The sequence below is a fragment of the Pedobacter psychrodurus genome, assembly GCF_004331735.1.
In the GTDB taxonomy this organism is placed as follows: domain Bacteria; phylum Bacteroidota; class Bacteroidia; order Sphingobacteriales; family Sphingobacteriaceae; genus Pedobacter; species Pedobacter psychrodurus.
The window spans coordinates 230,687-288,357 of sequence record NZ_SJSO01000003.1; the positions used below are offsets into that span (position 1 = coordinate 230,687).

At 40.3% G+C, this 57,671-nt stretch carries 39 protein-coding genes (1 of these 39 cut by a window edge); 23 read left to right on the top strand and 16 right to left on the bottom strand.

Features of this window, described 5'->3' with window-relative positions; all coding sequences use genetic code 11:
* Nucleotides 1–153, bottom strand: partial view of a hypothetical protein gene (locus tag EZ456_RS04465; RefSeq protein WP_131527711.1) — the 5' end (the start) only. 981 nt of this gene lie to the left of the window's left edge; the window shows 153 of its 1,134 coding nt (coding positions 1–153); it begins with the start codon at nt 151–153; the stop codon falls past the left edge of the window.
* Between the two features lie 353 nt (nt 154–506).
* On the opposite strand from EZ456_RS04465, the gene EZ456_RS04470 reads away from it, so the two are divergent.
* The 4 genes from EZ456_RS04470 to EZ456_RS04485 all read left to right on the top strand — a co-directional run bounded on the left by EZ456_RS04470 (nt 507) and on the right by EZ456_RS04485 (nt 3,727).
* Nucleotides 507–785, top strand: a complete 279-nt coding sequence (locus EZ456_RS04470; RefSeq protein WP_131527713.1) for a MerR family transcriptional regulator — start codon at nt 507–509, stop codon at nt 783–785.
* A gap of 259 nt (nt 786–1,044) precedes the next feature.
* Complete coding sequence (locus EZ456_RS04475; RefSeq protein WP_131527716.1) at nt 1,045–2,424, top strand: sulfatase family protein; 1,380 nt, start codon at nt 1,045–1,047, stop codon at nt 2,422–2,424.
* Nucleotides 2,425–2,536: 112 nt separating this feature from the next.
* On the top strand, nt 2,537–3,163 hold the full coding sequence (locus tag EZ456_RS04480; protein ID WP_225876464.1) for a Crp/Fnr family transcriptional regulator: 627 nt from the start codon (nt 2,537–2,539) through the stop codon (nt 3,161–3,163).
* 93 nt (nt 3,164–3,256) lie between these two features.
* Nucleotides 3,257–3,727: a RidA family protein gene (locus tag EZ456_RS04485; protein ID WP_225876465.1), complete on the top strand. Its 471-nt coding sequence runs from the start codon at nt 3,257–3,259 to the stop codon at nt 3,725–3,727.
* Between the two features lie 605 nt (nt 3,728–4,332).
* Here the strand turns inward: EZ456_RS04485 and EZ456_RS04490 are convergent.
* Nucleotides 4,333–6,441, bottom strand: coding sequence for a T9SS type A sorting domain-containing protein (locus EZ456_RS04490; RefSeq protein WP_131527719.1), 2,109 nt, complete (start codon nt 6,439–6,441; stop codon nt 4,333–4,335).
* Between the two features lie 34 nt (nt 6,442–6,475).
* A complete protein-coding gene (locus EZ456_RS04495; protein ID WP_131527720.1) occupies nt 6,476–6,877 on the bottom strand; it encodes a hypothetical protein in 402 nt (133 codons plus the stop codon).
* A 1,083-nt stretch (nt 6,878–7,960) separates the two neighbouring features.
* On the opposite strand from EZ456_RS04495, the gene EZ456_RS04500 reads away from it, so the two are divergent.
* The 4 genes from EZ456_RS04500 (at nt 7,961) to EZ456_RS04515 (ending at nt 13,640) form a co-directional block, all read left to right on the top strand.
* On the top strand, nt 7,961–9,766 hold the full coding sequence (locus EZ456_RS04500) for a hypothetical protein (RefSeq protein WP_131527722.1): 1,806 nt from the start codon (nt 7,961–7,963) through the stop codon (nt 9,764–9,766).
* 909 nt (nt 9,767–10,675) lie between these two features.
* Nucleotides 10,676–11,245, top strand: a complete 570-nt coding sequence (locus EZ456_RS04505) for an RNA polymerase sigma factor (protein WP_131527724.1) — start codon at nt 10,676–10,678, stop codon at nt 11,243–11,245.
* A 236-nt stretch (nt 11,246–11,481) separates the two neighbouring features.
* Entirely contained in the window at nt 11,482–12,369 is an 888-nt protein-coding gene (locus EZ456_RS04510) for an outer membrane beta-barrel protein (RefSeq protein WP_165501242.1), read from the top strand.
* A 554-nt stretch (nt 12,370–12,923) separates the two neighbouring features.
* Entirely contained in the window at nt 12,924–13,640 is a 717-nt protein-coding gene (locus EZ456_RS04515; protein WP_131527728.1) for a DUF4397 domain-containing protein, read from the top strand.
* Nucleotides 13,641–13,823: 183 nt separating this feature from the next.
* Here EZ456_RS04515 and EZ456_RS04520 read toward each other — a convergent pair whose 3' ends face one another.
* Entirely contained in the window at nt 13,824–14,177 is a 354-nt protein-coding gene (locus EZ456_RS04520) for a DUF6922 domain-containing protein (RefSeq protein ID WP_205945021.1), read from the bottom strand.
* Nucleotides 14,178–15,214: 1,037 nt separating this feature from the next.
* Between EZ456_RS04520 and EZ456_RS04525 the strand changes: the two genes are divergently transcribed.
* Together EZ456_RS04525 and EZ456_RS04530 are read left to right on the top strand one after the other, a co-directional pair.
* Nucleotides 15,215–15,712, top strand: a complete 498-nt coding sequence (locus EZ456_RS04525; protein ID WP_131527730.1) for a hypothetical protein — start codon at nt 15,215–15,217, stop codon at nt 15,710–15,712.
* Nucleotides 15,709–16,677 carry a phosphatidylinositol-specific phospholipase C gene (locus EZ456_RS04530; RefSeq protein ID WP_131527733.1) on the top strand — a complete coding sequence of 323 codons (969 nt, stop codon included), beginning with the start codon at nt 15,709–15,711 and terminating at the stop codon, nt 16,675–16,677. Before EZ456_RS04525 ends, EZ456_RS04530 begins: the two co-directional genes overlap by 4 nt.
* 249 nt (nt 16,678–16,926) lie before the next feature.
* Here EZ456_RS04530 and EZ456_RS04535 read toward each other — a convergent pair whose 3' ends face one another.
* Entirely contained in the window at nt 16,927–17,427 is a 501-nt protein-coding gene (locus EZ456_RS04535) for a cupin domain-containing protein (RefSeq protein WP_131527735.1), read from the bottom strand.
* A gap of 338 nt (nt 17,428–17,765) precedes the next feature.
* On the opposite strand from EZ456_RS04535, the gene EZ456_RS04540 reads away from it, so the two are divergent.
* From EZ456_RS04540 to EZ456_RS04550, 3 genes are all read left to right on the top strand, one after another.
* A complete protein-coding gene (locus EZ456_RS04540; RefSeq protein ID WP_131527738.1) occupies nt 17,766–18,674 on the top strand; it encodes an NAD(P)H-binding protein in 909 nt (302 codons plus the stop codon).
* A 383-nt stretch (nt 18,675–19,057) separates the two neighbouring features.
* Complete coding sequence (locus EZ456_RS04545; RefSeq protein ID WP_131527740.1) at nt 19,058–19,969, top strand: helix-turn-helix domain-containing protein; 912 nt, start codon at nt 19,058–19,060, stop codon at nt 19,967–19,969.
* A gap of 961 nt (nt 19,970–20,930) precedes the next feature.
* Entirely contained in the window at nt 20,931–22,502 is a 1,572-nt protein-coding gene (locus EZ456_RS04550; RefSeq protein ID WP_131527742.1) for a family 43 glycosylhydrolase, read from the top strand.
* 758 nt (nt 22,503–23,260) lie between these two features.
* On the opposite strand, the gene EZ456_RS04555 is transcribed toward EZ456_RS04550, so the two are convergent.
* The 5 genes from EZ456_RS04555 to EZ456_RS04575 all read right to left on the bottom strand — a co-directional run bounded on the left by EZ456_RS04555 (nt 23,261) and on the right by EZ456_RS04575 (nt 35,620).
* Complete coding sequence (locus EZ456_RS04555; protein WP_131527744.1) at nt 23,261–24,922, bottom strand: RagB/SusD family nutrient uptake outer membrane protein; 1,662 nt, start codon at nt 24,920–24,922, stop codon at nt 23,261–23,263.
* A 23-nt stretch (nt 24,923–24,945) separates the two neighbouring features.
* Nucleotides 24,946–27,969, bottom strand: a complete 3,024-nt coding sequence (locus tag EZ456_RS04560; RefSeq protein ID WP_131527746.1) for a SusC/RagA family TonB-linked outer membrane protein — start codon at nt 27,967–27,969, stop codon at nt 24,946–24,948.
* 42 nt (nt 27,970–28,011) lie between these two features.
* Nucleotides 28,012–29,700: a RagB/SusD family nutrient uptake outer membrane protein gene (locus EZ456_RS04565; protein ID WP_205945022.1), complete on the bottom strand. Its 1,689-nt coding sequence runs from the start codon at nt 29,698–29,700 to the stop codon at nt 28,012–28,014.
* A gap of 10 nt (nt 29,701–29,710) precedes the next feature.
* Complete coding sequence (locus tag EZ456_RS04570) at nt 29,711–33,034, bottom strand: SusC/RagA family TonB-linked outer membrane protein (protein WP_131527748.1); 3,324 nt, start codon at nt 33,032–33,034, stop codon at nt 29,711–29,713.
* A gap of 405 nt (nt 33,035–33,439) precedes the next feature.
* Entirely contained in the window at nt 33,440–35,620 is a 2,181-nt protein-coding gene (locus tag EZ456_RS04575) for an alpha-N-acetylglucosaminidase (RefSeq protein WP_225876466.1), read from the bottom strand.
* Nucleotides 35,621–35,887: 267 nt separating this feature from the next.
* On the opposite strand from EZ456_RS04575, the gene EZ456_RS04580 reads away from it, so the two are divergent.
* The 4 genes from EZ456_RS04580 to EZ456_RS04595 all read left to right on the top strand — a co-directional run bounded on the left by EZ456_RS04580 (nt 35,888) and on the right by EZ456_RS04595 (nt 43,071).
* A complete protein-coding gene (locus EZ456_RS04580) occupies nt 35,888–39,064 on the top strand; it encodes a ligand-binding sensor domain-containing protein (protein ID WP_131527752.1) in 3,177 nt (1,058 codons plus the stop codon).
* Complete coding sequence (locus tag EZ456_RS04585; protein ID WP_131527754.1) at nt 39,054–39,854, top strand: response regulator transcription factor; 801 nt, start codon at nt 39,054–39,056, stop codon at nt 39,852–39,854. Before EZ456_RS04580 ends, EZ456_RS04585 begins: the two co-directional genes overlap by 11 nt.
* Nucleotides 39,855–40,339: 485 nt before the next feature.
* On the top strand, nt 40,340–41,977 hold the full coding sequence (locus EZ456_RS04590; protein ID WP_131527756.1) for an FAD-dependent oxidoreductase: 1,638 nt from the start codon (nt 40,340–40,342) through the stop codon (nt 41,975–41,977).
* 644 nt (nt 41,978–42,621) lie between these two features.
* Nucleotides 42,622–43,071, top strand: coding sequence for an SRPBCC domain-containing protein (locus tag EZ456_RS04595; protein ID WP_131527758.1), 450 nt, complete (start codon nt 42,622–42,624; stop codon nt 43,069–43,071).
* A gap of 309 nt (nt 43,072–43,380) precedes the next feature.
* Here the strand turns inward: EZ456_RS04595 and EZ456_RS25045 are convergent, their stop codons facing one another.
* From EZ456_RS25045 to EZ456_RS04620, 6 genes are all read right to left on the bottom strand, one after another.
* Nucleotides 43,381–43,533, bottom strand: a complete 153-nt coding sequence (locus tag EZ456_RS25045; protein WP_165501244.1) for a hypothetical protein — start codon at nt 43,531–43,533, stop codon at nt 43,381–43,383.
* Between the two features lie 238 nt (nt 43,534–43,771).
* Nucleotides 43,772–45,229 (bottom strand): SusD/RagB family nutrient-binding outer membrane lipoprotein, encoded by a 1,458-nt coding sequence (locus EZ456_RS04600; RefSeq protein ID WP_131527760.1) that lies wholly within the window; start codon nt 45,227–45,229, stop codon nt 43,772–43,774.
* 12 nt (nt 45,230–45,241) lie between these two features.
* Nucleotides 45,242–48,667 (bottom strand): SusC/RagA family TonB-linked outer membrane protein, encoded by a 3,426-nt coding sequence (locus EZ456_RS04605; protein ID WP_131527762.1) that lies wholly within the window; start codon nt 48,665–48,667, stop codon nt 45,242–45,244.
* Nucleotides 48,668–48,791: 124 nt separating this feature from the next.
* The gene (locus EZ456_RS04610) at nt 48,792–49,787 is read right to left on the bottom strand and encodes a FecR family protein (RefSeq protein ID WP_131527764.1); all 996 of its coding nucleotides are present in this window, start codon (nt 49,785–49,787) and stop codon (nt 48,792–48,794) included.
* A gap of 99 nt (nt 49,788–49,886) precedes the next feature.
* Nucleotides 49,887–50,453 (bottom strand): RNA polymerase sigma factor, encoded by a 567-nt coding sequence (locus EZ456_RS04615; protein ID WP_131527766.1) that lies wholly within the window; start codon nt 50,451–50,453, stop codon nt 49,887–49,889.
* A gap of 1,008 nt (nt 50,454–51,461) precedes the next feature.
* Nucleotides 51,462–52,379 (bottom strand): NmrA family NAD(P)-binding protein, encoded by a 918-nt coding sequence (locus EZ456_RS04620; RefSeq protein ID WP_131527768.1) that lies wholly within the window; start codon nt 52,377–52,379, stop codon nt 51,462–51,464.
* Nucleotides 52,380–52,897: 518 nt separating this feature from the next.
* Between EZ456_RS04620 and EZ456_RS04625 the strand changes: the two genes are divergently transcribed.
* From EZ456_RS04625 to EZ456_RS04650, 6 genes are all read left to right on the top strand, one after another.
* Nucleotides 52,898–53,203 (top strand): ArsR/SmtB family transcription factor, encoded by a 306-nt coding sequence (locus EZ456_RS04625; protein ID WP_131527770.1) that lies wholly within the window; start codon nt 52,898–52,900, stop codon nt 53,201–53,203.
* A gap of 56 nt (nt 53,204–53,259) precedes the next feature.
* Nucleotides 53,260–54,240 (top strand): zinc-dependent alcohol dehydrogenase family protein, encoded by a 981-nt coding sequence (locus EZ456_RS04630; protein ID WP_131527772.1) that lies wholly within the window; start codon nt 53,260–53,262, stop codon nt 54,238–54,240.
* An 11-nt stretch (nt 54,241–54,251) separates the two neighbouring features.
* Nucleotides 54,252–54,581, top strand: a complete 330-nt coding sequence (locus EZ456_RS04635; RefSeq protein WP_131527774.1) for a nuclear transport factor 2 family protein — start codon at nt 54,252–54,254, stop codon at nt 54,579–54,581.
* A 50-nt stretch (nt 54,582–54,631) separates the two neighbouring features.
* Nucleotides 54,632–55,210 (top strand): RNA polymerase sigma factor, encoded by a 579-nt coding sequence (locus EZ456_RS04640; protein ID WP_165501245.1) that lies wholly within the window; start codon nt 54,632–54,634, stop codon nt 55,208–55,210.
* Between the two features lie 690 nt (nt 55,211–55,900).
* Nucleotides 55,901–56,482: a Crp/Fnr family transcriptional regulator gene (locus tag EZ456_RS04645; RefSeq protein ID WP_131527778.1), complete on the top strand. Its 582-nt coding sequence runs from the start codon at nt 55,901–55,903 to the stop codon at nt 56,480–56,482.
* 219 nt (nt 56,483–56,701) lie between these two features.
* Entirely contained in the window at nt 56,702–57,358 is a 657-nt protein-coding gene (locus tag EZ456_RS04650; protein ID WP_225876467.1) for a Crp/Fnr family transcriptional regulator, read from the top strand.
* Nucleotides 57,359–57,671: the final 313 nt, after the last annotated feature.

A 57,671-nucleotide genomic window follows, 5' to 3' on the forward strand; every position in this document is an offset into this window, starting at 1 on the left:
CATGTTTGCAGCGTGGATCTGTAATGCGATCAGGATCCGGTCTGACTCTTCGTTGATTTGTGACGCCAGTTCACCCCCTTCGGGGCTTTTGCCGAGTCCGTTCCGGATTGCGTGTTTGATGAGCTGCTGGAAGGTAAAGAGTTCGAAGTTCATTTTTTTTTTTTGATTGATTGGCGGTAACCTAAAGTTTTTTGGATGTTCTTTTTTATGGCCTTGGTGAAATGGGGTGTTTCCGTGGAGAAAGGATAACTGGTGCTGGGGATTTATTTTCGGTTTGTTTTTTTGTCAGCTATTGCCTTTTTTGGAGCTGTGGGTTGCTGTTTTCAGTAACCATTCGGCAACTTGACAAGTGTTGGTAAATTTGTTTTATTTGCCGCAGTAGATGCTTTTAAGGCATGCCGGATTTTAAAGTTTTGTTTTTAGTAAGTCCTGATGATCTGGTTTCCGTGTGCCCCTTTTGTGATTAGGGGTGATTAAGCTTTGATGTTGACATTTAATCTATCGTGATGAACAAAATTGATGCACTTCTGGATGTTCTGTCCAAAATTTACCAGATACTGGTTCTGGTTTATAATAGTAAGTATCATGGCGCTATTGGTTTTGATGAGGATCCGCAGATGGACAGGCAGGAGGTGAAGGATTATTTGGGGATCAGTGAAAGCACTTATAAGCGGAAGGTAAAGGAGGGAGTACTAAGGCCGCTGAAACTTCCTGGAGGGGATAAGTATTATAAGAGCCAGTTGTTGGGTGAGTTTAAGGAAAGCAAAAGAAGGGGGAGGGTGTGAACCGTCAATACATGATAAAAAGTATCCTTAACGCCTCGTGTGGTGTCCGCTCTGTAACGGCGCGCATTTCCTGTGTTGGGGTTATTTCTTGGCCAATAATTATCCACAGGCTTTCAAACCGTTACGACAATTAGTATGAAGGTTAAAAAGGATGGGGGGCTTGATGTTATTTTACGTTAAAAATTGTAAGTGTGCCGGAGTTTGTTTTATTTCGGTGTATATACTGTGATAACATAATTTGATTAATTAGATTTATGCCATGAAGAAAACTGTTTTGCCCTTGTTCTTTACGTTATTGGTTGCGATTCCATTTTGTTTAACTGCGCAATCTAAAAGCAAGAAACGGCCCAATGTTGTAATTATCATGGCCGATGATCTGGATTCACGTCAGTTAAGCTGCTATGGTGGAAAAAACATACGTACTCCCTACATCGATCAGCTTGCAGGGGAGGGGTTACAATTCAATAAAATCTACGCTTCAAATGCTACGTGTGTACCGACCCGGGCTTCATTATTTACCGGCTTATATCCTATACGGCATGGTTCGTTCCAGAACCATAAACCTGTTCATCAGGATTTAAAAAGTATAGGGCAGTATCTCCATGCGGTGGGTTATAAAGTAGGCTTAACGGGTAAGGATCATAGTACCCGTCCCAAAGCGGTATTCCCATTTGATATTGTGGAAGGTTTTCAGCCAAACTGCATTGCCAGTGAAGATAATTATGCCTTGGAAGCTGTTGAGGGCTATATGAATGCGGAGGACAAGCCGTTTTGCATGTTTATCATGAGTATCAATCCTCATAAGCCATGGGATTTAGGTGATCCTGCAGAATTTGATGCAGATAAACTGATATTGCCTCCTTATCTGGTCGATACTAAAGAAACGCGGTTGCAGTTCTGTAAGTATCTGGCGGAGATCCGCAGGTTAGACAACCAGGTTGGTGATGTAATGAAAATGCTGAAAAAGAATGGTCAGGATAAAAACACGGTATTTGTATTTCTGGGCGAGCAGGGCGCGCAGTTTCCGGGGGGGAAATGGACATGCTGGGATGCCGGACAGAAAAGTTCGATGATCGTGCGTTGGCCAGGTGTAGTTCAACCCAATAAAAAAACGGATGCAATTGTACAATATGAAGATATCACGCCGACAATCATCGATATTGCAGGTGGAAAAACAATAAAGTCCCTGGATGGAATAAGTTTCCTGCCGGTATTGAAAGGCTCATCTCAAACTGCCCGGCCTTATGCTTATGGGATGAACAACAACATTCCGGAAGGGCCGGCTTATCCAAGCAGAAGTGTGCGTGACATGCGTTATAAATTAATTCTTAACCTCACTCCTGAGAAAACCTATGCCATAAAATGGTATAACAATCCGGGCGATCTGGGGGTATGGTATTCATGGCGGGAGAAGGCCAAAACTGATGAAAATGCTAAATTTCTTGCGGAAAGAATCAGCAAACGTCCCGCCGTTGAATTGTATGATACACGAAACGACCCGTACGAGTTAAATAATCTGGCGGGTGATCCGGCTTATGCTGAGCAGATCGTCAAATTAAAAGGCGCGTTAAATGAATGGATGCTGCAGCAGGGTGATGAAGGTGCGTCGATAGACAGGGTATACCCCAAAAACAATTAATAAACAGATGATGATGATGAGAAATGGAAAATTGAGTTTTTTTGATATTTTTATTTCGCATAATGGGTTCGCTTAAATTGTTTATTAACCGAAATAATATTGGTTATTTTGTATGGCATTATTTTGGTGCTTTCACCATAAAATGCCTGGCGGATTTACTATTCAAACCACAGTGTTAATGTACAGACAGCTTCGAGATCACATAGAAAAGATAAGTCCTTTAACTGATCAGGAATACGATCTTGTTTGTGCCCAATTTGAGTATCGTAAGTTTAGAAAGCATCAATACCTGACCCAGGTCGGAGAACCGGTCAAATATCATTACTTTGTTTTATCAGGTCTTTTAAAGCTCGTATTTACAACGGAAAATGGAAAACAGCACATCGTATCTTTTGCTGCCGAGGATTGGTGGGAGAGCGATTTTTATGCCTTCTTTACCAAGACCATGGCAACAATGTCTTTAGAGTGCATTGAAGACACAGAAGTATTGTGTCTATCGTTGGATGGATATAGATACCTGTGTGCTACTTTTCATAAAATGGAGCATTTTTTTCTTGAAAAAGCAAATTATGGATTTATCGGCGCCCAGCGCCGCATTATCTCAAGTCTGACATCAGATGCAAAGGAAAGGTTCGAGCAGCTCCAAAAACAATATCCTTTCTTAATTCAAAGGATACCAAAAAGCCTAATTGCGGCATATTTGGGCGTTTCCCGGGAGACGCTCAGCAGGTTGTATTAGTGAAGTGACCTACCTCACACCAAATTCGTGACTTACATCAATCTCAAAATTTGCAGCTTATGCTGAACTTTGTTTTTCAATATTCAACATTTGATGAGAAGAACAGCACAAATTTTAGGATTAATATTAATGATGTCAGCACCTTCAATGGCGCAGACTTTAAACAGCAAGATGATGGAAAAAAAAATCACCAATCCCTGGAAGTGGCAGGATTCAAGGAGCTATGTACAGGCAGTAGAAGTTAAAAACGTGGAAAGCACGCTTTATGTCTCGGGACAGACCGCTATAAACGATGAGGGTATTTCAAGTGATGAAGACATGAAAACCCAGTTAACCAAGGCGATTGCCAATCTGGAAAAGGTTATTACGAAAGCAGGGTTCAGGTGTGATGGGATCGTACGCCTAAATATTTACACAACAGCAACCTCGGAGCTCTGGCCGCATTTCGGTATCCTTCAGGATTGGATAGCCAAGCACAACATCAAGCAGGCCCTGACTATGTTGGAGGTAAAAAGCTTGTTTGAAACGCTAAAAGTCGAATTAGAAGCAACCGTGGTCAAATAATGAATGTTTTACGGGGCCTATTTTTGAATATAGGTTACTTCAGGCAACCCTTAGCGTAAATTTAAGCCTGCGACTTATGGTTTTATGTATTTCTCTATAGGTAAGCACTGGTTAAATGCAAAAATTTATTGATCACAGCGGAGAGAAAATCTATGGGACAACGCTTAGAGAAGCTTAGGGTAAAATGGATGTCCAATTGAGCGCCGCTGATACGAATACAAAAAAGCCCGGTACCCATAAGTTATGGGGCCGGGCTTTTTAGGCATATTTTTTTTCAATTTAAAAGATAATAGTTCTACCAACGATTGTTGCTAGCGATTTAAGTTATTGTCTATTGTCCATCTCAGTTTATTATATGACGGCATTACTTATTTCAGTTCAACCTCAGCCAATACAGGAAAATGGTCTGGGGGGAACTTTCCAAAATAGGGATCGGTTAAGATGCCCCATTTCTTTGCAATACCAGAGGTAATAGCGATTCGGTCCACGATCGAGAGGTAGGAAATTTTCCCTAATACGCTGCCAGACCAAAAAAAAATAAACTGAATGATTAATGGTGTAATTGATCACAGTAAAGATAGGTTTGGTTGCCCGGTTCAGTTTTATCAGTGCTTAATGATTACCTGTTTTTTTATCATTTCCTTTCCATCAAGGATATGAATGAAATAGTTTCCATCTGGTATGCTTTCAATATTTACTGTAGCTTTACCTGACATAGCTGATCCATTCCTAAGCACTTTGCCCTTGGAATCCAGTAGGCGGATTTGAAATGCCTTGGTATGATCAGCAGTTTTTACTGAAGTCCCATAGCTTTTGGCCACTTCAAACTGAGTACTGGAAGGATTTGGGAATATCGACCAGGAAGAAGGGCAGGGAGGATAATAAGTAGCGTCATATTCGAGCAGTTTTGGTGATATACCGCAACTTGTTTTAACCCTTACGTTCAAAGTAATTGGATTTGCTGGAAACTCATAGGTGCTGAAATAGGCATTGGAAGTAGCGGGAAGCTCAACCCCGTTGTATATCCAGATGTATTGAAGGTTGGGGATTATGGGGGTAATGTTGAAAGACGCTTCCCAATCGGTACCACCGGTGCAGACAGAATGATACATATTCATCGTAATTGCTGGTACAGGAACGCCTACAACGATCCTGTACTCGCGGAAAACAGTACCATTGTAGGAAGCTCTCACGAAGCCGCTCTCGCTCGAATTCATACTGACAGGAGACACTGTGACAGATCCTGCTGTGCTAGAGACAATATTCAGTCCAGGCGAAGTAGTCCAGCTTATTGTATAACCTGCTGGAAGATTGGGCATGTTATAGGTTGCAGTTTGCCCAAAACAGATGCCATTTGGACCTGTGATCACGCCTCTGTCAAGTTTGCCGATTTCAAAAAGATCCTGGCTCGGGGACAGCCAGTACTTCAGTTGGCTATGGGACAAGGGGGTTATATCCCAGGATTTCCCAAATTTCCCGAACCGGTCGTTCAACGTAGGGCTGTTACAGCTCGAGGACCCGCCCCTAAGCTGCCCTATTACCTGTCCAGCCTCGTTAAACAATGGTCCTCCGGAAGATCCCCCTTCTGTAACTCCATAATTCCATTCTACACCCCACATGTTCGAACTGAAAGTACTGGTCTGGATCAGGCCAGTCAGCGAGATCTTTTGTACATCACCTGAAGGGTGGTGGATTGAAGCACCCCAATCTGGCGCTATATTGGACCTGTTCCATCCATAGAAACTAAGATTTGTTTCGAGCGGAACGGCGTTGAATAACTCCAGTAATGCGAAATCTGTTGTCTCGTAGGCTGCTCGCCAGCTAGCCCCGTAAAATACCCTTGCTGTACTGAGTGCTGATCCCGCGCAGGTTTCTCTTCTGTAAAAAAATACAAAAGTATAATTTGCGGTAGCATTTACTTCACTTAGATTTAACGATCCGTCCTCATTACTATCCAAACAGTGAAATGCAGTCAGGAAGTAAGGTTTTGCATCATTGTTTTCATTGTTTACCAAAGCACCACTGCATTGTGATCCTCCGGTATAATAGATAGCAGTAGGCCTCCCATCCCAATCCTCCCTGCAGGCTATGTCGTGCATACACGAACCGGAGTCATTGATCCCTTTTGCAGTTGATGAGCTTTTATAAGTTTGTTTGTACCCAATGATGACTTCTGAGGAAACAATCTGACTTTCTGGTTTTGGAAATTGCCCACCACTTTCTTTTAAAAAAAGGGTGATCGCCGATCCTTTGAGCGGAGCAATACCATATGTTCCCAGCTTATTGTTTTCTTTGGCTGTGATTGGCCCTATCATCATTGTACGGTCCTGGTTATAGATATAAAGCTCCGCGGTTTTGGAAAGCCTGAAAGTTCCAAAATTCAGGCTTATCGAAGTTGCACCGGGAGAAGCCACCCGGAGCCGGGTATAGGTGGCCTCACCATCGGTCCAGGAAGATCCTTCAGAAATAGAAATGGTTTTGGAGACAGGCTTTCCGTATTGGTACGGAACTTTTGCAGTGTCGACCACCGCTTTTTCCTTAGAAAGATCTACCGAGATTTCGATTGTTTTTAAATTGCTTGCTTTTGAGGAACTTTTTGGTAAAAAGCCCATAATCATTGCGGTATCGGCAGATTCCCTCAATAAAACCTGGGCAAAAAGGCTGTTCACGGAGATAAAGATCATGGAAAGTATAATCAGTGCAGTTTTTTTCATGGTGAGCGTTAAAAATTAGGTAGTTTATGAATTGTTAATTTGCTATTTTGACAATGTTTTTTAAACGGATTTTGGAAATATTAAAGGTTATTGGATTTGCTAGATCACAATCATTCTGCGCCGATTTTCCTTCGAGATAAAATTCAAAGAGATATTTTCTTCCGGAGACCTTTGAAGAGTCAGGAAGCAGATATGTTTTAACAACATTTGAATAAGTATTGCCGCTATAGGTTATGGTCTCTCCATAGGATTTGTTTCCTGCATTAGGTCCGGAAAATTGAATTAACCATGCATTCTGAGCTGCATTAACCCTGCATGTTTCAGGACCGATTATCAGTCCAACAGCATTTTCATAGTCTGGTACATAAGGAGGTTTGCCCTTGCAGGCGATCAGCACCATTGACATTAGTGCGATAGATGTGAGTTTTTTGAGCATAGGTAATTTAGTAAATGTGATAGGGCTTTATCGGAATTTATTTTTAGTTTTTTTCGATGTAAACCCATGATAAAAATAGTAAATAAGTTAGGTGCTAGCAAGATTAATTATTTCTTTTTCAGTTAGATATCGGATTTGAAGGTTAGAAATGTATCTGTTTCGGTGTTCATATTCAATTGGCTTTGTAGAGATTTTTAATTATTGTCTGCTTGAAAAGACAGAATTTTGGAACATCGGTTGGCTGGGCAGAAGGCTTGAGCCGATCGATTCTCTATTGTGCTCAGCTTAAAGTCATCTTTTATCAGATCTATCAAACGATCAACGCTATATCCCCTTTGAGCGGGATTTGCCTTTTAATTGGATGGGTTTATTCCAATGTTTTATACTGATTACCGTTATCAATTACTTGCCCGGAAGGAATGAATGTGAGACAAATTGACAAAAGATTGAGTGGATTTTAAATTTTATTATAGCTCTCTTTAAAGTATTAACCAAATATAAACTGATGTGCCAAGCCATCCCAAGTAGTTCACTGATATGATGAAACTGGGATGATTGTGAATTTATCATGATGTGATCTGTTAAAATTCTTAAATCTTGTTCTAACAATCTCTATGACAACTAATAATCTGATGACAATATGAAGAAACTGATCTCTAAATGGCGAGCAAAGCGATGGCTTTGCTCGCCAGTGCAAATGACCCCATCTCTGCTAATTTTAACGAGGATAAGTGTCTGTATCCAGGACTCGCTCATAAAAAAGACGTAACAGTCCATGAAAGGCATTGTCTGTCACAAGTAACGGCAAGCCACAGGTCACGATAACAGACAAAATTCGCGAGTTTACTATTCATACAAAAATATGGCTATTTGACTATAATAAATCAATGGTAGTTTGTAGGGGGCAGTAATGAGTGAGGGTACATACAGAGCTTCAAGGCATTAACGCGTCTTACATTGATCTGAATGATGCTTGTGGCAATTAGTTAAGTTGATTGCAGATAGGCAGATCGAAATACCTCGGAGCTAAAACTATAATATTTTTGGGTTGACCGATAATGATAATATTTAAAAAATTACACAATGAATTTTAAAAATAAAAATGGAATAATAATGCTCTCCCTTGTAACAATGTGCATGATCTCAGCATGTAAAAAAGGGGGTAATGAAACCGGAGGTGACGTAAAGATACCACCTGTAGAACAACCTAAAGAACCAACTGTACTCCAGATCACCCCAATCGGGGATCTCAACGGAGGTTCGGCGGAGATTAATTCACATGCTGATGTAATTTTGCGGTCGTCTTTGAAAATGGACTTCAGAAGCTTTATTGGATTAGGGAAAACTGAACTCGGAGTGGATAATCCACGATATCCGAGGATTAAGAAAATGGCAAATGGCAGTTACATCATTTTTTATCACAACTCTCCTTCTACGGTTGGTGCCTCATGTGATTATGCCATAAGCAACGATTTAAAGAAATGGACCCCAAAAGGGAAAATTTTTGAATCGTTCCCTATTACAGATAGCGGCGGTGCGGCCAATAGACGTGCTTTCTCCACTTGTGATGCCTTAGTATTGTCCAATGGTGACATTTTAGCCGTAGCATCCTACAGGGCAGAAAATCGCTATACCCAACTTACCAAAGATGCAGGCGTAGTGATAAGAAGAAGCAAGGACAATGGCAATACTTGGAGTGGGCCTATACAGATTTATCAGGGCGTGAATTGGGAACCTTACCTACTACAGCTTCCATCAGGTGAAATCCACTGTTATTTTACAGATAGCAACCGCACCTTCGTGCAATCCAATGATACAGGTACCGCAATGGTTCAATCTAGTGACAACGGTAATACCTGGAGCCCTTCTTTTGGTTCAACGCCTTATTATGTTTTGCGTACCGAACATACCGTCAACGGCAACAAATACTTCAATAACCAAATGCCATCGGTAATAAAACTAAATAACAGCAATGAGTTGGCAGCAGCTATGGAAGCTAGCATTGGGGGATATTACATTTCATTTGCTTATTCTGGCGAAAGTGGACAGTGGCCACATCTCAATGTGGATCAACAGGGGCCTGTTGATCGAAATGACCTTGATTTCTTGGGTAGCGCACCTTATTTAAGACAATTTAAGTCCGGTGAAACTATCCTTTCCTATAACCAGGCTTCCAGGTTTAGGTTAAAAATAGGGGATGCAAAGGCCCGGAATTTTGGTGATGACTATCTTCCTCCATTTTTTACAGGTGGATATTGGGGATCTTTGGAACTGGAGGATAACCATCAGATAATAGGGGTAATGCCAAATACCGGAGAGAAGGAGATTTCCTTGGCCAAATTTATACTTAATCATAGTATTAAGGCAACACAGAGAGCTGTTGCAACTGACGGCAATAACAATGAATGGCTGAAAACGGATGAAGCACTCTTTGTGGGGGAGAATTCACAGGCTCAGGCAACCCTTAGAGCCTCCCAGGATAATAACAATCTGTATTTTCTGATCGAAGTGCTGGACGAATCTATTTCAACAGCGGATTTTGTGACATTATTTTTAAGTCCTACTACTAACAACACGCTAGGTAGCGGTGCCTATAAGATGAAATTATCATATAACGGAATTAAAGAATCCCATGTCTATAACGGTGGCTGGGTAAATGGAAACCTGGATGCAACCATTAAAACAGCCTATCGCGGTACTCCTTCACAGAATAGCGATAAAGACCATGGTTATATGATTGAAATTGCAGTTCCGCGGTCAAAATTGAATATCCAATCCGGACAGTTATTGGTAAACTTCTCGATCACCGAGAATGGCCAAGGCGAAGATTCGATTGCTAGTGCCGGTACAACCAGTACTTTGAAATGGATACCGGTGGTTGGCCTGTAACAACTGCCGAAAACAATTTTAACACTTATTTCCTGATTATGTATCGAAAGAAAATTAGGAATATTTATCATGTCTGAGACTCTATCTTAGATCGCGAGGCAAAATGAAGTCAGAATTAGGGAAACTACAGTTGGTGTTACTTTGGTCTAAGAGCATTCCTTCAACTGGTGTAGACAGTGATCCTGTCTACACCAGTCTGTTGGTATAGATAATTCTTAACAGTCGAATGTACATAAGCCTTTCTCATTTTTTTTTATGAAGTAGTTTTCAATAGCGGTTCCTCATTTTAGTTTCAGTCATCACAACTGGATATAATCAGCAGTTTAGAAAGTTATATTAATCAAGCAAGTCCATGTTTTTTGGACAGAACTGTTTAAACCCGCTTTGGTATTGCTAATATTAGCGTTATGACCAAGGGAGAAATGAGGAGGCAGAAAGTTAAGATTAGAAGTGACTTGAACGTTATCGATAAGGTAAGGGGAGATAATCAACAACTAAGTAATTGAAAATCTCCCTTCCTAAATCTACAGAAACCTTTTCCGAATGGTGTTAAAAACTCATTATTGGTTAACGATAGTGTCCAAATAAGAAATATGCGGATAATTCTGTTCTTCTAAAAACCTTTAGAGATAAAAGAATTAGGCATGGAACAGCATCGTCAAAGGATTACCCAAATCAGGCGGCAGCCCCGCATCTAGCAACCATTTTTATAAAAAATATTTCCAGGTGTTGCGTTTTCTTTAATTCCTGCGTTAACCCCATTAGCGAAAGTATGATCTCAGAAATGATGCCCCTTTATTTTAATTTATGCCCGAAAATGCCGTTATCGAATGACGCACATTAATAGCTACAGCATATCGAATCGGTTTTTTATTTACCTGTCTGCCGCTGGACCATATTTTTTCCGCCTTGATTGATATAGACAAACTGGAGAAATATATCCCCGGATGCATAAAACAGGATGATAAAAGTATAGAATGGCTGTACAGGTCTTTCTACGGCTACCTCATGGGGGTGGCGTTGCGCTATATGGAAAACCGGGAGGTTGCCGAAGAGGTGGTCAACGACAGCTTTATGAAAATACTTAGAAATCTTGACGGTTTTGTCTTCCCTGATGAGAAAGAAATCAGGATGAGGAGCTTCAAGGGCTGGATAGCCAGGATTACCTCCAGAACAGCTTTGGACCAAATTAAAATTCCATATCAGAAACTGAAAATGACGGATATCTCCCTTGCCGCGGATGTGGAATATAATGAAAGCGTGCTGGAGACGATTCACGCGAAGGACATCATGGCACTTTTATACCTGCTCCCCGATATCCAGAGAATCATATTTAACCTTCATGAAATTGAAGGATACAGGCATGAAGAAATTGCAAGAGATTTGGGCATCGAAGAAAATGTCTCCCGAAGCTATCTTAGCCGCGCCCGTTCAAAACTGAAGAAATTGTACCATAAAAACATTAAAGCCGCTGTATGATGAATGATGATATTGATGACCTTATAGCCCAACTGCAAGATTTTGAGATTCCCTACAGAGAAGGTGCTTGGGAGAATTTACGGCAACGCAGATCCAGATCACTTCGGTTAATCTTTTTCCGGCCTTTGTTAAAATATGTGGCAGTCTGGTTTTTAATGCTAGCAATCCCCCTAACACTGCAGAAAAACTTCAGGCCCTCGGAGATCGCTGGTTCAGTGGTTACTATAAATCATGAAATGCCCGAACTCCGAATGCACGGTAACGCTGTTGCAGTGTCAAAAAAAGTTGTTCATGGAAGCACTTTGAAAACTGATACTACTCAGGATGAGCAGGTCAACATGCGCTCTATTTCAGCTACTCCCTCGGCTTTAATCGAAATGAGCGTGCCTGAGCCTGCCGATGCCAGGATCGCAGTTGTACGATTGCCGCTAAGCGGTTTAAGATCCACTAAAGACGGGTTCTTGGAGTTTCTGGAAAAAGAGCAATCCAAATCGGGAGGGCAAACGGCCCCTGCCGTTGTAAAAAGAAAATTGGATTATGCTTTCAGTATCGGCGTTTCTACCGATTCCCGGACTGTTGAGAGACTCAATATAGAAGCCGGTGTCAGTTACCCGCTTAATAAGCGTCTTTTAGTTTACAGTGGGATAAGCTTAGGCAGCTTTGGAACTGAGCAACAGTTGCCCGATCAGGCTACTTTCGAAAAATCTACCAAACTGGTCCGAGCTGACTTAAACGGGATTACCATACCAGTAGAAGTTGAATACCGTCCGAATGAGCATATATTCTTTAAAGGCGGCATGTCTGCTAGCCTGATTACCAAACACCATGGAACGCTTTCCTATAACGAAAAAATAAGCTCTTTTCAATCCTTTTCTGACGCTGAGGGAAACATGCAAATCAAGGAAGTGGTAATCGATAAGCCTGTAAGCGAAGAAATCACAGATGCAAACTTTACCCCCTCTAGACCAGTATTGTTTTATAACCTTTCCGCAGGCTATCGCATTCCTTTGTTTACTTCGGCCAGAATTGCCATGGAGCCCTACCTCAGGGTACCGGTGACGTCCTATGGTGAGTACAAACTAAACCTGTTTCAGGGCGGGCTGAAGTTCAGGCTAGACTTTTAAACTATATTATCTTTGCAGTACCATCCCCGCCCACCCGATGTTGGACGGGCTTTTGAGCGGCACATACACCAAGTTTTGGGTCATTGTGAATTTGATGTAACTATGCTCCGTAAATATTCCTTTAAATGTCAATACATAAATCTATGGGTATCCGGGTGCCACCAGTAATTGGGAACCTGCGGCTGATTTCACTTGGTACATCGCCATTTGATATTTATCACCTTTGTATTGTTTCTGGAGAGTATTTGATGGTAATACTTGGTAAATTCAATTACCGATAAAATCTTAGATGATCTGATGCATAATAGCTAAGCTAAAAGTGAGACTGTACCCCATCAGCCTGAGTTCTTAAAACAATGCTTTTAACACTTTTTTTTCGCTTGCCCGCAAAATGGGCTTATATCGTTGACCCCGGAAACCTTTATGATATTTTTCCTTTTTGATTATGCTTTAAAGGAAAGTCTGCATTTTTGAAATTTCTATTTTTTTTTTCTGGCCTGTTGCGTTAAGTACAGATCCGGCGTTCTGCCTAAAACAAAATCATTAAAATTAAAATGAACAACACGAAAAACACTGGTATGAACACAATGAGGAAAAATTTATTATGCGCATTATTAACCCTATCAACAGCTACCGTACTTTACAGCTGTAAAAAAGATGATCCCCAGCCAATGGAGCCAACTGCCGCAGTTTCTGTTTTTAATGCCGTTCCCGATGCAGCTCCGCTTGACTTCTACATCGATGATAAAAAGGTAAATGCCGAAGGTCTGGCGTTTGGCAACAAACTTAATTATGTGGAAGCCTTTCTTGGTAAGAAAGTGGTAAAAGTGACTACTGCAAATGCTGGGGCTACATTAATAAACAAACAGATTGATCTAGCACAAAGCGCGTATTACTCGCTTTTCCTGATTAACCAGGCGCAGACAGCGGATGCCCTAATGGTTAAGGATACCTTTTTGAATAAAAACACGGAAAAGGCCCAAGTCCGTTTCATCAACCTTTCTCCTGGCGCACCGTCATATAACCTCGAAATTCAGGGTGACACCACCACTTTTAACGACAAGGCCTTCAAAGCAGCCACTTCCTTTAAATATGTTACTGATAAAGCAAAAGTCACATTGTTATTGAAAGACAAGGCTACGGGACAGGTGCTGGCTACTTTGGCGGATGTGGAACTTAAAAAAGGTTTTGTGTATACTATTTGGTCAAAGGGATTAGCTGTGACAACAGTGGATGCCCAGAAAATAAGCCTTAAGGTTTCGGCACATTAAGAATTATTATTAACTACCATTTAAGGTCCGGAGCTGGTTAGCTCTGGGCTTTTTCGTCAGTCATGGTTTGCTCATCGCTAAGGTGTTCAGGTTGCTCGTGAGCAGCAACGGATAATCAAGACTATATCAGGGCACATGCTATTTTCGTTTCAGTATATAGCTACTTGAGTTTTAAAGTTTTCATCAAAGGAATCTGGTTCTCTTTATTCCACTATGGCCGGTAACAGACTTAATCTTACTCCTGCCATAGAAATCCAACAAGGTTTTCTCTTCCATATTGTTTCCTCGTTCAAAAATCCTGCAAATAACAGTATTTGCCTGCCTTTGCCAATCAATTTTGTCGATATCAGTGTCAGAGAATAGCATCCTTCTTAATTTTTGCAAATCGGGTGTTGATCCTGGGGACCTTTCCTTTTCTTCCTTCAGGTCATAATAGGCTTGAAGTAAAAGCATAGTGCTTTCTTCAGAGCCAAGGGCGCTGTCTATTTTCAATGATAAACCAGGGGGTGAGCCTCCTTCGCCCTTTGGTGATGTCATTTATGGTTTGAGGGAGTATGCTAACGGATAGCGCAAAAGGTCTTTTTTTATACCCCTTTTTTCATGTTCATGGCCCAGAATTAGTCCGGGATGAATACCTTAGTATCTGATCATTGCCTTTTCCATATTCAGATATAACCAATTTTGGTTATAAATACCAGCGCCATTAAATGTTTGAAGCAGCCATACTAGAACCGTTAATGCATTAAAAACAATTACTGTTTCCTATTCCATGACTGAACATGCCAAACAGACCTGGCCTGTTCTCACTGCCCTGATCGATTTTGGCTTTAAACATCGCAAAGTGATTTTAGACAAATGAAAAAACATTGTACTACCTGTTGATCAGCTTGCCATTATTTTGTAGCAACATGCTGCCAACATTGCAAGTCATATTGTCAATACAGAAGGCAAACTAAATATACTTATCAGCTAAAAATTGCCACCAGTTTTTTTCGCTAGTTTAACCCATGAGAAATCGCAGCCCTATATACTTTTGTTTTATTTTTATCATCAATTTTTCCTTTGCTCAAACCAGCATCTCTAAAAACCAGATCATGCAAGTCATTGCAGGTGAGAATGCCACTGTGGGCATTTACATCATCTCAAATCATTACAAGGAGACTATTAGCCATTAACGCAAGCGAGCATGTGCTATCTAATAATGATATGGATGATAATTATGCATTGAGGTACGCTATTGATGTGCCCTCTTCTGAGACAATAGGACATCCGGTTTAAACTTTAACGAACCGGAAAAGAATAGTGGGTGAACCTTTTCCCTTAATCAGATCAACAGCTCACATGCTGTGATTTTGTGATAGGATGGTTTTCCTCTCCAATTTTTTATTGTTCAGGGATTTTTTACATATCCCCAAAGTTCACCATGATCATGGATAAGACTGTTTGATTCTGCTTTGGCTGAATACCCAAATCCGCTGGATAATAATGATTCCTGGCGCTTAACGTAAATTTAATCTACAGATAACGATCTTGACTAGTACGTTTTCCTTTTTCATTTGACTTAGATGTAGATGATGGAAGACAAAACAAAAGAACTACCTGCTATAAGGAATGCTACACCTGTTTCTTTTTATGCACATCAATCAGTGCGTTCAATAGGACTGGAAATGTTTCCATTCTGCCCCATATGGCAGTTTCAACCGATTTTAGCAAAAAGAGTTCCTTCGGAAATCTCTGAGGAAATTTATCAGTTCTTTTTGCGGAAAATCGTTTCGATGTTAAAAAAATCGGTAAATGCATTGAGGGCAAAATTAACTGACAGAATATTGGCATTCTCAACAGTTAGTATAATAATGCCTACCCTACATGGTAGAGGTGATGTACCTTTAATTGCGTCAGGCGAGAGTGCAGCGCTATTAAATCAAGATCGAAGCGGCTTATGTGTTATGGGAGATTGCCTTACCTTTTCATGGGCGTATAGCACAGCGAAGAAATTTTTAACGGCTATCCAAAGCTTTCCACAGTTTCAGATAATAGTTTCAGCAAATAGATATCATAAAAAAAAACCATGAAAAAATTATTTCTTTCCCTAGCCGTATTGGCCTGCTTATTTACCGCTTGTAAAAAAGAGCAGCAATCACCTGTCGCAAATCCATCCCTTATGGCCAAAATGGCCACAACTGACTTTGCGATATTACAAGCGCCGCCAGCTTTGAACATTTGGATGTCCGGCTTATCAAATGCCACTCCCGTATCAAGATTGTCTATTCCCGGAACCCATGATTCCGGTGCAATGTACGAACCTGTGGTTAATACTGCAAAATGCCAAAATATCACTATTGGAGCGCAATTAAACTTGGGCGTCCGCTATCTGGATATCCGTTGCAGACATATTGATAATGCCTTCGCTATCCACCACGGTGCCATTTATCAAAATCTTAATTTTCAGAATGTAGTCAATGCCTGTCTTAATTTTTTAAATGCAAATCCCTCGGAAACAATATTAATGTGTGTAAAAGAGGAGCATACACCATCTAACAATACCCGTTCTTTTGAAGAAACCTTTAATACTTACACGCAACAGAATCCAAATAGATGGGATCTCTCAGAAGGGCTGCCAAGTCTAGGTGAACTAAGGGGTAAGATTAAGTTGATAAGAAGATTTACTGCAACTGGCGTAAAAGGGATTAACGCCACTGCATGGAGTGATAACACTACTTTCGATATCAACAGTAGTTTTGGAGGGATTAGGGTTCAGGATGTTTATAAAGTCAACGATCTGGCTAGCAAATGGACAACAGTTGAAGGACAGCTGAACGCTGCAAAAGCGGACAGCTCTAACAAACTCTACATAAACTATGCGAGCGGTTATCAGCCTGGTATCTTTACCATTCCGAATATTACTGTGGTATCCAATTATATAAATCCAAAGCTAAGCGGATATTTTACAAATAATCCTTCGGGCAGGTACGGTGTCATCCCAATGGATTTTGTAGACCAGTCTAAAGCGCAATCAATAGTCAATAAAAATTTCTAACCTTAATTCACTCATCTATTTGCTGAAAAGGGTGTTCCAAAGCTGGGACGCCCTTTTTTTGTTGATTGGTTATGAGACGGCGAAATGCGATAATATCGTACATGAACAATTATTGCATCCCGAATTTGATGTTTTCTTATAGTCCATTTATAAAGACATGTCTGGTAAGGAGCATGTCAGAACATGTGATGTAATTAATCCATGAATAAAATCCATATTTTCAGTCTTTAGCCCTTTGTCGAAATTTTTCTAATCTCTGCAAAGTTCCTTTACTATTGCTTCATGTTCAGGATATTCAGCTAGCAATGAAGTTTTTTTAGCCATTTCGAATTCCACAAAATCAAATCCAGGAGCAACAGCACAGCTAGCCAACGAAAACCCTGATTTAGATGGGATATTCGCTGCAAACCAACAATTGGCTTCAACGATGGCCTGGAGTTGTCCGGAACTTGAGTCACTCAGTTCAATGCAATCATAATTTCCTTTACTGGTTATTATATGGATAAATATAGGCTCTCCCTTGTGGAAATACCATATTTCATCGGATTTAAGTCTGTGAAAACCTGAAAAGTCGTAGCCCTCCAAAAGGTAATATATTGAAGTACAAGCGTTCTTCTTTTCACTTTCATTGACACGGATGATTTCATTCTTGGATCTGAATGTCTCTTTATAATAGCCACCCTCGGGGTGAGGTGCTAATTGTAAATGATTTATCCAGTAATTAGCCGTATTGTTTAAGATATTTAACATGTTAATTGTTTTTTTGAAACATTTTCTGCCGATTTCTTCTGCTCAATCTCGTTGAAAAAATTGATGAGCCCACAAAGCTAAGTTTTATTATCTGTTCACATCCAATTCGTGAACAATAAATAAGATGGGGATTGTAACTGCTTGATCCGGTTATACAGCCGATTATAACTATACTTGAATATTTTTCACACTGACCATTGAAAGCTATAAGCTATTTTCTATCGATAGGGAATATTTTGGTTACTACTTCCAACCACGTTTTGGTTTGTGAATACCCCGATTTTGTTATTTCTATCGCTATCCGATTGTCCACCTTTGTAGAAATAAAAGCAAAAAATATGAATATTGTATTAACGGGTTCTTTAGGGAACATTGGAAAGCCACTTACAGAATTATTGATAGCAAAAGGACATCAGGTCAAAGTAATCAGTAGCAAAACTGAAAGAATACCTGCTATTGAGGCCTTGGGCGCTGTCCCATTAATCGGAACCATTCAAGATGCAGACTTTTTAGCCTCGGCATTCTCAGGTTCGGATGCAGTTTATTTAATGGAAGCATGGGAAGCAATTGGAAGCGTTTTTGATAAGAACATTGATTTTTTAGCTGAATTTGGAATGATTGCCAGCAATTATGTTGCTGCGATTAAACGGTCGGGAGTCACTAATGTTATCCATTTAAGCAGTATTGGCGCTCATTCGGATAAAGGTATGGGCAGCCTTCTGGTTCATCACAATGTTGAGCAGATCCTTCAGACACTGCCTGAAAATGTCAATATCAAGTTTGTCCGTCCTGTTGGGTTTTTTAGCAATATTTACCGATGGTTACCTATGATCCACTCTCAGGGTGCGATTATTCAAAGCTGGGGCGGTGATAATAAAGAACCATGGGTTTCTCCGTATGATATTGCAGAAATGATTGCCGGGGAAATGGAAAAACCTTTTACCGGCAGAACGGTTCAGTATGTTGCAAGCGACGAGGTTTCTCCGAACGAGATCGCTTGGGCTTTAGCAAATTCAACCGATAGGACAGGATTGCAATGGAAGGTTATCCCTGCGGATGAATTATTTAATAAAATGATTTCGTCCGGAATCAATCCATGGATTGCTAAGGGAATGGTTGAGATGCAGCAGGCGCAGCAGGACGGTAGCCTTTACGAAGATTTTTATCAAAATAAACCTCAATTAGGCAAAATAAAACTGGAGGATTTTGCGAAGGAATTTGCTGAAGTCTATAATAAAAAACAGTAGCATTCGTCAATAAAAAAGCATAACTGATGCTTGCATTGCAATCCAAGGAAAACTACAATCATAAGGCAGGCTAATCCCTGCCTTGTGTGCGGTATAAATATGTCAGCTGTTGATCTGCTTATAGTTTAGGGCACACTACTTCTGAGATCAGTTTAGTCTATCCCTGTTTTTTGGCTAGTAATTTTAGGAATCGGAAGTCTAGGTTCCCTTCATGAAGGGAACTTAGTATCACCAAATATGCATTGATTGGGCAGACCGTAACTGTGGAAATTTTAACTGAGAAATTACCCCAAGACGACGAGACACCTTGGTTGATAAAAGTTTATTTTTGTATTGCTACATTACCTGCACGCAAATACATATTGCATCCCTAATCACCTGAAATGAGAAATAAAGTAAACAACCTGTATAAGTTTAAATCATTATCTGAATTCCATCAATTGTTTGGTCTTCCCAAACCTGAACATCCACTTATCAGTTTTATCTGTTTGGAAGACATGTCACTCCCAGAAGAGGTTTTGCCTGATTATCTTGTTTTAGATTTTTATAAAATCGCCTATAAAGACACTATTGGAAGGGCGAAGTATGGGCAGCACCACTATGACTTTGGTGAAGGTGGACTGGTTTTTACTGCCCCCGGACAATTGTTTGAGAGACCTAAAAACAACACAAGCAAGGGTTATATGTTATTACTCCATCCAGATTTTTTTCTTTCCTACTCCTTGGGTAGGAAAATCAAACAGTTTGGTTTTTTTTCTTATGCTACCGACGAAGCGCTGCATTTATCAGCAAAGGAAAAGGAAACCGTATTTGCTGTTTTAAAGATTGTTGATGAAGAACTCAACAGCCGGATCGATGATTTTAGCCATGATGTAATTATTTCGCAGATAGAACTATTGCTCAATTACAGCAGTAGATATTATAAACGGCAGTTTATTACCCACAAAGCTGTTAATGCTACTCTTATACAACAATTTGAAACGACACTCGATTCTTATTTCACTCCTGGGAGAGGGCTGCAGAATAAGATACCTTCTGTCCAGGATGTGGCAGAACAATTAAATGTCTCTGCTAATTATCTTAGCGACCTGTTACGGTCATTGACAGGGCTCAACACTCAGCAGCACATCCATAACAGACTGATCGAACATGCGAAGGAAATATTGTCGACAACAAAACTTTCCGTATCAGAGATCGCTTATCAGTTGGGGTTTGATTATCCGCAGTCTTTCAGTAGATTATTCAAAGGTAAAACCACGATGAGCCCCCAGCAGTTCCGGCAGTCATTTAATTGATCTGTAAGGACGCATGTTCTAAACTTTTGCTTTAAAGATTGCATTGTCTACAATTTAAGCAAACGGTCCAGAACGTTTCAGGTAGCAGAAGAGCTGTTATCAAAACAGCCATCAAGCCTTTCAGCATATGACGGTAGATAATATTGCCCAGAAAATTTATTAGCCCCCAGGAGGGCAGGGTTAATTGGTTTTAAAGGATTCTGTTTCAAAGGATAAGCTCTTGAGAGGATAATCGGAACGCAATATTATGCTAGACCAGTATAGGTGCGTACCCCCCTGCGAAAAATGTTTAATATTATGATTGCAAAAGCCTTTGGACGAAGCGTTCCGATCGATATATGCCCAAAGTCCGTCCCGATCTATATTTAGCTTGTAGAGCCAATAAAATCTGAACTGTGTCTGATCTGTTTTCACTGTTACCATTAGCTCATTTTAGGGGGCTCAGGCAATTGAAAGATATTGCAATCTTTTTGATGCTAACGCTAAGTATTTACCCAATATTCCTCGTTAAAAAAAAGAAATTCAAGCTAATTTTAAGGGATTTACTAACGAGCGTATAAAGTTATAAAATGCTGCAAAACAGCGTTTTAATTTGAGACGATTAGACAAATGAATGAGTCTCATGCTAAAGCTACTGTTTCTAACTTTAATACTTTAGGTATTTTATTCTAATCTGGTGCACTTACACGATATATTTATCGGCCCTGGCTTGGAGGTAATCGATTTCTTAATCCAAAAGAAGTTCAGGATTGCCTTCTGTTACATAACGCCGGGGTAAATAATCTGCAAGATTTAGAAATCGATATTTTAACTAGAAAGGAGGTTAACAGGATTTATTTCTCTAAAAAAAGGCCTTGTAGCGTATTTACGGCCTTTATGCCACACAGTGGACTGACCGGATATCTGATTTAGGTGTCTTGTTTTTGTGTCTCTTAACTAACCAAGTTACAATCAAAAAATTATGAAAACTAAACTACTTCACTTTTTATTAAGCTTTCTTTGTATTCTTTCTTTCACCGCCTGTCAGAAAGCGGCTCCAGAAACACCTCAGGACGAAACTTTCGATCTGCCGGATAAGCAACAGGTAAATGCATTTATTCCACCCCCCTCAGGTACCCTCATTGATAGTGGAATTTACAGGATACGTGGCATATCATCCCTTCCTGCTGGTCCGGTTGTAGAAGTTGCAGGAAATACAACCGCGGAAAATGCTAAAATTCAGCAATGGCCATGGTTCCCCAATAACGGGCAGAAATGGCGTTTGATTAAAGTTGATGCCACCTATTACAAATTGGTTAACCTAACAAGTAATAAGTGTCTATGGTCACCATCGGCTATTTCAGGTGACCAGCTTCTGCAACATACAGACGATGGTAGTGATGCACAACGTTGGTCGATAAGTTACTCAAGCGCTAATAATGCCTACGTGCTAACCAATAAAGCAACGGGAATGGCGATGGTAGTTGACCCGGCAAATTCAGGCTCTGGTACTAAAATAAAACAATTGAGTGCGGTCAGCGGCACCCAGGATAAGTTTCAGTTTACCAACCTAAACTTTCGGAACCCACTCGCATCGGGAAGCAGGGCAGACCCTTTCGTTGCACAGAAAGATGGGTTTTACTATTTCCTGTTTACTCAGGGTAGCAAGATATCCATTATAAAAACCCCATCGATGGCTCTGCTGAATAATTATCCGGTGACTACTGTATATACACCGCCTGCGGGTACCGCCTATTCACATGCCATATGGGCGCCAGAACTGTTTTTTATTTCCGGTAAATGGTACATATATTTTGCGGCAGACGATGGCGCAGATGCCAACCATCGCATGTATGTCCTGGAGAATGCCAGCGCTGATCCCACTGTGGGTACATGGACCTTCAAAGGAAAGATTTCTGATCCATCCGACCAGTGGGCCATAGATGGGACGGTGCTGACTGTCGGCAGTACTAATTACTTCGTCTGGTCAGGATGGGAAGACATCGCGACAAAATTCAAACAGTATCTATATTTGGCGCCAATGTCCAATCCGTGGACAATCAGCGGACCGCGTGTGAAAATCTCTTCGCCCACAAATACCTGGGAAAAATACGAATCATCAGGTACAGGGCTCGGGGTTAATGAAGGCCCAATTATGTTACAAAAAGATGCATCCAGTCCGATATTTATCATTTACTCGGGCAGCAGGTATGGAAGTGATAATTATTGTCTTGGACAGGTTCAACTTAAATCCGGAGGTAACCCTACTGTTACCGCAGATTGGATAAACAAAAAGCAGGTACTCACCAGGAATGATGCGGGAGGGGTATTTGGTCCAGGCCATAATGGTTTTTTTACAAGCAGTTACACTGATGGGAACGGAGTACTCCGTTCGGAAAACTGGGTAATTTACCATGCCCGGGGAACAGCTGCCAATCCCGGGGGAACAAGGACGCCCCGGATGCAAAAGTTTAGCTGGAATACTGACGGTTCACCAAATTTTGGCATCTCAGCTCCAATTAATGTAAACATTCCTATACCTATTGGAGAGTAAAGCTTCTTTTCGGTATCAGATATCCAATTAATACTTAAAATAAAACAGGGATGAGGATCAGGTGACTCTCCCTGTTTATTTTTTGGTATTTGTTAAAAATTTGTGAATAAGGGGCTAAACCACACAAGGGCATTTTGCATTCAGATGATTTTAATATGCCCATAACTGACTTCATCTCCTGCCTGGCATGCTGAATAAGAAATGAAAATCTTGTGCAAGAATCCTGCATGAAAACGTCCGAAAGCACTCAGTTAATGCAACAAAAAACTGTTGGGTTTTGTTAAAAACCTAAAGATCCCGTCGGTCTCTGATAGTAAAAACTGAACGACTTTGTAAAACTTCATTTCTTTGCACAAGAATCGTTTAGATGGATCCCATCTTTTTCCATTTTCTTGTCAATCCGCTGCAATGGTTGCTGCTGAAAAAAAGACCCTGATTCAACATGACGGCACTGAAAAAGTCCTTGTAAAAAAATGTTGTACTAAACATTGAGAAAAAATGGCAAATAAGGTCCTTTAGAATCGTCTAATTGCAGAATAAAATTTATAAGATCGTGAATATCGAAAAGAAAAGGGCTTATGAAATCAAAATTCATAAGCCCTTTTCAATGGCTAGTTTTTCAGTGCCCTCATTCAACATGAGGGCCTTTTTCACTATGCCTGCGGAAAAACTTTAACATTTCACCACAATTATGGTTTTATTTTATTCATCATCCTGCTTTCTTGATTTAGTAGTGTTGGCAGATGATGGGCCTTGAATTAATAACCTGGGTTTTGTTTTAATTTAGTAGTTCTGTTTAATTCGGACTGTGGTATAGGAAACAGATAATTTTTGTCTGCAAAGCCCCTGTTTTCTACTTGAAAAGAAGTGTATGTCAGTGTCGTACCGCTTTTGGTTATCTGTATTCCAGATACGGGTTTGTTAAAAAATTCTTCACCTTTTTTCCAGCGGCGCACATCAAAGAAGCGGTGTCCTTCAAAACATAGTTCTACGCGGCGTTCGTGCTGAATCCGCTCACGCATTTGCGATTGCGTCAAGCCTACGGGCAGTACTGGCATACCCGCGCGTACCCGAACCTGATTGATATAGAGATAAACATCACTTACCGGACCGGTCGCTTCATTCAAAGCTTCGGCGTAGTTCAATAATATTTCAGAATACCTGAATAATATCCAGGGACGGTTCCGGTTAACTGCTGCTGCACCAGAAGCCCATGCGGCGCTTTCTGAAAGAAACTTACGCAGGTAATAGCCGGTTTTAGTACTGTTGCTGTTAATTGGCGTGTTATCCCTACCACCCGTAAAAGTTTCAACCGCTCTGGATTTAAAGGATTGACCATTATAGATCACAAAAAGAGCAAGTCTAGGGTCACGTGCGCTAGCGCCTGTAGTGGAGTAAGGGTTAGATGCGGAAAATCCTGAGGTATTGTCCGAGATCGGTTTCCCACTTACCCTCATCTCAAACGCATTTACCAGGTCCTGCGTTGGATTGGTTCTTCCCCTGCCTTCGTAGCTTATCGGGGCATTGTTGCTTTCTATTGAGTTGGTCGCACTAACATTGGTGGCAAATATAACTTCTGGGCTATAATTGGATGATCCAACTGAAAAATCCCAAAGGTTGCCTAACTGGGCTAAAGGCAGGAGTGAATTTTTGTTCAGGTCTATAAGTTGCTTTGCAGCAGTGGCAGCAGCTGCCCATTTATTCAGTTCTCCACCCGTATTGTATAGTGGGCTGGCGGCATAAAGCAATACCCTTGATTTTAAAGCCAATGCAGCGCCGGCCGTTGCCCGGCCTTTATCTGCTGAACCAAGATCACCCTGGGATGCAGGTAGCACTTTTATGACCTCATCACAATCTGCAGTAATTTGTGCGACCACCTCATCTATAGTATTCCTAGGCAGGTCCAGGTCGTCTGTTGTGGTAAAAGAGCGTGTTGCAAGGATTATCTGACCGTATCGTTTCATGAGCTCAAAATGGTACATAGCCCTTAGAAAATAGGCTTCTCCCTTTAGTTTTGGAATGTCGCTTGCCGGTATAATGGCACTGGCAGAACTTTTTTCTAAAAATAGATTAGTCTTCCGGATGTTATTATACATATTGGTATATTGATCATCAATAGTGCGCAAAGCTCCCCAGGTTCCATTGTTGATAATATTTATCCTGGAGTTAACGTTGGAATTCACCGCCTCATCAGAGGCTGATGCTAACATTGCACCATCGCCATCCACATTGTAACCGTTGATAAGACCAGAGTAAGATGTATTTAAAAATCCCCTTGAATTCCGGTCAGAGTTCCAGACATCTTCTTCCCTGATACTTCCATCTGTATAGTCGAAACTCAGATAATCCTTTTTACATCCTAAAGAGAATAACAGGAATATAAATAGATACTTTGAATAATTTATGTAGTGATTTTTCATTGTTCGTTCTGTTTAGTGATCATTTAAAAGGCAACGCTTACACCCAGGGTGTAGGTTTTATAATAAGGATATGTTGTCCCTCTACCTGCAATGTTTACTTCCGGATCAACACCGATACCAAGGTCATTGGTTGTAAATAAATTTAATCCGCCAATGTAAAAACGTGCGCTGTTTACGCCCAGTTTTGTAGTCAGTGTCCCAGGCAGGTTCACACCGATTTCGACCGATTTTAATCGAAGGTAGTCAGCCGATCGCAGCCAGAAGTCAGAAAGCGCAGTGTTGTTTCCCCTGTCAGCTATACCAATACGTGGATATTTGGCGCTCGAGGCGGTTTGGGGGGTGTAACGGTCTAAGCTCAATTCATTGAACGAACTTGGTCCGCTGTTCACCAGGCCTTGTATGTTCAAAGTCCTTCCGAAAACACCCTGGAATTGAAATACAAGATCGATTAGACCATACCGGAGGTTTCCACCAAAACCATAGTAGGTATTCGGAAGGCCTGTTTTGTCCAGACGTACCTGGTCGTTATTGTCGATGATGCCATCCGGTATTCCCAGAGGCCCGCCAACATCTTTATATTTAATGTCTCCGGGTACTACTTTGCCAGCCAAGGTTTGCAGCGGACTGCTGTTAATCTCTGCCTGTGACTGGAAGAGGCCGTCTGAGAGAAATACCAGCTGAGCGCCAGCGATGTGGCCAATGCTTCGCTGATACTCCGGTAATCCGATCTGGCCATTCTGAGCCAGAATCTTACTTTTTGATAGCAATATATTACCATTGAAGTTAATCTTCAATTTTCCCAATTGTTTGGCGTAGGATACTGAGGCTTCCAGTCCACGGCTTTGTACAATCCCTCCATTCACTAAACCTGCCTCCTGACCGATAATATTTGGAAATACGTTTGCAGTTAAAATGTTGCTTCTTCGTGTTTGGAAAAAATCTGCGGATAAACCCAGCGAATTATTAAGTAAGCGTACGTCAAATCCCGTATTCAGCATTCGAACGGTTTCCCAGGTGATATCCTGATTGCCCAGATTAGCCTCTGATGCAGAATTGGTAGCTGTTGGGGTTGAACCAAAACTGTAGCCTCCGCTACTTAAGTTGCGGCTGTAAAAACTTTCAAAAGGGAACCGGGAGCCGCCAATGTCGCCGTTTCCGGCAGTTCCATATGATGCCCTGACCTTTAAATAATTGATAGCTGAGGCATTTTTTAGAAATGATTCCTCCGAGATTATCCAGGCCGCTGAACCTGCAGGAAAGAATCCGTAACGTCTGCCAGGCGCAAAATTTTCTGACCCAGAATACCCGGCTGTAAATCCAACAAAATATTTTTGCTTAAAGTTATAATCAATTCGGCCCGCAAGTCCTTGGTTACGATAATCCAACCGTTCCGGCGCCTTATCAGCAAAACGCTGACCTTTCAAAGATAAATTCAGGCTGTGGCTGCCTATGCTCTTTTCGTAATCAAAACCTGCCCAAAATTCGTTTTGCAGAGCATTATTGCCATAGGTTGTTGTCCGGTAAGCCACCGGGCTTGGAGTAAGATAGCTGACAGGCGGTGAAAGTGTTTGGTCGGTGACAGTGTATTGCTGAGTAAGTCCTGAGATATAGTTTCCCACCCCATCATAAGAACCGACAGCATTGAAAGATAGCCCAGATATCCAAAAATCCAGCTTTTGCCTGACGCTCAAGGTAGCGAGCAAGACCCTATTCTGGTCACTCACATATCCGCTTTGCTGTAATAAACCCGTCAGGTTTTTAGTGTATTGTGAGGTTCCGCCAAGTGTCCCGTCTGCATTTAAAATAGGATATGCATTAGGAGGTGTATTATAAATATTATTCATCACATCGCCCAGTCCGGTACCGGGCGAACGCCTGTTTTCTGTACGTACACCTGCATTGAGGCTTACGGTAAGATATTTATTTGCCTCAAAATCTATATTTCCACGGAAATTTAGTTTCTTAAAGCCGACATTTGAATTAAAACTGGGAGTCTCTGTATTTTTCAAAAAGCCCTGCTGATTTAAATAACTCACCGATGCAAAATATCTTACAGATTTTTTGCCGCCCCCCATTGAGAACGCATATCGCTGAATAGGCGCAACTTTTTTCAGGTATTCAGAAACATAATTATTATCAGGAAAACGGAAAGGCGAGGTGCCGTTACGGTAAGCATCCAGGGCCTCCTGGTTGAAGGGGGCCGCGGCCCCATCATTTAAGGATGCTTCATTGTAAAGTGAAGCATAATCATATGCATTAAGCGGACGGATCAGGTTTACGGCATTTTGAAAACCCACCTGGGCGTCAAAATGAATATAAGAGCGGAGCGGATCACCCTTTTTTGTGGAGACCATTACCACTCCGTTTCCGCCCCGAAGGCCATACCAGGCGAGCGTCGAGGCATCTTTTAGCACTGTAATGCTCTCAATTTCACTAATGTCCATGTCGCCGAAATCCCGCTCAGTACCATCAACAAAAATTCTTGCGGTAGTTGCTTCAAAGGAGTTAATACTCCGCATGAACACACTGGTAACCGTAGTGCCCGGCGCTGTACCAACCTGCGATTGGTATAGACCGGATAAGCGTCCGGAAAACAGATTTCGCAAGTCGTTGGTGGGCAACTGTGGAATATTATTGCTGTTAAGACTACTTACAGCACCTGATACCATCCTTTTTTTAAGGACTGCGTATGGAGTGGTTACGTTATCCTCTTCGCCTGCATCTACCTCTGCAGCTTTTAGCGTAATGTTTACTTTTAGCTCGCCGCCCAATATCTGCTGAGCAGTGAGATATCCAGGACTTTGCAAGATGAGCACATCACCGGCACTTCCCCTGATGGTAAATTCTCCCTTAGTGCCGGAAAAGACTTTGCCAGCCTTTTCCTGAATAAAAATTGACACCCCGGGCAGGGGTTTGTTGTAGGTATCAACGACTACCCCATTAAAAGAAATGACTTGTTTGTCTGCCTTTCCCTGCTGCGCAGCAGCCTGCCATACCGATAGGAACAGCAATGGAAACAGCAGTATATATTTGTTGAAAAATTTCATATGATTAGTTGGATTATTGTTTAAACAATTGCCATATATAATTTACCAGCCTGGATTTTGTAGTAAAATTCCTTTTGATTTATTAACCTCAGTGAGTGGGATAGGGTATAGGTACTGGCGTTCCTGAAAAGGCATTCGCTGATAGGCAGCTTCGACTGGTATTACTGTATAAGTAAAGCTTGTACCATTTCTAGCGACATTCATCGCATTTAATGGCTGTGATACCAGCTCTGGACCTTTTTTCCACCGCATGATATCCCACCAGCGGATATCTTCAAAAGCAAATTCAACTGCTCTTTCGTTTTGAATTCGGGTACGCATATCATTTTTGCTCAGTCCTACAGGTAAACCCGGCATGCCAACACGTGCCCTCACCATATTTATATTCTGGTATACTTCTGTGGTTGGACCATTGGCCTCGTTCAAAGCTTCTGCATAATTGAGCAGCACTTCTGCATATCGGAAATAAACATAATTGATCAAAGTTCTGGCAGTTGCACCGGCTCTATAAATTTCAGGCCATAATTTTTTACAGTAATATCGGGTACGCGTGAAGGTATTGGTGCCTATCCTAAAATCGGTTCCCCCTTCGTACATTTGGATCTGCCTGCCTTGCCAGGTCATATTATTATAAATAATATTTGCATAAAACCTCGGGTCCCGATTTGCATAAGGGTTTTGGGGATCATAACCCGAACCCGCCGCGTTTATCGGAGCACTACTTACAATAGGACCTGTAGGCGTCGCCCGTTTAACAGCTTCATAAAGGTCAACATGGTTCTGGGTTGGGTTAAGTAACCCTTGTGCGCCACCCGAAGCCGGTGACATCACAAAATCATTTAGAAATCCACCGATTTGTCTTGGTGCACGTACCTTGATCATGATATACTCAGGCGAGTTATCTACGTTTAACAAGCTATTATAGTCCGATTGAAGGGCATATTTGTTCATGTCAATAATCTCTTTGGATGCAGCAGCAGCTAAGCTCCACTTTACAGGATCCCCGGACGCATTATGTAATGGACTCGCATCGAGCATCAGTAGTTTTGCGCGCAACGCCTTCAGCGCTCCTACAGTAGGGCGGCCATATTCCCCTGGATCCCACTCGGCGACAGGGGAATAGTTTGCGGATGATTCAACTTTCAATATATCTTCCGCCTCTTTAAGATCTTTGAGTATGAATGCAAGCGTCTGCTCGTAACTGTTTCTTGGGAGGTCTATTTCTTCCGTTGGGGTGAAGGGCCTGTCAACGATAATCACGCCTCCATAACGCTTGATGAGTTCGAAATAAAACATCCCCCGTAGAAAAAGCATCTGCGCCTTGACAATTTGTGGATTGTAAGGGCTCCCGGCCCAGGGAACCTGATCTAGGTTTGTCAAAACCGTATTTACAATACGGATGCCCTGGTACATCCTGGTGTAGGTATTGGCTATATCTGTGCTGGCTACCAGGTAGTTTCCTGCCCATATAGCAGAAAGACTGTTCACCACTCCTGTTGCCTCATCGGTAAGCTGACCGGTTGTACCTTTATAGGTATCCTGCAAACGGCCATAATCATCAATCATGAAATTATAAGCGTTATCTGCAAAACGGGTGGTGAGTAGGGGATCTGAAAAAACTTTTTCTTCAGGCAGCGTCGTGCCCAGATCCAGTTGTAGAAAATCTTTTTTGCAACCACTCTGCCCTATTAAAAGAACTAATAAGCAACCGGTAAATATTTTCTTCATCATAACTTTAAAATTAGAATTGTACATTGATACTTAGGTTGTATACTTTGGATAAAGGGTAGACGTTTGAATTGGACAATCCGACCCCTGTAGCACTGTTTGCAATTTCAGGGTCGAGGCCTCCCTTGAACTTTGTCCAGGTGTAGAGGTTCTGGCCGGTTAACGATACCCTTATGTTTTCGACATTCAGCTTTTTCGAAAAGGCCGCCGGAACCTGATAGGCCACCTCCACATTCCGAAGTTTTACGTAACTCGAATTCTGAAGCAGGAAGGAATTAAGCACATAGCTCGGATTGTTGGGATAATTCGTCGGCTTGGCTACCGGCCAGCTAGCGGTTTGATTATCAGCCGGAGATTGCCACCTGCCAAGCATTGGCGTATAAACCTGCGCGCGTCCGGGATCATAAGGTAGCACCGCGGAATTTACATCAAAGGCGCCTTGAAAAAGTGCTGACAATGATAGCCCCTTATAGCTTAATGTGGGCTCCAAACCCAAGATGCCCTGAGGGATATCGGTTCCTCCAATAGCGAGCCTGTCCTGAGAGTCTACGGTACCATCGCCGTTGGTATCCTGGTACTTCAAATCGCCGGGAATTACCCGAACACCAGTAGCATTATTGACCGGGCTCGCTGCGATGTCTGCCGCATCCTGGTAAAAACCAATAACTTTGTAGCCGACAAACTGTCCTAAGCGGGTACCCAGAAGGCTTTGGTAGTCTGGCAGATTAAAAGCCTGATCATTAACAACAATTTTGTTTTGATAGCGCGAATACTGAATATTTACACCATAGTTGAATTCAGCGTGACGGCCGTTGTACGAAAGTTCCAGGTCAAAGCCTCTATTGTAATTTGCTCCATAGTTTACAATGGGCAGGGTAGCGCCGTAAATCAGTGGTGCCGAATTTGTTCGGCGCAGGGCAATTTGGGTACGGTCTTCATCATAAACGTCAGCTGTTAATTTTAAGCGGCTCTTAAAGAAGCTTGCTTCGATCCCCAGATCCCTTTTGACTGAGTTTTCCCAGGTAATATCTGGGTTTCCAAACTGACTTTGGAATACCACTGGATTTGCGGTGGCACTCGTACCATTTCCAAAATATACGATTGTATTTGCGCCCGATACTCCGCCGCTCGCATTTACCCCATTGCCACCATTGGTAAAGTTGCTATTATATAAAAAGCGCGTTTCTCCGGTAACAGCGGGATTGGAATATCCGGTTTTACCCCATGAGCCCCTAAGTTTCAAAAAAGATAACCATCGGATGTTTTTCATGAAGTTTTCCTCGCTTATATTGTATGCCGCTGAAACTGAAGGAAAGAAACCGTACCGCTTGCCGGCAGCGAAGTTTTCTGAACCGTTGTAAGCGCCGTTAAACTCTACAAAATACTTTCCCGCGTAGTTGTATTTAGTACTTAAAACGAGCCCTTGGTTTGCAAAAGGCGCATTAGCCACGTTCCGTTGGACGCCTCGCACTTCCCTTTGGGCGAGTGAAAGCACGGAAATCCGATGTTGGCCAAAATTCCTGTCATAGTTGAAACCTAGCTGGATATTGGTTTTGTTATAACCATCACGGCTGGTATTTACCCCTCCGAGATTATCATTGAAAAAACCTGGAAAAGGAATGATATTACCTGTTGCCTGCTCAACCTGATATTTCGCATAACTGCCCGATTGCGCTCTCACGCCAATAATGAAGGCATCCAGTCCCAATGTTCCTTTAAAACTTAATCCCTTGGTTATTACATCAAGTTTTTGATTCAGCACAAATACACTTTCTATTGTATTGTTGATCCTATTGAAATAACCGTTACGTGTCAGTTGTGAATATGGATTGAAAGTATTCACACCGATACGGGGATTTTCAATGTTGTTATACAGATCATCCAACGCGGCCAGTTCAGGTGTAGCCCTGCTTGTATATTCCGGAAAAAAAGGGACACCCCACGCCGGTATGGCTAAAAGTCTGCTGATTATGCCTGTTGTGCCACCGGTGTCGCCCGTACCAGCAGTGCCTCCCCGTATTCCGAATGTATCTTCAACTCGTCCACCAAACTTAATGCTGAACACCGTTGACTTAGATAGATTAAAATCTAAATTACTCCGGAAATTATAACGTGTAAAAGAGTTTGAAGTCCTATAGCCATTGATTGGCTGAAAATTTTTGAACATGCCATCTTCAAACAAATAACCAAGGGATATAAAAAAGGAAGCAAACTTACTTCCACCACTAAAGTTTAGGTTATGTTGCGTCCTCAACCAATTGTTTTTTGTAACGGCCTTGTACCAGTTTACGTCCGGATAGCGTAGCGGGTCAGAACCATCTTTGAATTTTATGAGTTCCGAATCCTGAAAGGTACGTTGGGCCTGGGTAAATAATCCAGCGGCAATTAAGTTGTTTTCTCCCTCTGTGTGGTAACTGGCTGCATCAAAAGCATTTACCGTATTTGGTAGCCCGGTCAAGCTTACCAGCCCCGCTCCTCCAGAGTAGGATACTCGAAATGCGCCCGCTTTGCCTACTTTTGTGGTGACCACGATCACGCCATTACCAGCTTTAATACCATATAGCGCCGTTGCGGATGCATCCTTTAAAACGCTGATGGATTCAATTTCATTGGGGTCAATATTTCCGAAGGAAGTTCGCTCAACACCGTCTACAATAATCAGTGCAGCCGAGTTGGAAGAAGAACGGCCCCGAATGAAAATATCTGCATCATTTTCTCCTGGAACGCCGCTGCCCTGTCGCGTTACAACTCCTGGAATTCGACCAATGAGTGCATTTGTCATATCTGCAACCGGGGTTTTAACAAGCTCTTTTCCTGACAGTGTGCTGTAGGCAGCAGTTTGTTCACTGCGTTTTTGTGTCGAACCAAAACCTAGAACAACGACCTCATCTAGATTGTTATCGACATTTACCAGTTTAATAATCATATTGGCACCCGCTGCTATTTCTAATGCGGAATAACCGATATAGGAAACCGTAAGTATTGCCCCCTGGGGAACCATGAAGCTAAAGGTACCGTCCGGAGCGGTGGTTACCCCACGAGAGGTGCCTTTTATTTTGATAGTGACACCGGGGATGGGCTGGCCTTTTTCATCAACCACTTTTCCGTTAGCAGTTATATCGGCCTTCTGGATGTTTTTTTCAGTATTAATTTCACGGAGGATTAAAAATCTGGTTTCCTTGGACAGGGGAAAGCCGGTTTTTGTCTTTATAATCTTGCTGTATACCGGAGACCAGGCACTGTTTAACAGCAACAGGGACATGGTGCAAGTCAGCATTAGAAAAAAATTCAAGCGCATCTTGACAAAATGGACTGGATAAATGAGTCCTTTTTTCATAATTTAAATCTCTTTAGGTTAGTAATTTGGTTAGGGTGCCGGGCAGACTGATTAGTACAGTTGGCGCAGGAGTCTAAAACGTACTCCGGGAATTTGATAGTAAATGTTAATTCATTGGCTTTGTTTTTTTGAGGTTTAGTATATGACTTATAGACTGATGATAATCCCATCGAATCCCACCAGAAAGTTTCCTTTTTTAAGACGGCTCAGCTTTTACTGATGCTTAAAAACATGTCTGTCTTTCGGTAAGAAGTGAAGATGGACCATGGGCATAATAGTATCTGGTTTATGGGAGCCAAATTAAAGAAGTGCCGGCCATAACTTTTACTCAATCACTTGACTAATCGTCTCATTTTAAACAGAAAAAGGCCATCCAAAATTAATGCGGATAGCCTTTGCATGCTTTTATTTATGATAACTTTCAGTGATGGCCCTGTTGTACTTGGAAAATATTTTTTTTGCCCGTTCAACTGCATTTCCATCTGCGAGTATCGGGTAATCTTTACGGTTATTTACCCATTCCCATTCCCAGGTTTTTATTTGCTGGGCGAAGGCTTTGGCATCCCATATTTTTTTACCCTGAATATCTAATGTCAGTGCCGCAAAAAACTGTTGCCAGCGGGGTTTGTAAAAATCGTTCAGCAACCCGCTCCATTGCCGGCAGGCATATTCATGTAAGATTGCATCCTTATCTCCCCAAAGGGTGATCAGGTTTTTTGCATTTTGCTCATATAAATCTTTCTCAGCTTTTGTTGTACCGCATTTGCGGGCATCAGCCACCCATTTACCAAGTAAAAAGTCTTGGTGTGATGCCAGAAGCCCATCTAAGTCTTCGATGAGTCTGATATACTCTTGAGTGTACATTTTGAATTTCTGTTCATCTTTAGACCGGTATGCACCAACCCATTTTTTTTGTAATACAAGTGCGTAGTTTGCTAGCACCTGCCTGCTCACATCTACTACATCAAACTGGTATCCCTCGCTGTCCTTAAGTTCATCAGCAGCAGATACCAATGCCTGCCATGCGGGTAAAATATCTTCGGGATTGTAATTGAGCTTCGTTCTTGCCCATTGAGTTGTACTGTCCAGAGTAGGTCTGGCCTGCAGAATAGACTCGGCGCCATCGCGTATGTACTTGTCTTTAGGCACCGTGTAAACCGTCTGGCGGAGCACCTCCCAGGCTCCCAGTGCCTGGGAATTGATTTTTCCATACCTGTTGCGCACATACTTCGGAAGCCACTCATTCAGGTTCACAGGAACGTTTTGCCAGGTATTGGCGGTAAATAGTTCATAGATGACAGGATTCTGTTCGATGCCCTCCATGGTAAGTCCTATTCCAGTTAATTTTCCTGAATTTTCGCTCTTCAATGCTTCGGCAGGTCCATTCGCCGCGCCTGTCATCCGGCCAAATAGATTGGTGTTTCCACCAAAATTATTCACCATAGACCATATCCATGGCTTGCCATAGAAGGCTTGGGTGCGTTTCCATATCGGCTCAACCTCAGCTGCAAGATCCAAAATGATCATCTTGTCATCCGGAACCGTCTTTAATAGCCCCTCTGTCTGGGGCTTTCCCCAAAATTTACGGTCTGCATAAAATAACCAGCCCTGCATCACCCAGACGGCGCTGCTGTCGGCTTGATGCATCGCATCATACACGCGGGCACTCAGTTTGCCCAAATAATCAGGATCGTTGGATGGTGGCTCGTTTTCATTAAAGGTATCTGCCGAATAATAATGATCAGTGCCCAAAAGCTGCGTTTGTTTTTCAAGAAACATTTTACCTATTCGGCTGAATAGGGGGTCTTCTGAATCCAGAATGTAGTTGTCTGCAAATCCATTGTTCCAGTTGGTCGTTTTAAGCTTTGCATTCGGGAATTTCCTGTTAAAAGCCGGAGGCACGTGCCCAGTGAATGCCGGTAGTACAGGTTTCATGCCTAGCGAACGCTGACGGGCGAGAATCTTTTGTTGCAAGGATGCATGGCTTTTCATCCACTCCAGCGGGAGTGGTCCACCCCAGGCATCCATATTTCCCATCCAAAACCAGGCAAAGTATGCCGGGCCGGTGAAAAAGTCTTTTAAATCCTCATCACTGAAACCAAGTTCCTTGTAAACCAGGTACCAGGTATATTCTTGTCCGGTAATGGCCAGAGGCATATTGATTCCATGTAAAGCCATCCAGTCTATCTCCTTTTCCCAGCGTGGCCAATCCCACCAGCTCATCGTATAATTGAAGGTACAGTAATTTAGATAGTAACGTAATTTATATGGGGTTTCTTTCGTAATTTTTTGTTTTAAAACCGGTAACTCCGCAGGCAATTTCAAGTTACTCCCGTTCCAGGTTACCTGACAATGAGCGTACTCAGTCAGGTAGTGATAAAGCGCCGAGGCGATAGCGCCTCCATTGTTACCGCGCAATATTATCTTGCCGTCCTGGCTTTCCAGCTCAAAGCGATCTGGTCCATTTGGGCTGTGTAACAGCTCTATCTTAAAAAAACCAAAATGATCAGGCAGTAGGCGCTTGATTAGTGCCGATGAGGCATCGATTGGTGTCTGCGCTTTGGATACAAGTAAGGAGAAAAACAAAATGAGCGTTAGCAGGGTAGTTTTAGATTTCATTTTCAGGGCTTATGGGATATAATATTGACTGAGCCAAATATAAAGTGCAGTATCACCGCCGAATTGCTCAAAAGTTTTACTAATCGTCTCATTTTTTATCATTAGCATAATCTTAACCTGTACGTAAGATTAAGCCTAACTCTTTTTAATGTTCGATCGAGGTTATCCGAAGGCATTTGTGCGTGCGACGCCTTTAATTAGGGGAAAATTCAATTATATTTGAGCAAACCATTTATGAACCGAACATTATTGTTTTATTTAATGACCCTTTGGGTTTGTTTTGCCCCATCTTCAACTAAGGGACAACCATATTATTTTAAGCATTACGAAACTGATGATGGGTTAGTGAACAACTCGGTCAATGCCATCACGCAGGATCATAATGGCTTTATGTGGATCGGCACCCGCGGAGGTCTCAACCGTTTTGATGGGTATACGTTTAAGGCCTTTAGTAACCAAATCAGCCAGCGCGGAAACCTTTGGAATAATTTTATCACTGCTATCGCTGAAGATAAAAAGGGAATGCTTTGGATTGGCACGGGCAAAGGTTTATTCATGTATAATCCTTTCACCGAAATCCTTACGCCATTGTTAATTGGACCTCAGGTTTATATTAACGGTTTTGTAATCGATGATCGTGATAATCTGTGGTTACTCGGACAAAACCGACTATATCTCTACAACCAGCGCAGCAAACAAATTGAAGATCTTAAGATACATGTATCACGAATTGCAAAAAATTTTGATGGTAATCTGCTACTGGGTAATTATGATGGTATGCTCTTTCGATGTGATACACGCACAAAAGCAGTTACACAGACCCGTGCCATTGATCCGCGCGTTGCACCAAATCTTCGCGCAATTACAGAGATTTATCCCATTAACCAAGAGGTTGTATTTATTGGCTATAAGCAAGGATTAATCACCTATAACCTTCAAACCAGGGAAACTAAATCTATTCCCTTAAAAAGTGATACGGATAACGGGGTGCTCGTCCGGGACATTTGCCTTAGTAAAGAAAACGAATACTGGATAGCAACTGAGAATGGTTTATACATATACGATTTAAAAAAGGATTCGCTAATCAGGCTTACCAAGAGACAAGGCGATCCTTATGCTATATCTGATAACTCCATTTATTCCCTTTTCAAAGACAAGGTCGGGGATATGTGGGTGGGCACATATTTCGGAGGATTAAATTATCATTCCCAGCAAAATGCCAGATTTGAAAAATTCTATCCAATTCCAATGAAAAATAGCTTGTCTGGGAACGCAATAAGTGAGGTATGGGACGATCATAGCCGTTTTTTGTACATTGGTACTGAGGATGGAGGGCTAAACCGTCTGGACAAAAAAACTAAAAAGATTATCAATTATACAGCAGATCCAAAGCACAACGGTGGTTTTTATTCCAATATTCATAGCCTGGCCGGGTTTGGTAATCAACTTTTTTTGGGTTCATATTTTCATGGAATGCAGATCATGGATCGTAAAAAGGGGAGGGTAACCGATATTTTTAAAGTCATCAATGAGCCGGGTGAGCATGGTAGTGATTTTGTGTTGAGCATTTGTTCCACACGGGATAAAAGTCTGATCGTAGGTACTACGGGTGATCATGGAGGTCTTTATCGTTACATTTCAAAAAAGAAAGCTTTCAGCCGTTTTAAACAAATCCCTCTTGGGTCAACAATCTATCATATTCTGGAAGACCACCAAGGGAAGCTATGGGCAGGACTTAAATCCCAAACCGCTGTCTATATTGATCCACAAACTGGCCAGTATGGTAAAATGGTATTTGGTGACCCTGCCAATGAGGCCTCGGTGCATTACATTTTGGAAGACAGCTCGCATGCGCTTTGGTTTTCAACAGTCGGTGCCGGGCTGATGAGGCTAGCACCTGATCGTAAGACCTTGAAGAAATTTACGATCAAGCAGGGTTTACCGAGCGATGTGCTTTTTGGTATGCTCGAAGATGATAAAAAACAGCTCTGGGTAGGTTCTAGCAATGGGTTGGTCTGCCTTGATCTGCGTACGGAAAAAATCAAAGTTTATACCCAGGCCAATGGCCTTATCACCAACCAGTTCAATTTCAATTCTGCCTGTAAAAGCATTGACGGAAAATTATACTTTGGATCGGTTAAAGGGCTTATCGCTTTCGATCCAGGGAAGTTGCATCAGCGTGATCCCGCGCCTGAAATTTCTTTCACCAGCTTACAAATAAATAACTCCGAAGTTAGTGCTGCTGGTCCAAATAGTCCGCTACGCCATGCGATCACTCATACAGACACCCTGATTTTAGGACCCGAACAGCGGAATTTCAGCATTGAATTTGCTTCATTAAATTTCAGCTCCGCGAAGGCCACCCGATATCAATACCGAATGAGGGGGCTGGACCGTGCCTGGTCCTATTCTAATACCAACCGTAAAGCTTATTTTACAGATCTTTCTCCAGGACGCTATACCTTAACGGTAAAAGCAAGCAGTAATGTGGGGACATGGGTTAGCAAGGAAAGAAGTTTATATATAGAAGTTTTGCCACCATTCTGGAGAAGCGAAGTCGCTTATCTACTCTACGTCTTTTTTACCTGTCTAATAATTTACTTAATATTCCACCAGTATCACACCTTTCAAAAGAAAAGGAATCTAGCGGAACTGAAGCTTTTTGAACATCAAAAGCAAAAGGAAATTTATCAGGCAAAGATAGAGTTCTTCACCCATATAGCCCATGAAATTCAGACCCCGCTTACCCTGATAAGTGTTCCGGTGACAAGGGTTTTAAAGCAAGCAGATGATTACCCGGCACTCAAAAAAAGCTTGTTGATGATTGGCAAATACACCAATCGCCTGGTTGATTTGACTCATCAGCTGCTGGATTTTCGGCAAACTGAAAAAGAAGAGTTTGGATTAAATTTTGTTAATGTCGATATTAATCAGCTGATTGGTGAACTTGTTGAATCTTATCATGATTTGGCCCTGGAGGATAACATCAGCCTCAAGTTTGAACTTCCAGAGGAAACTATCATCGCTTTTGTTGACCGTGAGGCATTCATCAAAATATGCAGTAACCTTATCAGTAACGCAGTTAAATATGCACGGTGTAAAGTTAACATCACTTTATGCGCACTAGCACAAAACCAGTTTTCGCTCATATTGGAAAATGATGGCAAAGCAATACCTGATGAATACCAGGAGAAAATATTCCAACCCTTCTTTAGGCTGAAGACAACCGAGAAAGCCGGAACTGGGATCGGACTTTCCCTGGCAAGGTCACTAACAGAATTGCATAGTGGGACCCTTATACTATCTTCTGGAAAAACAGATCAGATTATATTTGTTTTGACTTTGCCCCTGCATCAGCAACATGAGTTTAATTTAAGCACTTGGAAAAATATTTACCCGCATGAACAATAGTATTTTGGTTATCGATGACCATCTGGATTTGCTAACACTTATTGAAGACATTTTAAGCTGTGATTATAAAGTATATCTGGCACAGAATGCAGAGAAGGCTAAACTAATGTTAGACCAAGAAGTTGTTCATCTGATCATCTCCGATGTGATGATGCCTGGAATGGATGGATTTGAGCTTTGCAGGATGATAAAATCCAACGTGGCTTATTGTCATATACCAATCATACTGCTAACCTCAATGAGTGGTATACGTGCTCACATTAAGGGCTTGGAAAATGGTGCCGATGCCTATGTAAGTAAACCGTTCGCTGAAGAACTTCTAAAAATGCAGGTCGCGAGTTTGCTTTTAAACCGTTCAAAAATTAAAGATCACCTTGCAAGTGCGCCTTTTGCGGATGCCAGGGTCATGGCTCATTCCAAATCTGACGAAATCTTCCTTATGAAACTAAATGAGTTCATTAAAAAAAATATTAGAAACCCGAACCTCGATATGCTAACGCTGGCTGAACATATGTTTATGAGTAGGCCAACTTTCTACCGGAAGGTTAAGGCTTTATCATCCTTAACCCCAAAGGAACTCATTGACATTACCCGATTAAAAACAGCTGCTTTTCTAATCTCTGAAAACTGCTATACCCTACATGAAATAAGCATTATGGTAGGTTATAGTTCTCAAAGCCTATTTAGCCGGAATTTTCAGAAGTATTTTAAAATGAGCGCTTTGGAATATATTGGTTCTTTGCCTAAAGCAGATCGGACTTGTGGAGATGAGACCACAGGGGATGATTGAAAATTTAAAACCCAGCAAGGTCAGCTAGACTTGGCTCCTGCTTTATTTTTACCCCGAATCTTACTCAGCTATCCGCAAATTGTATTGTGCTCTCAATAACTATTGATTCAATCTAGAGCGCAGCATCAAGTCCACTTTTAGGAATGGGGGGTGTTCCTGCTTATACAATAAACTACGACCACAGTCTGGAAAAGCGAATTATGATCAGCTAGATTTAAAATAAGATTTCTCCAAAATACCGTATAAAATTTTTCTAACTGGAGCCGCTTCGAAATTCGAAAATCGGGTTTCAGCAGAGATGGCTTAATCAGTTTTTGTAGTGATTTGTCTATATTTAATATAGCTGTATGTCATTTATTTTTCTTTTCATTTAACATAGTTTTGTTATGGACAATTAATCAGGGCACGTGAGGAACTTTAATGAAGTTTTATCAGCATTGTCTTGAAAATTTAAAAATCCCCATCCACACTTTATATAGCTTAAAATGACCGATCCAAGATTTCCTGTATTAACCCAGACGCAGATTAACACATTAAAAGAATTTGGCACCATTATAACTTTTTCAGAGGAGACCCCACTGTTCAAAGTCGGCGATAATGATTACAGCTTCTATGTGGTATTAGATGGTAAGTTATGCGTGATGGACCCTAACAATGAAGATATAATCGTTACGCATGGAATTAACGAGTTTACAGGCGACAACAGCATGTTATCCAATAGGAGTATTCCATTCGATGCAGTGGCTGCAAAAGGTACAACAGTTCTGAAAATCGAGCCCAAGGTTTTAAAGGACGTGATCTCAAAACATAGTGGCATAAGTGACATACTTTTAGGGGCTTTCCTTCATAGACAGGAAATCATGTTGAAGGAATTTAGTGGGGGCATAAAGATTATTGGTTCAGAGCGATCCAGGGAAACTTACGATTTACGTGACTTTATGGAGAAAAACCACATCTGGCACTCATTCTTAAACATCGATAGTTCAGATGAAGCAAAACAGTTGTTGCAAAGCTTCAATCTTTCTGATGAGGATTTACCTATTCTTGTGAACATGTCCGGTGAAATTTACAAGAAGCCTGCTATAGCAGAACTTGCTAAACTCACTGGTGTACTCATTGAATTTGATGACAAAGTCTATGATGTGCTTGTGGTCGGTGCCGGGCCATCAGGCCTGGCAGCAAGTGTTTATGCGGCATCAGAGGGCCTTGCAGTAGTAACTATAGATGGCAATGCCCCTGGGGGACAGGCAGGCAAAAGTTCAAAAATTGAAAATTACTTGGGTTTCCCGACCGGAATATCCGGGAATGACCTTGCAAACAAAGCTTATATTCAAGCACAGAAATTTGGGTGCAACATTTCTATCCCACGAAAAGCAGTCAAATTAGAATACAATGACGGTTTTTTTACCTTATGTGCTTCAAACGATAAGAACATTAGGGCAAAGGCGGTTATTGCTGCTACTGGTGCGGAATACCAGCGTTTGCCATTGGAAAACACTGAGAAATTTGAAGGAAACGGAATTTTTTATTCCGCAACAGGTATGAATGCATCTGCCTGTAAAAATGAACAGGTAGGTGTTGTTGGAGGGGGGAATTCAGCTGGCCAGGCCGCGTTATTTCTCGCAGATCACGCATTTCAGGTTCACGTTATCATCCGTGGTGATGATCTTGGAGAAAAAATGAGTGATTATTTGGTTCAAAGAATTTACACCACTTCCAATATTATTGTCCATACAAATAGCAACATTGTTCAGCTAAATGGAAGCCATTATTTACAATCAGTAGTTCTTGATACACAAGGCCTGGCACAAACGATAGGCATTTCAAATTTATTCACATTTATAGGTGCAAAACCATGTACAGAATGGCTCAATGGACTCGTGTTAATGGATGATAAAGGATTTATCTATACTGGGAATGATGTTGAGCAAACTGCATTATCCGAATGTTCTGTTTTCAAGAAAAGAAAACCGCAGACACTCGAAGCGAGTATACCGGGATTTTTTGCCGTTGGTGATGTAAGGAAAGGTTCAGTAAAAAGAGTGGCCTCTGCAGTTGGCGAAGGGTCCATGGCCATCAGTCAAATCCATCAATATTTAGCCGAGCTTAAACTGTTCAAATAACGCAATTACAAATGGTTAATTTGATAACATCAGAATTAATACAAAGTGATGTAATCCGATTTCAGTGCTACCGCCTAGGAAAGGTAAACCGACGATACTTATACTGATCACCAAAAAAAGGAAAGAACCACTTTTATTGAAAGATAGGCGTTGTAGAGAGTACGTTGAGAAAAATAGGCGATATTAGGGTGCGCTTAAAATCATAAATATAACTAAACCGCTAAAAAATAACAAAAACAGAATTTGACCATAGATTGAGAGCCCAAAATGTGTAATCATTCAGGCTAAATAAGTAAAAACCTTCTAAGTGGTAACTAGCCCTAAACCAACGCCTTTGTTTAAGTGTCCAGATATAGCGGTTGAGGAATTTAAAACAGATTGATGTTTGTCCTTCAAAAGCGTTGACCTACCGGGGAGCTCAGACCAAATATTATAAAAAAAAGATTTTAACAACAGGTTCATAATATGACTTACTCTGTCTATTGCCGTCATTTGCAAATGGATGTTCATTAATATTTCGAATGCATACAACGGCTGAATATGGAATGGGAATAAAATTCAACATGATGAGCCATTAAGATATCAGGTTATGGATCTTTGATAAGAGAAGAAGTAATTTTAAAACCGAAAGCAGATTAATTGTTATGGAAATCAAAACGCAAATTGAAATTAATGCCACACCAGATAAAGTTTGGGCAATATTGACAGACTTTGAGAACTACAGGGATTGGAATCCCTTCATAAAAAGCATTACAGGCAAACCTGTGGTTGGCAATCGGATAACAGTAAGTATAGCCCCGCCAAATAGCAAGGTTATGACATTCAAACCAGTAGTATTGATCTTTAAAATAGACAAAGAATTTCGTTGGATAGGAAAGTTATTGTTTAAAGGTGTCTTTGATGGAGAACACAAGTTCGAACTTATAGATAACGCAAATGGAACCACGACCTTTAATCAATGTGAAAGCTTTAGTGGGATATTGGTAGGTTTGTTCAAAAAACAACTTGAAACCAATACCAGGGCAGGCTTTGAACAGATGAACGAAAATTTGAAGCAACAGGTAGAAACCAGCCTCAATACGCATGGTGGCTAGGGGAAAAAAATGTGCAGATGAAAGTTTTAAGCAAAAAGACACTTTTATTGTCCTATTGATGTAAGATAGGTGCTGTAGAAAGCGTCAAAAATGGCGGAGTTAGCCCATAAGATTCAATACATATTCTCCATCTGCGCAGGAGTACAATTGTATTAAAAGAACTTGTCTTTAAATTCTCTTCTTCCTGAAAATGTAGGATGGTCTTTGAAATGAATGGATAGGAGGGTAGAACGTATAGGAAGAGGCATAAGAACTCAACAGCTCAGAAAAGACGATGAATAATTATTTGACAAAGCACTTTAAGATATTTTAGGTAAATCTCTTAATAACCATATCAGGGATATTGTGTTTGTTAAACCAAATGCCTGTTAAAAGACTATTATAACGAACTGCAGATATAGGTGGTGTTTGGCTGTAACCATCCTTTTCACCTCCCATTTGCATCCCTGGTATAACTTCCATTACTTATAATCCTTTTCACATTTGGAAGATCTGATCGCTCTATAACATCAGCCGGAATACCATCGACAATAATTAAAACTGTCTTTTTTGCTTTTTGCGCCCAACCATTTAATGAAATAGCTAGCAACAACAGCAGTATTGTTTTTTTTATTATTTTTATTTTCTTGAATTTAAATATTGAAAGCCTACGGGACTAAAATAAAAAAGCACCAACGGTTTTCGATGGTGCTTTTTAGGTTTATGGTTTGAGTAACCACATTACCTCATTTATATTATCACCTTGCGGATATTGCCTGGAGATGGCTGCTGAAACATTCTGTTGGTTCAACCTCAACTCCGATTCCGGGTACATCCAACGTTTTGGTATGCGTTTCTCGTTTAACATACCTGCACCTGTAGTATCAAAAACAGGGTAACCGGTTCTTCTTTGCTCAAAAAACGGTTGCCAACCACCATTCATGAAAGAGGCAATATATTTCTGAGTGATGATGTTTGATATTGGACTAGCTGCTCCAGCCAACTGTACCGTAGGCTGCATTAGATAGTTATTGATAGTTGCCTCATCTATTCCATAAAACTGCATTGATGCCCGAACACCGTTCTGATAATAGTCGCTTGCACTTCCACTAATCCATCCCCTCTGTACACCTTCTGCCAAAATAAACTGCAATTCTGCATAGCCTAAAGCAATACTTGGCTCGTTAGTTGGATTGTTATAATAACGTGGCTTGATTTTAGAAACCTCACCTGCAACCGTTTTTGCATTGTTTTCGTTAACCGGTGCGCTCCCTCTTGCTCCGCCGTAGGCATTAAAATCATTTACGGGCAATGCTGAGAATTTGGTCGCCTTATCTGCAAAGTTAAACAGACGTGAATCTTTTAAGGATTTCAATAAATTAACAAAAGTTTCTTCCATGTAGTTGGTTGTTTGGATATCATTATTATTGAAATAAGGATAACGATTTCCTGCTAAATCATAAAACTTCAGTTGTGCATTATCTGAATTGCCCGTTAAAATTGGATATTCTGTGGAATTATTAACAATTTCGGCAAAACGTTTTTTTACTTCAAATCTTGTATCGTTTTCCTTTATAGACAAACTCATCAAAATCCTTAGAGATAAGCTGTTGATTACACGTTTCCATTGTTGCATGTTGCCATTAAAAACAATATCGCCCTGGATATTCGGCGTAGAAGCCGTTATCAATCCATTAGCAACTTTTAAGTCGTTTAATATGCTTAAATAAATATCTTCTTGCTTATCATAAACCGGAGCTGATACATTTTCATCTCCTTTTAAAGCCTGACTGTAAGGTATATCGCCAAACATTTGTGTAAGTTGAAGGAAATGCCATACCCTGAAAAACTTTGCAATTGGCTGATATTCTGGCTTATTTTGACTTGTTGCAGCTTGCTCCATCTTCATTACCTGACGCAGATTGTTAAAATTACCAAAGCTGCCTCTGTTCCAACCATAATACTGGTTTAGGGAAACCGCGTCAGTATAAACCATTTGACGGGAAGCAAATGCCACAGTAATATCAGTGGTTTGAAAAGCTCCCTGTTCAACTGCATTTAAAAGTAAGTCGGGTGTTGCAATTGTAGATTTATTGGGGTCTGTTTGGAATTCACTGAACTTCTTGCAGCCTACTTGTGTAAGTGCAGTAAATAATAACAGATATAATGTCTTTTTCATATTATTTGCTGATTAAAAATTAAGGTTAACGTTAAAGCCAAATGATCGGGTAGAAGGTGTTTGAAGGTTATCAACTGCAGGATCTGGATCTACATTAGGCATTTTTGAGAATAACAATAGGTTACGTCCTACCAATGATAAATCCAATCCTTTAATGAAAGATTTACCTAATAATTTACTAGGTACTTGCCAGCCAATTGTTACTTCTCTTAATTTTAAAAATGTTTGTGAGAAATAGTTATAATTATTATAAGCGCCGTTACTTGTATTGGTCATATAATCGATATAGTTTACAGCTCTGCTATTTGGAGCAAAAACACGGGTATCGCTGATAATATTGCCAACAGCATCATAAGTAGCTGAACCGCTCGTTACAATTACACCATCACCAATGAAAGTTGATCTTCCTGCGTTTGCATCTACACGGTACTGGTTAAGTGTTCCTGGGTTTGTACCACCCCACCACATTTTCTGATTGGTTGTAGAATACATCATACCTCCTAAACGGCCATCAACCAAAAACTTTAAGGTAAAGGCCTTGTAGTTGAAAGTATTTTCGATGCCATAAGTCCAGTCTGGAGATTGGTGTCCGATAAATCTGGAGAAAGTATCGTTTAGCGGGAATCCGTTGCTACCGTAAATAACTTGCCCCTGATTGTTGGTTTGGTATACTGAGGTAAAGATTTTATCCGTACGATCGCCTACTCTTAAAAAGTTTAATGTTTCTGCACCACCATAAATTTCCTTCAAATATCTGCGGTATTTACTTAAGTTTACCGCCATGTTCCAGCTAAAATCGCTGCTTTTTAACAACGTTCCAGATAAAACGAACTCAAATCCTCTACGTTGAAATACGTTACCGTTAGCTAACTGACTGTTATACGCACTCGTTATTGAAGTAGGAACGGAAACTATATTATTGAAATCACGTGTCTGATAATAAGTTGCCTCTAAACTTAACCTGTTGCTGAAGAATTTGGTATCTAAACCAACCTCCCAGCTATCAGATGTTTGTGGCTTAAGGTCTCTATTGAGCAAAGCATCACCAAAAGTTAAAGACGGAACGCTGTTCCAAATCGTGCCCTTGTTAAATGAAGGCAAATAGCTATACGTATATGCATTATCATTTAGGGTCGCGCTTGATACCCTTGACCACGAACCGCGAGCCTTCAAATATGAAAACCATTTTGGCAACTTTGTAAGTTGCGATATCACAACAGAACTACTTACCGAAGGATAGAAGAAACTGTTATTTGCCGTTGGTAAGGAAGAAATCACGTCATTTCTTCCTGTAACGGTCAGGTAAATTGCGTTTAAAAACTCTAAGTCTAATACCGCATAAACACTACTTGTGCGTCTTTCTTCAACAAAGTTATTACCTTGTATTGGATTAGCAGAGTTACTCAAATTATAAAAACCTGGTATGGTTAAACCGTCTGTACTGGTCGATCCGTATTTATTGTTTCTGTAGTAATTAGCAGCGCCAACCTGAGCGTGTAATTTAAATTTCTCGGTAAAAGTATGGTTGTAATCTCCAATTAAATCCGATACTAAATCTATATAATTTCCAGTCGCAACGGTAAACTGTCCTCTTGATTTATTTCCATAACCGATATAACTCATCGGCTCTTTATAAGTACGGTTTAAACCATAAGAATTAATGCCATTTCTAAACTGAACACTAAAAGCAGGACTTATTTTATAATTCAGGTTTAACGAACCAAAGGTATTGTCTTTATCATAACCTCTTAAATACTCATAAGCCTGAAAATAGGGGTTATTGTAGTAGGAAGTATTGTAGTTTCTTTGCTGAATACCTTTTTTCCCCGGAACCCAATAATCTCTCAAATCTGCAACACTAACATCCGCTCCTGTCCATAAAATTAAATTATACAAGTAGTTGGTCGGACCATAACCAGTTTCCGGGAAATTCTTGGTAAACTGACGGTTGTAGTTTAAACGGGCATCAACAGTAAAATTATCTGATAACTTATAATTTCCGGAAATGTTGAATGAGCTGTTTTGTAAATCAGTATTTGGTACAATTCCCTTTTGATAAATGTGAGATGCTGATGCTCTGAATGCGCCTTTCTCTCCACTTTGGGTAATGCTGATGTTATTGCTAGCGATTATGCCGGTTTGGAAGAAATCTTTAACATTATTTTTTCCCCTCGAAATAAAAGGAAGTGGTACAAGTTGACCCGTAACAGGATTTCTTGGACTGTTGAACTGAGGTGTCTCAAAAAAGCCGCTAGACGTGCTCGGATCTACCTGATCTAATTTTGGCCCCCAAATCCATCCCGAACCTTCTGGTCCACCGCCAGAACCATCAACATAAGTATATTTACCTTTAAAACCTGCACCATATTCGGTTTGCACTTCAGGGATTCGGATAAAACTTGGCTGAATTTGTGTTGAACTGTTTACATCAATACTTAAATCTTTACCCTTACCGCGTTTTGTGGTAATCATAATTGCACCATTTTGTCCGATCGAGCCATATAATGCAGAAGCATTTGCGCCTTTTAAAACAGTTACCGATTCTACATCATCTGCATTTACACGGTATAAATCGGCTGATTGATCTGGAATACCATCAATAACAATTAGTGGTTTTCTTCCTCTCAACGAGATTCCAGGATCTTGAAAAAGATCTGTTGAGTTGGTAATATTTAAACCGGCAACACGACCAGTAAGCGAGTTAATAATGTTTGGTTCTCTGGCTTTTACTAAATTTTCACCTTGAACTTCCTGAACCACATAACCCAGTTTAGCACGGTCTTTTTTAATACCAAGAGCTGTAACCACTACTTCAGATAATACCTGGCTGTCTTCCATTAACTGTACCTGATAAGCATTTGCATCGCCGACAGAAACTTCTTTAGACTGGTAACCAATATTTTTGAAAACCAGTACGGCTCCATTATCCGCCTTGATAGAGAAATCGCCATCCTGATTGGTTACCGTGCCCGTATTAGTTCCTTTTATCAATACCGAAACACCTGGAATGCCTAAGTTATCTTTATCCGTTACATGCCCCTTAATAACTCTTGGAGCTTGAATAATTACTAATTTTTCTGAAGGCTTAAGAATAATCTTATTGCTTAGCTTAATATAGGTAAATGGCACTGCAGATGCAATCTTCTTTAATACCTGTTCTAAATTACTATTCGTTTCGTTCAGGCTAATCTGCTTTTGCAGAAATCCGTTGCGGTCTACACAAACAAAACTGAAATTAGTTTGCTTATGGATTAGATCAAAAACTTGTTCCAAAGATTGGTTGGTTAATCTGATGGAACACTTTACCTCAGCGAGGTTTTGCTCGCCATTACTCCTGGGAGTGGCAAAAGCGGCGTTGAGAAAAACAATCAACAGGCATGCGATTGATAAGATTTTCTTCAACGAAATTAAAGACGTGTTATAGATCTTTTTTTTCATAAATTAGCAAATTCGTTAGTTAAATTTTAATTGTTTATTTGGCGATTAATAGCCGGCATCTCTAACATGCCGGTTTCTTTTTTTCAGGCTATGCCTGTATATTTTCCTGTTATTTATTTCTTCATTATTTAGCACTTATATAAATCTTATTTCCTTGCTTTCTATATTCCAGATTACCCGATGCACAGATAATTGTCAGCACATCTTCAATACTATCGCCCTTAAACTGGGCATAAATGCGGGTATCTGCCGTCGGCTGATCGGCAAAAATTAATTTCACACCATACATATTTTCGATATTAACGGCCGCGTCACTTAATTTATCGTTGCTTAAATTGAGCGTTTTAGTCATCCAGCCCAAAGCAGTTAAGCTATCGACGTTATGCTGAAATACACGTTGATTGGCTCTATTAAAGGTCAACTCCTGCCCTGGCTTTAATAAATATGCATCATCATTGTCTGAATTCAGGTTTACTTCTACCTTACCTTCTAACAGAGATACCGTTGTTAAAATTTGATTTTTAGAAGCATTAACATTAAAATGGGTACCTAAAACCTTTACACTTAAATCGGCAGTGTTTACCCTAAAAGGCTGATGTGTATTTTTACTGACCTCAAAATAAGCTTTACCATCAAGCGAAACATTTCGGAAAGCACTATTAAATGCAGAAGGATAACGCAGTATGCTTTTTGGGCCTACAGATACTTTAGTACCATCAATTAACGTAATATTTTTAATTTCTCCTGCTCGGGTTTTAAGCAAATTATAGGTTACTGAAACAGAATTATTTGATCTTAAAAAATAAATAAGACTAACCAGAAGCAAACCGATTACTGCTATGCTTGCGGCAACTAAATTCCATTTAAAAGGAGTAAGCTTTTTAATTTTGGCAATATTATCTGCCTGATGATTTATTCTGTCTTTTAATCGGGTGAGTGCAATTGTACTTTCTTCATTTTTAGCTTGTGCAGTATGTTGCCAGGTGAGTTTAATTTCCTCAAAGGTCTGTTCGTGATCTGCAGAATCAGTTATCCAATCGGCCAGTACTTCGTTTTCCTCGGTTGTGGTTTCCTTTTGCAGGTATCGTGTAATTAATAAATAAATTTCTTGCTCTTCCAAATCTGATGTATTTACAGTGAAGACGTAAAAGTAACATCACCTCCTTACACTATTAATTCGATTTAACAGAAACATAACATCTTTAACGGCAATTTAACATTAGGAAGGAGAGTTGTAGTAACGAAAGTTTTCTTTGAGAAACTTTATGGCACGATACATATGTGTTTTTACCGAATGGATGGAGATACCCAGTATGTTTGAAATTTCTTCGTAAGAAAGATGATCGTGCCTGTTCATCCGAAATACTAATTCTGTTCTATCGGGCAGTAAGGTTATCATCTGATGAATATCCCAATCCAATTCTTTATACATCAATTGCTGATCTGGGGCATAAAAAGAATCTGTCGATCTCTCTTCGATAGAATCTATTGGAACAAAAGCTTTGGTTTTTTTTTTACGAAAATGATCGTTAACCTTGTTTTTAACCGATGTATATAAAAAAGAATTAAGTGCAGTATGCACTGAAAGTGATTTCCTGCTTTCCCAAAGCTTAAAAAAAACGTCCTGAACCAAATCTTCAGCATCACCATTAGAAGAGTTTAGCAAAGATTTACAGAATCGAATTAAGCCTGGATAATAACTGACAAACAACTGATCGAAAGCCTTTTCATCATCGTTAGCCAACTGCTTTAAGAGTTCAAAATCCCCGGTTTGATTAATATTCATACTTAAGGACAAAGCTAAAATCCACTTGTTAAAAAACTGTTAAAAACAGATTAGCAATAGCTCCTCGTAGCAAAGAAAGTTTTAGCTTTTGAAAAAATATAATTTCCTTTAATTTAAAAATGGGTATTGCTAACCCTTTTTCCATAGGCCGGATTACCCAATACGGTCGGGTTACAGTATTTCTATGCAGGGTATTAATAAAAGCTGCGTGACAACATATCCTATTTTTGACCAATGCTTATTTAATATCACTTTTCTTTAAGGATTTGCTTTCTGCTTTAGCCGGTTTTAAGAATAATCTTAAGGCGATGTTATATATACAGATTAAACAAACTTGTCGAAACTAGCTTGTTCCTTTTGATTTGTCATGATTTGATCAGCTAAATAATTGCAGTTGCTTTAGCTACTCAACAGCCTAGTTGAAAGTATGTATAGTTGCCAGATAAGATTTTTACGGGAAGAAATAGGCAGAGAAGAATATTTTTGAAACAAACAGGCTTTTTAGCTGGTGGAATTCTGGCCAGTAGCAGAGTTAGAGCTATGTTTGAAAAACCAAAGTTGTTTAAAATCGGAAATATTGGGCGTGGATACAGGTTAAGAAATTATTCATATCTCAGAAGAATATCACAACGTTTCAAGTTGTAGTGCTTTACGATGTGCTTGATGATGGACTTGCTCAGCTAATAAATTGGCAGAAGGGGTGAGCGATGGAAGACATATCGGGATTATAATAAAATGCTGGAGGTAGAAAAACTCGATGCAATCGTTACCGCAGTTCCTCTACAATTGCATTAATTTTACTGTACCTATATACTGTTGCGAATAGTCTGCAGTTCGGATGATATTCCCGGCGGATTCCCGGGCATAACATGCATTTAAGGTTTGTTAATTATCCGGGAGACATATTTATTTATAGCAAATCCTTATATTTTTAACTCTGGTTTATAAAAGCTATCCTAATGGTGGCCACAACAAGACGTTGCATCGGATAATTTGTGTTTCTAAGCTCTAAGGGCAATAAGTAGTTTCAAGATATTCTCGCAATGTGGTCGGTTTCCTTTCCAATACTTGTTCCAGCGTGCCATCACAAATGTTATAAGCTCCATTTTTGATTATCTCTGAAAAAAGCAGGGCCTTTGAGATTTCCGCTTCATCTGCTCCATGTTGTCTTAATGTTGATGCAAAGGCCTCCTGATCAGAATTCAGGAAAGTTATTTCATGCCCAGAAAGATCGCTCAATATATTGGCCACATCAACAAAGGAATAAGATTGTTTGCCGCTAAAAATATAGGTAAAATTAAACTCATTTTTTTTAAGAATAATTTTGGCTATCGCTTCTCCAATTTCATCTCGGCTGGCAAATGCTGCTTTTCCACGACCTGCTGGAAATTTTATACCGTTGATCGGTAGATTGTCTCCAATAAAGTAAGGTATCATATTTGAGTACAGTCCGATCTGAAAAATAGTATATTGTAGTCCGCTTTGTCTAATGTAATTTTCAGTGAGAAAATAGGAATCCCTTATCAGTCCCAGTTTACTTTTCTCAACATTATGGCTAATTGCTCCGCCAGCATAATAGATATGTTTGATCCCACTGTCAACAGCTGCATCGATTACATTTTTCTGATGCTCGAAAGCATCCGGGTGCGTTACGTGGATCAAGAGCAAACGGTCAGCACCGATGCATGCCCTTTTAATGTTCTCTTTATCTCTGAAGTCGCCAAGTCGGATAGAGAGGCCTGAATCTTTCCACTTCTGAATTTTTTTCTTATCTCTTGCAAATATTGCTATTTCCAGAGGGCTAATTTTTTTGAGCATATTTTCAAGTACCGCAGTACCTAAATGACCTGTTGCTCCGGTGATTAATATCATATTTATAATTTCTTTTTCTATCGCTATTTGTTTTGTTTTTTTTATTAAAGTCATTAGTCTCCTATTCTTAACTGTCTTTTATATGTGATAAATAGATTGCTTCTGTTAAAATGAGACCGAGAGGTCTCTATTATTCGCAGACCACGAGACTTAAGTAGATACATCCTTTTAATTCAGTTTAAAAGCTGTTCTAATAGCGATGTATCATTAACAAAATTTACAAAAAATAACGCTAAAATGATTATGTATCTAACTGTTTTTCTCAGTGTAATGTTGTGAAAACTTATTCACAGTGTAGTTCGACCTCCAATTTTTCTTTTCTTAAAATGTCTGTGAATGGATTAATCCAGATCAGTTTAGGATTTTTCCATTCGATGAAACTTTCACCAGATTGTCCGAACTCACTTCGAAATGAACATTCCATTCTTACCAGTCTGCTTGTTGTTCACTTAACTTCAAATAACGGGAAAATGATGAACCAATAATTCAGTTTAATACACGCTTTGTCATAAAGGCGTAATTTTTGAATATATTTCTTTGTAGGGATTTAGGTAAATGCCTAAATTTGATTCATGAAAATGCTTGACGTACTTAAATCAATATCAAATCAGACCCGCTTAAATATCCTGACGTGGTTGAAAGATCCCTTTGCTTATTTTCCAAACGAGGAGTTAGCTGACTACTCACCTTCATTAGGTGTTTGTGTTTCCGATATTGCTAAAAAGGCAAAAATGTCTATTCCAACAGTGTCAGTTTATCTTAAAACTATGTCTGCAGCAGATCTTTTGGTAGCAACAAGAAAAGATCAATGGACATACTATAAACGTAATGAAGAGGCGATACAGGAGTTGGCTCAGCTGATTAAAGAGAAATTATAAAAAAAAAATAAATTATCAATTAGGAATTTACCTAAATAACTAAATGTTGTAAAAAAATGAAAGCAGCAGTATTAAACGAGTTCGGCTCGGTAGAAAAGTTCGAAATCCTGGATGTTCCAACCCCAAAACCGGGATTTGGTGAAGTTCTTGTAAAAGTGATGGCGACATCAGTAAATCCGCTGGATTACCAGGTGCGCCGTGGAGATTATAGGAATGAACTGCAACTTCCCGTTATTACCGGTCATGATGTGTCCGGGGTGATTGTAGAGACCGGAACGGGGGTTAAAAATTTCAAGGTCGGTGACGAGGTTTATTATACCCCGGAAATTTTTAAAGGACAGGGAAGCTATGCAGAATATCATGTCGCCAATGAATCCATAATCGGTATCAAACCGAAAAACGTAAGCCACTTGGAAGCGGCGACATTTCCTTTAGCAGCCGGTACTGCCTGGGAAATGCTCTATACCAGGGCACAGCTTAAAATCAATCAAACGATTTTGATACACGGCGGAGCAGGCGGCGTAGGGATACCTACTATTCAACTGGCGAAGGCCATGGGCGCAACAGTTTTCATAACCGCCAGAACCGTGCACCATCAGATGCTCAAAGGATTCGGGGCCGATTATACCATCGACTATGAAACGGAAAATTATATCGATGAAATTTTAAAGCTGACCGATAATCAAGGCGTCGACGTGGTCATTGATACATTAGGCGGCAACACACTTTCGGACAGCGGAAAGGTTCTAAGCCAGATGGGACAGGTGGTAACATTGGTTGATATCGAAAAGCCACAGAACCTGATCCACGCCTGGGGAAAAAATGCCACTTACCACTTTGTGTTTACCAGACAGAGCAGAAACAAATTGGACGAACTCACAAAGCTTATAGAGTCAGGCAAGCTAAAGCCCGTTGTCGGAAAAGTTTTCCCTTTGTCGGAGATAGGTAATGCGCACAGCCTGCTGGAATTCAGAAAAGGTGCTGAAGATTTCTATGGAAAGATCGGTATTCAGGTAGACACTGAAAACAGCCATTAAACAAAATAAATATGGGCAACCAACAGCTATTGATAGAGGCGAACAGCGCTTTATTGGAAGGAAAGTATGCCAAGTTCATTACCTACTGCACGGAGGATGTCAGATGGGAAAATGTCGGTCAGAGAACCTTCAACGGAAAAGCCGAACTTCTTGGGTACATCAGCTCAGCCTATGATGGGGTGACATTCATAACAGAAAATTATATCCAAGAAAAAGATTTCGTAGTGGAGATGGGTCAGATAGTATTTAGAAAAAACGGCGGGTCAGAAGAGAGTTCCTACTGTGATGTCTGGAGTTTTAGGGATGGATTGATCAGTGGGCTGACTTCTTTTGTGATATAACTTTTTTAACGTCATCTGAATATATTAGTGTAGGGGGGCAGATAATGTCGATGTATTTTAAATATCGGGAAGAAAATCTTTTGGCGCTTTTGCGTTCGGGTGACGAACTCGCCTTTAATGAGATTTATCGAAGGAACTGGCAGTATGTTTTTACCTTCGCTGCAAGTGCCTTAAATAATGCCGAAGACACTGAAGAGTGTGTTCAGGATATTTTCTGCAGCATCTGGCTTCGTAAGGAAAGCCTCTTTCTGAGATATTCATTACAAACATACCTTTCCGCAGCCGTGAAATATAGGGTAATAAATATTCTTGATAGACGCTATAGAAAGCGTCAAAAAATGGTACAAGCCGACCCATACTATTTCCATGGATTTTCTCCTTCTCCAGAAGTAGCATTACTTGAAAAAGAACTTGTCCATAAACTGGAATTATCTATTGCCCGGCTCCCTGAAAAATGTAGACTGGTCTATAAAATGAGTAGATATGAGGGTAAAACACATCGCCAGATTGCCGAAGAACTCAATATCTCACGAAAGACTGTGAACAATCATTTGACAAAGGCACTTAAAGATCTTTCTGGTAATCTCTTGACAACTTTTCCACTTTTTATAATTTATGATCTTTTCTAGCAGGGAAAAATGCACTGAAAATCCAATAATGTAGGGTAACTTACAATATTATGAGGGTAGGTGCTTTTTTCCAGCGCTACAAATGACCCAGATAATCTCTTTTATTACCGGGGTTGATATTATACTCCTTATTTTGTTAAAAAATCAGTTGGTAGCATCGTTGTTACCATCCGGCAACATGTATCCCAACAGGTAGATATTATAATTGGAAGGATACATAATTTGCTGAATTTAGTAAATACTAATTGTGCAAAATTCTAATTATGAGTATTTTGCATTCTTTTGGGCTTATCTCCTATAGGCCGACAGATATCCCTTCATTACTAAATCGCACGTAATTTTTTTTTTAAAAAAAATATTAAGCCACTAGGTATCTATACAATTTTTCTGACTATTAAGCTGAAGAATAAAGATATGTTTTGCAAGATTTACATCTGGGCATATTTGTCATGGCATCAAATAATAACTTCATGCTGAAAAATCAGATCTGTACCTAACTGATATATTTTATTCTTTGCTGAGGTCACAAATTGATAAAAAAAACTCTTGTGGCTAAATAAATTTTTAAGATGAGCAAATAGACCTAGATTTTTGAATATTCATTCTCTGAACATTTCATCCGGTGAGATTGAGTAGGGCATCCGGCAAAATATAATAAGACGAAAAAACCTTGACAATACAATTGATTTTATGCATCAACTATTTAATTACATTAACGAATGCGCCTCAACTTCACTTTCGGAAGATGATTTGCAAATTTTATCAAATCATTTCATCCACAAAAAAATTCGGAAAAAACAATATTTATTCGAAGAAGGAGATATATGCCGCTACATGGGATTTATCCTAAAAGGTGCATTGCGTAAATATTACGTCGATGAGAAGGGGAATGAACACATTGTGGATTTATATATCGAAAACTGGTGGATTGGTGACACAGAAAGTTTTGTCATGAAAACAGCAAGTATCTACAATATCGACGCCTGGGAAGATGCCGAAATATTGCTGATAACCAGGGAGAATAGTTTGAAGTTGTCCTCGCAATGTCCGTTATTTAATGAACTCTTGCTGAGACTTGATGAACGAAACAATATCTTGGCTCAAAAACGGATAGCCTCATCCATAAGCTTTTCAGCAGAGAAGCGGTATGAGGATTTCGTCAATAACCATTCCTATTTTATACAACGCTTTCCGCAGCATATTATCGCTTCATATTTGGGGATTACAAAGGATACACTTAGCCGGATACGCAGAAAAGCATTGAAACGCTAGATAGATGATTTTAGTTTTACGTAGATATTTGTCGCTGTTTTTTAATGGCATTTGTCAACATTAATATATTGCTGGTACTTTAGTTTTGTAATTTCCTGATAGTAAATAAACATCGAGTCGGATGATAAATTTTCCATGTCTGTCTTGCCCGCTACTAATATTAGCTCTAACATGATATTGGTCGGCGAAGATTTACAATGATTTGGCTTTCAGTGAATGATGAACAATACACTTAGTAATAGTAAAAATATTGTAATAGCTAACATGCATCCTTTATATAATTATATTAACAAATATTCTTCGACATTAATCTCTAAAGAAGATTTTAATAATGTTAAAAGCCATTTTATCTATAAAAAATTAAAAAAGAAACAGTATCTACTTCAAGAAGGCGAAGTCTGTAAATATTTTGCTTTTATACTCAAAGGTGCAATGCGCCAATATCACATGGATGAAAAAGGTGTGGAACGGATGGTTAATTTGTATGTGGAAAACTGGTGGGCGGGTGACCGAGAGAGTTTTATAGTGGGTACGCCGAGCATTTACAATGTGGATGCGTGGGAAGATTGTGAAGTTCTGCTGATCACATCTGAGGCCTCTCAAAGATTGTCCAGAGACTGTCAGGCATTTAATGAAATGTTGTTAAAACTCGGTGATCGGAGTAACATAGCCACACAAAGGAGAATAACCTCAATAAGCTACAGCGCAGAGAAACGCTACAAATGTTTTGTGGAAAACTATCCCTTTTTCGTAAACCGGTTTCCTCAGCATATTATTGCTTCTTATCTGGGTATCACTAAAGACACGTTGAGCCGTGTACTGAAAAAGGCCACGAAAAAAGTGGACATTGATAAAGTAGGCATAAAGGACATATAGAAGATCATAGAATTCCTATTTGATTCTGTTTTGCCTCGTCTGAATTTCTTCCGGATGCAGATTCTGCAGCTATCTTTTTAATCAGTATATTTTCCGTTTTTGTTAAAGGATTTTTTGATCATGAACCCAATTGAGAATTTGATCTTTCTTTACAGATTGACAATCAAAATGGCAAGTACTCTTGCCATTTTGATGTTTCAAAACCGTAGGAATCAGTTCTTACATATCTATCTATATTTCTTAATTCCCACATCTGGCTTCTATTTTCTACCTATGTTTCAACTTCCATGAAACAATCACTCTATTGAAACTT

What these genes read in the sequence shown, in the direction of transcription:
- EZ456_RS04470 (WP_131527713.1), top strand. Translation starts at nt 507, where the DNA reads ATGAACAAAATTGATGCACTTCTGGATGTTCTGTCCAAAATTTACCAG.
- EZ456_RS04475 (WP_131527716.1), top strand. Translation starts at nt 1,045, where the DNA reads ATGAAGAAAACTGTTTTGCCCTTGTTCTTTACGTTATTGGTTGCGATT.
- EZ456_RS04480 (WP_225876464.1), top strand. Translation starts at nt 2,537, where the DNA reads ATGGCATTATTTTGGTGCTTTCACCATAAAATGCCTGGCGGATTTACT.
- EZ456_RS04485 (WP_225876465.1), top strand. Translation starts at nt 3,257, where the DNA reads ATGAGAAGAACAGCACAAATTTTAGGATTAATATTAATGATGTCAGCA.
- EZ456_RS04490 (WP_131527719.1), bottom strand. Translation starts at nt 6,441, where the DNA reads ATGAAAAAAACTGCACTGATTATACTTTCCATGATCTTTATCTCCGTG.
- EZ456_RS04495 (WP_131527720.1), bottom strand. Translation starts at nt 6,877, where the DNA reads ATGCTCAAAAAACTCACATCTATCGCACTAATGTCAATGGTGCTGATC.
- EZ456_RS04500 (WP_131527722.1), top strand. Translation starts at nt 7,961, where the DNA reads ATGAATTTTAAAAATAAAAATGGAATAATAATGCTCTCCCTTGTAACA.
- EZ456_RS04510 (WP_165501242.1), top strand. Translation starts at nt 11,482, where the DNA reads ATGCCCGAACTCCGAATGCACGGTAACGCTGTTGCAGTGTCAAAAAAA.
- EZ456_RS04515 (WP_131527728.1), top strand. Translation starts at nt 12,924, where the DNA reads ATGAACAACACGAAAAACACTGGTATGAACACAATGAGGAAAAATTTA.
- EZ456_RS04520 (WP_205945021.1), bottom strand. Translation starts at nt 14,177, where the DNA reads ATGACATCACCAAAGGGCGAAGGAGGCTCACCCCCTGGTTTATCATTG.
- EZ456_RS04525 (WP_131527730.1), top strand. Translation starts at nt 15,215, where the DNA reads ATGGAAGACAAAACAAAAGAACTACCTGCTATAAGGAATGCTACACCT.
- EZ456_RS04530 (WP_131527733.1), top strand. Translation starts at nt 15,709, where the DNA reads ATGAAAAAATTATTTCTTTCCCTAGCCGTATTGGCCTGCTTATTTACC.
- EZ456_RS04535 (WP_131527735.1), bottom strand. Translation starts at nt 17,427, where the DNA reads ATGTTAAATATCTTAAACAATACGGCTAATTACTGGATAAATCATTTA.
- EZ456_RS04540 (WP_131527738.1), top strand. Translation starts at nt 17,766, where the DNA reads ATGAATATTGTATTAACGGGTTCTTTAGGGAACATTGGAAAGCCACTT.
- EZ456_RS04545 (WP_131527740.1), top strand. Translation starts at nt 19,058, where the DNA reads ATGAGAAATAAAGTAAACAACCTGTATAAGTTTAAATCATTATCTGAA.
- EZ456_RS04550 (WP_131527742.1), top strand. Translation starts at nt 20,931, where the DNA reads ATGAAAACTAAACTACTTCACTTTTTATTAAGCTTTCTTTGTATTCTT.
- EZ456_RS04555 (WP_131527744.1), bottom strand. Translation starts at nt 24,922, where the DNA reads ATGAAAAATCACTACATAAATTATTCAAAGTATCTATTTATATTCCTG.
- EZ456_RS04560 (WP_131527746.1), bottom strand. Translation starts at nt 27,969, where the DNA reads ATGAAATTTTTCAACAAATATATACTGCTGTTTCCATTGCTGTTCCTA.
- EZ456_RS04565 (WP_205945022.1), bottom strand. Translation starts at nt 29,700, where the DNA reads ATGATGAAGAAAATATTTACCGGTTGCTTATTAGTTCTTTTAATAGGG.
- EZ456_RS04570 (WP_131527748.1), bottom strand. Translation starts at nt 33,034, where the DNA reads ATGAAAAAAGGACTCATTTATCCAGTCCATTTTGTCAAGATGCGCTTG.
- EZ456_RS04580 (WP_131527752.1), top strand. Translation starts at nt 35,888, where the DNA reads ATGAACCGAACATTATTGTTTTATTTAATGACCCTTTGGGTTTGTTTT.
- EZ456_RS04585 (WP_131527754.1), top strand. Translation starts at nt 39,054, where the DNA reads ATGAACAATAGTATTTTGGTTATCGATGACCATCTGGATTTGCTAACA.
- EZ456_RS04590 (WP_131527756.1), top strand. Translation starts at nt 40,340, where the DNA reads ATGACCGATCCAAGATTTCCTGTATTAACCCAGACGCAGATTAACACA.
- EZ456_RS04595 (WP_131527758.1), top strand. Translation starts at nt 42,622, where the DNA reads ATGGAAATCAAAACGCAAATTGAAATTAATGCCACACCAGATAAAGTT.
- EZ456_RS25045 (WP_165501244.1), bottom strand. Translation starts at nt 43,533, where the DNA reads ATGGAAGTTATACCAGGGATGCAAATGGGAGGTGAAAAGGATGGTTAC.
- EZ456_RS04600 (WP_131527760.1), bottom strand. Translation starts at nt 45,229, where the DNA reads ATGAAAAAGACATTATATCTGTTATTATTTACTGCACTTACACAAGTA.
- EZ456_RS04605 (WP_131527762.1), bottom strand. Translation starts at nt 48,667, where the DNA reads ATGAAAAAAAAGATCTATAACACGTCTTTAATTTCGTTGAAGAAAATC.
- EZ456_RS04615 (WP_131527766.1), bottom strand. Translation starts at nt 50,453, where the DNA reads ATGAATATTAATCAAACCGGGGATTTTGAACTCTTAAAGCAGTTGGCT.
- EZ456_RS04620 (WP_131527768.1), bottom strand. Translation starts at nt 52,379, where the DNA reads ATGACTTTAATAAAAAAAACAAAACAAATAGCGATAGAAAAAGAAATT.
- EZ456_RS04625 (WP_131527770.1), top strand. Translation starts at nt 52,898, where the DNA reads ATGAAAATGCTTGACGTACTTAAATCAATATCAAATCAGACCCGCTTA.
- EZ456_RS04630 (WP_131527772.1), top strand. Translation starts at nt 53,260, where the DNA reads ATGAAAGCAGCAGTATTAAACGAGTTCGGCTCGGTAGAAAAGTTCGAA.
- EZ456_RS04635 (WP_131527774.1), top strand. Translation starts at nt 54,252, where the DNA reads ATGGGCAACCAACAGCTATTGATAGAGGCGAACAGCGCTTTATTGGAA.
- EZ456_RS04640 (WP_165501245.1), top strand. Translation starts at nt 54,632, where the DNA reads ATGTATTTTAAATATCGGGAAGAAAATCTTTTGGCGCTTTTGCGTTCG.
- EZ456_RS04645 (WP_131527778.1), top strand. Translation starts at nt 55,901, where the DNA reads ATGCATCAACTATTTAATTACATTAACGAATGCGCCTCAACTTCACTT.
- EZ456_RS04650 (WP_225876467.1), top strand. Translation starts at nt 56,702, where the DNA reads ATGAACAATACACTTAGTAATAGTAAAAATATTGTAATAGCTAACATG.